Raw genomic sequence first — 56,002 nt, 5'->3', positions numbered from 1 at the left:
CGGGAAGAGGATTTTTTTAAACTCTATCAACACTATTACTCCCTTGACCACGACCGCTACACCACTGCCTACCCCGGCACAATGGAGATGCTGGCCAGGTTAAGGGAGCAGGGCATTGTAATGGGAGTGGTAACATCCAAGAGCACCAAGGTGGCCCAACGCAGCATCGATTTTTTAGGTATGGATAAGTATATGCAGGTGCTCATTGGCGCCCAGGATGTGGACAAGCACAAACCCCAGCCCGAGCCTATTTTTGCGGCCTTAGAAAGACTTAAGCGCCGGCCCGAGCAAACCATGTACGTTGGCGACAGCCCCTTTGACATTATGGCTGCCAAGGCGGCGGGGGTAAAATCCGTTGCCGTTCCCTGGGGCATAGCAAAAAAGGAAAGCCTGTTAAAACATCAGCCCGATTTAATATTGGACAGTTGGGATGATCTATTATAAAACGAAACAACCCTAACGGTGCAGGTTAGGGTTGTTTCGTTTTTGTGGGTTTATTTATTTATATTTATGTGGGTGTTAACTTTGTTAATGCTCCATACTCCGCCGTCGCCCCTTTTAACCGGCTGAACCAGGTGGATGACATAATCCTCCCGGTCATGGGTGACCAGCACCTCAGACCGGCCCTCCTCAAGGGTGAGCAGCTCAAACTCATCCAGCCGGGGGTCAAAACCCAGCCTGCTGCCCATTTCCCGGGCCACCGCCAAGGGGTCCAAGTACCATGTTTCAAGCCCCTGGTCTGCCGCTTCCTGTACTTCGCGCATTCTTTCTTCATTGACTTCCAGGGGGCCCAGGTGAATTTCACCGGGTATCACCGCATTCCAGTTGGGGCCCAGCGGTTCAAAAATTTCAAAATGACCGGCCAGGGTTTCGTGCTTTTCCCCTTCCACCAAAAACTGTACCGTATCGGCCAGTCCCAGATCTGCCAAGGTGTTCACCACCGAATAAAGGGTGAAAAATTCACCGGTGGTACCCCCCCAGTGTTTTGACTTCAGTTCCTTTGAAAAGTTTACAAAGCCCACACCGTCGGTAACTTGAAAAGAGAGCAGTTTTGTTTCCGGGGGAATGGTGCGGATTAAGTCCTTCTGCCGGGGGCCGGCTATTAGTTCTTTTATTACCACCTCAGCCAGTGTTTCACCCTGCACGCTTACTTGCCTTACTTCAGGCTGAAGGTACATGGCATCTTTATCGGCAAAGTAGAGCTTTACATATTCCACCTGTTGCTGCGGTTTTGAACTGATTGGCGGTTGGTTAGCATCGGTGTTTTCAATCTTGGCCTGCCGGCTGCAACCGGCCAGGGCCAGCATCAGTAATGCTAAAAAGATGATGGCGATCAGGGCTGCCGCCTGGGCTCGGTTAAAAACGATGCGATCCCCCTCGGTATTCATCCTTTACCCTCCCATCCGCCTTGCTGATCAGTTGCTGGGTTTATTATATACAAAACTTATTACGCACAAATAAATAATTATTACAAAAGTATTAAGTTTAATGCCTATTTGGGCAAGTTGATGGTAAACACCGTACCCCGGGCCGGCTCACTTTCCACCGAAATGGTACCCCCCAACAGTTTAACACCTTCTTCCACAATTGACAGGCCCAGGCCGGTGCCCCCCGTTTGCCGGGCACGGGCCTTATCTACCCGGTAAAACCTTTCAAATATAAGGGGCAGTTCTTCGGGGGGGATGCCCTCTCCGGTGTCTGCCACCCGGATGACCAGTTCCTCCCCCTGGCTTTGGCATTCCACCTCAACCCTTCCCCCCGGGGGGGTATATTTAATGCCGTTATCCACCAAATTTAACAGCACCCCGGACAGGGTATCCCTGTCCACCGGCCAAAATATGTCTTCCGGCGTGTATGCCCTCAGGCTTATTTCTTTTAACTTGGCCTGGGGCTTCATCAGGTTTACAATGCGCTGAATAATGTCAGATATCGACTGCAGCTCTTTTTGCAGTACCGTGTTTTCGTCCTCCAGTTGGGCCAGCTTTAGCAGGTCGTGTACCAAACGGTTTAATCTGTCCACCTCGGAATTAATATCATTTAAATACTCCTTATACACCACCACATCCCGCTCGTCACCGTAGGTCAGTGATTCGGCCAGCGCCTTGATGGATGATAGGGGTGATTTTAACTCGTGGGAGGCGTTGGCTATAAACTCCTGCCTGGTGCGGTCAAACCGTGCCAACTTTATGGCCATGGTGTTAAATGCCTTGGCCAGCTGTCCCAATTCATCCCTGCTGTGCACCGGTACCCGCTGGTCTAAATTGCCCATGGCCACTCGCTCCACCGCTTCTGTCAGTTCCTGCACCGGCCGGGTAACTTCCACCGACAGCCAGAGGCCAATTAGGCCCGCCAGCATTCCGCCCAGCAGGGAAAAAAGGACCATTCGCCTTAGCAGGGAATCCAGGGCCTCACCAATGTCCGTTATGTCGGTGGACAGCAGCACAGCCCCCACCACTTCCTTTTGGCGGGTCACCGGCACCGATATATACATCACCCATTCCTCGTCAGAAACATATTGGGTGCCCGATGCGGTTTCCCCCCGGAGAGCCGCCTGTACCTCCGGGTGCTTCAGCTGCATACCGATAATCCACTGCTCATTAAAGGAATCACCCACCACATAACCCTGTCGGTTTAACAGCACCACCCGGGCATCCACCTGGTTGCCGTAATCCCGAATAAGGGTAGGCATGGCCATATATTCACCCAGAATATACTCTCCGGCGTAAGTACCCACCACGTTGGTATGCACCCGGTAGGCATCTTCCCTTTCCTGCAGGTAGTGATCTTTTAAGGCCGTGTAGGCCAGCCAATCGGCCAAGAGCAGGGTAAGAACGATCATGATAAAATAAGTGCCTGCCAGCTTCCAGCGAATGCTGATTCTCATTTATGCGCCTACTCCTTAAAATAATATCCCACGCCCCACTTGGTAAGCACGTATTCCGGATGGCGGGGGTCTTCTTCTATTTTTTCGCGCAGCCTTCTGACGTGCACGTCAACGGTGCGCAGGTCGCCGTAGTAACTGTGGCCCCACACCGATTCCAACAAATTGTCCCTGGTGAATATCCGGCCGGGATTTTGTGCCATCAGGCAGAGCAAATCAAATTCCTTGGCGGTGAGATCAAGTTCTTTGCCGCCCCGGCTTACCCTGCGCTTCATAACATCTATTGTCAGTTGGTCCACTGCGATAATATCCCTTTGTTCTTCCTCCGCCCTCCCTTTGGCACTGCGCCTTAGTACCGCCTTAATGCGGGCAATGAGTTCCCTGGTGTTAAAGGGTTTGGTGAGATAGTCGTCGGCACCCAGTTCTAAGCCCACAATTTTATCCACATACTCACCCTTGGCGGTGAGCATTATAATCGGCACCTCAGACTCTTTTCTGATTTCACGGCATACCTCCAGGCCGCTTTTCCGGGGCAGCATGATGTCCAGCACCAGCAAGTGGCACTGTTCTTTCTTAAACACCTCCAGTGCCTGATCACCGTCGTAGGCGGTTAACACCCGGTAACCCTCTTGCTCTAAGCTCCGTTTTAGGCCTTTAACCATCAATGCTTCATCGTCAACGATTAAAATTTTCGCCATATTTTACCCCCTAGCCCAATCTTTATATATAGTAGTATCCCGCAGGTAGAAAATTTTACTATTTAGTGCATAAAACACTCCTCCCCTGTAGACAATAGTCCTTGTAAAGGAGGTGATTCTTTATGCCACAGAACATTAAATGCAATGTCACCGAATGTCAATATAACAGCAATGTCATGTGCGATGCACCCATGGTGCAGGTAAACCGCAGTCATTCCAGCCAAGCAGACTCTTCGGACGATACCAAATGTGAAACCTTCAAACCAAAAATGTAATTTAAAGGCCGTTGATCTATCCGGATCAGCGGCCCTTGGCTTTAATAATGAGCTATTAAATATACAATTAAAACAATAAGTCCACCCTGAATTAAGATAATTAAGGGCACACCCCAAACAAATTTTAACTTCTGGGTTTTATGCCGCACCACATTCATGGCCACCACAGCCCCCAATGAACCGCCCATTAAGCAGGCCAGCAGCAGGCGGTTTTCGGGAATGCGCCACTTTACATGTTTGGCCAACCACTTATCCAGCACAAAGAGGCCAAAGGTGAGCAGGTTTATAAATATTAAATAAAATTTGAGGATTTGCATCTTATACCCCCTAACAGGTGTGTATAAAACCTGCCGTTGACAAAATTTAGGGTGGACCAGCCGTTCCACCCGTAAAAGACTTTTCCACCCTTTATTTTAACACCAGGTGCGGTTTTTGGGGTAGGTAGTGGGTTGCCTTTACAAACCTCACTGTGCCGGTTTTTGACCTCATTACCAAGGTGTGGGTTTCCGCCCGCTCGTTACTTAAAAAGCGTACACCCTTTAACAATTCACCGTTGGTTACCCCGGTGGCCGCAAAGATGGTGTCGTCACCCTTAACTAAATCATCCATCATCAGTATTTGCCGGGGGTCCTTTAAGCCCATATCCACACAGCGCCGGTATTCTTTATCGTCGCTGGGCACCAGCCGGGCCTGCATGTCGCCGCCCAAGCATTTTAATGCCGCCGCAGATATTACCCCTTCCGGCGCCCCGCCGATACCAACAAATAAATCGATACCGGTTTCGTCCAAGGCCGTTGAAATGGCGGCACCCACATCGCCGTCGCTAAAGAGGCGCACCCGGGCACCGGTTTTCCGCACCTCTTCAATGATGTGCTTGTGGCGCTCCCGCTCCAGGATCATCACCGTTAAGTCGTTAACGTTTTTGTTATTCACCTGGGCCAGTATTTTCAATGTATGTTCTATGGGGTCATCGATATGTATTCTGCCTGCCGCCCTGGGGCCAACGGCGATTTTCTCCATATACATATCCGGGGCATGCAATAAGTTACCTCGATCGGCAATGGCCACCACCGATAGGGCGTTGTCGTAGCCTTTGGCCACCAGGTTGGTACCCTCTAAAGGGTCCACCGCCACATCCACCTCCGGTGATTCGGCATGGCCCAACCGTTCACCTATATATAACATTGGGGCCTCGTCCATTTCACCCTCACCAATTACCACCGTGCCCTTCATGCTTACCGAATCAAACATGGCCCGCATGGCCGTTGTGGCTGCCTGGTCAGCGGCAATTTTGTCACCGCGACCCATCCAGCGGGCAGAGGCCAAGGCCGCCACCTCTGTAACCCGCACAATTTCCATTGCTAATTCCCGTTCCATACCTAAACCCCCTGTATAACTTTAGTTATATTTATTATAACATAAAGGCGTATCAACTCATCATTATTTGCTTTCGTTTTTATACAGGATATTTTTACTCACCCTTTGGTCAAGGCAGCCACTGTTCAAGCCCTTGGGCCTCCGCTGGCGGCTCCGGCTCCGGTTCCGGCTCAGGCTCCGGCTCAGGTTCCGCTTCTATTTCAGCTTCCTGTTCAGTCTCGGCTTCCGGCTCCGGCTGGGGATTTACCGGTTCCGGCTGCTGTGGCGGTGCCGGCTGCTGCGGCGGTGCCGGCTGCTCCCCTTCCTCCCTTTGGGGCCCTTCTTCCACTGCTTTTTGGGGTCGGTGCTCCTCTGCCTTGATGGGCTCCGCCGGCTGCACCACAGCCCTCCTTTGGGGTTTTTCTATGTATCCTTCGCTAATCAAGGTGTACTTATATTTTCGCCAGGCCGGGGCGGCCACCGCCCCACCGCTGTCGGCCCCGTACACCGGGGAATTGTCGGTGTTGCCCACCCACACTGCGGTGGACAGCTTATCGGTGTAGCCGGCAAACCAAAGACAGCGCTTGTGGTCGGTGGTTCCGGTTTTGCCGGCGCATTCCCAGGGCAGGCGGGCAGCCGTGCCGGTACCGCCGTTTACCACACCGGTTAAGTAACTGTGCATCATATCGGCCGTGTCCTTTTTCAGCACCTCTTGGGGTTGAGCCTGGTGCCGGTACAGGACCATGCCCTGGCTGTTTTCCACCCTTTCAATAAAGTAAGGTTGGTTGTAAACTCCCCCGTTGGCAAATACCGCAAAGGCCGAAGCCATTTCTAAGGGAGATATGCCGTGATACATGCCCCCCAGTGCCAGGGCAGCATAATTATAATCATTTTCAGTGAGGGAGCTAATGCCAAATCTTTTTAAATAGGCCACCGCCGTTTCAAAACCTATTTTACTTAACACCTCAGCCACAGGCACATTTAAGGAGTGCCTGATAGCCTGCTGCAGGGTCACAGAGCCCTGGTCCAATCCTTTAATCACATAGCCGTTAAAACTGCGGGTTTGGGCATTTATCAGTGAATTTGGCCCAATGGCCCCGGTGTTAAGGCCGGCGGCATAAATAAAGGGCTTAATGGTTGAACCCGGCTGCCGGGGGGTGACGGCCATGTTATTTTGGTCCCTTTGAAAATCCACTCCCCCCACCAAGGCCACCACAGCCCCTGTTTGGGGCACCACAGACACTATGGCCATGTTTGAAGCCTTTATTCCCTGCTTGCTTAAATGGCTTATGTGCTCAGCACAGACATATTCTGCCTCCTTTTGTATTTTAGTATTTAGGGTGGTGTAAACCTCCAGGCCGCCGGTATACAGTTTTTCCTCACCCATTATTTCTTCCAGCTGTTTAACGGCAGCGGTGGCATAGTAGGGGTGCTGGAAGTAACAGCCCTGGACCTTGGGGGCCGGCGGATTAATTAATATCTCTTCTTTCTCCGCATCCAGCCGCTGTTTTCTGCTAATGTAGCCCTGCTCTTCCATGCGGGCCAGCACCAGCTTTTGTCGCTCCTTGGCCTTTTGGTAGTTTTCATGCAGTTGGTAGTCGCTGGGCCTGTTTGGCAGAGCGGCCAGCAGGGCGCTTTCTGCCAGTGTAAGGTCTGCGGCATCTTTGCCAAAGTATTTTTGGGCTGCAGTTTCTACCCCATAATAGCCGCTGCCAAAGTAGATTTGGTTTAAATACATGCAGAGGATTTCATCCTTGGTGTACTTTTGCTCCAAGGCCAGGGCCAGGGCCATTTCCTGCAGTTTTCTTTCATATGTACGCTCATTGGTTAGAAAGAGATTGCGGGCCAGCTGTTGGGTGATGGTACTGCCCCCCTGCACCACCCGGTGGGACTCCATGTTTTTGATAAGTGCCCGCAGGGTGCCGTGTAAATCAACACCCCTGTGCTTATAATAACGGTGGTCTTCTATGGCAATGATGGCATTGATCATGTGGGGTGAGATGTGGTCCAGGTCCACATAGATGCGGTCTTCAATATACAGTTCTGCCAGCAAGGCACCGTCGGCGGAATACACCGTTGTGGTTTGTTTGGGCTGATACTGAAAGTTTAAGATATCGGCCTCCAAGGTTATGTTGCGGTAGAAATTATAAAACCAGACCAGCAGGGCGGTGCCGGTGACGGTGATGACGGTCAGTATAATTACAAAAATGAGCAGCCATTTTGTTTTCTCGGTCTGCTGCAAAAAAAATCACCTCCTCAAACTAATAATAAATTTATTTGGGGGTGATGTTTTTAATGCCGATTATTCTTCTTCCACTTCATGTCTTTCGGGCAGCACCAACGTCCACTTTTTGGGGTGGCCGGCTTCTTTACCTGTGATCTTGTTCTTCAGTGTAAAAACATTACCCTGGTACAGTTCAACCATTGCTTCTTCTGAAGACATGATGTCTTTTCTAATGTATCGGTAGACTCTGTTTTTTTGGTGCAGCCAAATGATAACCCGGGCCGCAATGGAAACCAGGGCAATTACCAGGCCCTGCCACCAGGGGTCTTTAAAGTACATGTACACAAGGCCGGCAAACAAGCCGAAGCCGGCCAAGCCGGATAGGAGGTAGAGCAGTATATCGAATTGGGTGCCTTTGATAACGTCATTTTTTAGTCTTTCGTTGTATTTATCAATGGCTTTACGGCGATCCAGCTTCACCTCTATGGTATTGTCTTGCACCAGTTCTTTAAACACCCTGTAGCGCAGTGTGTCTGACAAGTTTGCCAACCCCTTTTATAAAAGTGTTTTAGAAAAATGTTAGTTTATATATTCAACTTAAATTTATACAATCCTTTTTGCTGTCATAATATAAGTTAACATTCTGCAACAAGGCCGCAAAGGCGGTGCCCGAACATACTAAAAGGGCGGTCATTAAACCGCCCTTTAATGCTTTAATTAGGCCTTTGGAAAGTATCTGTTTAACAGGCCGTAAAATGCCATGCAGTGTCTGGCCTCGTCTTTACATGCCTCATGGACAGAGTCATGGATGGCATCTTGCCCGGCTTCTTTGGCACGGGTAGCCAGTTTCTTTTTGCCTCGGTTGGCGCCGGCTTCGCCATCCACCAGCTTTTTCAGGTTTTCTTCAGTGCTTTCACTCAAGGCTTCCCCCAGCAGTTCGGCAAAGCGTGCTGCGTGGTAGGCTTCCTCAAAGGCTATCCTTTTCATGGTTTCAGCTATCTCCGGGTAACCTTCCCTTTCGGCCTGGCGGGCCATTGCCACATAGGTGCCCACCTCTATACATTCCGCCTGGAACTGCATTCTCAAGTCCTCTTCAAAGCCGGAACCCTTTGCCACACCCACTGTGTTCCAGTCCACCAGATCAGGGCCGGAAGCGGTCACCTGCTCAAATTTTTCCCGGGCAGCTCCACAGGTGGGACATTTTTCCGGAGCTGCTTCACCTTCAGCGGTATAACCACAAATTACACAACGCCATTTTTGCATAAGTATATGACCTCCTCTATTAACCGGTTTATTATCAGTGCCCTCTTAGGCACAGGATGACTGCATTAGCAAAGAGGCGGGCGGGGTCACCCGCCCCTTGTTTTTACCTGCTTTCACTGCCCCTGCCCTTGCCGACACCGGGGACAAAGCCCGTAAAAATAAAGGGTGTATTCTTCCACCATGTAGCCCTTTGCATCAAAGGGAAGGGCAAGATCCAGGGTCTGAAAATCTAAATCGTAGATGCCTTGACAACTGCGGCAGAGGAAATGGCCATGGGGGGCCGGGTTGGGATCAAAATGTCTTTTGTCGGCCTTTATATTTATCTCCTGCAGCTCCCCTGCCTTGGTTAACATTTCCAGGGTATTATAGACTGTGGCAAGGGACAATGAAGGAAAGCGGGGCTTTAATTGCTTGTAAAGATCCTCGGCCGAAGGGTGTTGGGTATTGCCCTCAAGTAAGTTTAAAATTGCCAAGCGCTGGGGCGTTAGTTTAAAGCCCAAATCCTTAAGTTTTTGAATAGTTTTCATGGTTAAAACCCCTATTGTTTTATATTTGTTATCATCTTGTAATTATTATAAATTAAATAGATAATTTTGTCCAGTGTTTTTTCAATAAAATTTAAAATACAAAAAAAGAGGGTGGCCCAGGTTTATTTAAAACCTAGGCCGCCCTCTCTTCAGTGGAGGCGACGCCCGGATTTGAACCGGGGAATAAAGGATTTGCAGTCCTCCGCCTTAGCCACTTGGCTACGTCGCCATATAAAATTGGTGCCGGAGACCGGAATCGAACCGGTACGGTGATATTATCACCGCAGGATTTTAAGTCCTGTGCGTCTGCCAGTTCCGCCACTCCGGCATAACTGCCTCTTGTTGCGCATTACCTAGTTTATCAAATGCACAGCTTGTAGTCAAGTAACAAATTATGCCTTTAATTTTTTTCGGCAGATTAAAAAACTACCACAGTTGGGTAGTATTTATTAGTGGAGCGGAAGACGGGATTCGAACCCGCGGCCCTCGCCTTGGCAAGGCGATGCTCTACCACTGAGCTACTTCCGCAAGTTACCGGTGCCTTTTGATGGTGCCACGGGCCGGAATCGAACCAGCGACACGCGGATTTTCAGTCCGCTGCTCTACCAACTGAGCTACCGTGGCTTTAAAGATGGCGGAGCTGACGGGACTTGAACCCGCGATCTCCGGCTTGACAGGCCGGCATGTTAACCACTACACCACAGCTCCATAGGTGCCATAGCGTTTCGCTGACATAGTCTAGTATACAAAAACACACAGGGAATGTCAATTGGTAAATTGCACAATTTATCAGGGCCATGGTGCAAGCTTGGCCGGGGCGGTGTTTGCCGGCCAAAGCCCGGGCCCAGGGAACCGGTTGTGGGCTGCCCTGCCGGCAGCTGCCTGTGCCCCGGTCCTTTTAAGGGGAAAACTGTAAAATTACCTCCCGCACCAGTTTAGCCGCCAGCAGGGCGGTCCGTTCTGATTGGTCGTATACCGGGCTTACTTCCACCAGGTCAAAGCCCACTAAGTTTACGCCCTTTAACAGGTGTACCGCCTGCAGTATCTCCCGGGCAGTGCAGCCGCCGGGTTCCGGTGTTCCTGTTCCCGGTGCAAAGGCCGGATCCACCACATCGATATCCAGGGTCACATAAACCGGCCGTCCCTGCAGCTGCCCCACCACCTTTTCTAAAGGCTCCAGCACTTGATCAACAAACATATTGGTGTTTTGCTTGGCATAGGTAAATTCCTCTTTGGTGCCGGAGCGGATGCCAAATTGATACACCCTGCTGCCGCCGATAAGATCCGCCGCCCTGCGAATTACCGTGGCGTGGGAATGGCGCTCACCCAGGTAGTCTTCCCGCAAGTCCGCATGGGCATCGAAATGCAGCAAAACTAAATCTTGATGGATTTTGGCCACCTGCTCTATGGCCGGCAAACTGACCAGATGTTCGCCCCCCAGCAGGAGGGGAATTTTCTTGTCCTCTACTATTTGGGCCACCGCTTCTCCGATGCGGCGCAGGCTTTCACTTACGTGTCCGATAGGTAAGACCACATCGCCGGCATCGTAATAGCGGCAGTTGGCCAGGTCCTTATCCAGATAAAGGCTGTATTCTTCCAAGCCGTAAGAAACCGACCGGATTTGCCGGGGGCCCTGCCTGGTGCCCGGCCGGAAACTGGTGGTAAAGTCCATGGGGGCACCCAGCAGCACCATTGTCGCTTCATTGTAGTTTGTTGTACTGCCCATAAAGTCGTTACATTTTTCCACCTGCGGTAGCATTTAATTGCCCCCTTACTTCTTTATTATATCTTGAACAAAGGGCGGCAGGACAAAGGCTGCCTTATGAACCTGCGGTGTGTAGTAACGGGTTGGATAGCCGGGGAAATTACTTTCCACAAAATCCAGGGGATCGTGTTTTTTAGAACCCATGGTAAAGGTCCACATACCGCCGGGGTAGGAAGGAATAAAGGCCAGCATTAGCCGGGTGATGGGAAAAATGCTTGCTATATCCTTATACACCCTGCCGATCAGTTCCTTATTGAACCAGGGGGATTCCGTTTGGGCTACAAAAATTCCGTCATCGGTAAGGGAATTATAAATGTTTTGGTAAAAGTCTTTGGCAAAAAGACCCACCGCCGGCCCGATTGGGTCGGGAGAGTCCACACATATTACATCATAGGTGTTTTTATGCTGCTGTACGTGCTTTACACCGTCTTCATAACGCACCTCCACCCTGGGGTCGTCCAGGCCGGAACTGATCTCCGGCAGGTAGCGGCGGGCGTTTTCCACCACCCGGGCATCTATTTCCACCAGGGTTGCCTTTTCAATGGTGGGATACTTAATGATTTCCCGAATTGACCCACCGTCCCCGCCACCGATTACCAATGCTTTTTTGGGATTGCCATGGGTGTTTAGGGCCGGGTGGGTAATCATTTCATGGTAGACAAATTCATCTTTTATGGTGGTTTGAATAATGCCGTCTAAAAATAAGACCCGACCAAACTCAAAGGTATCCACCAGGGCCAAGTGCTGAAAAGGTGTTTGCTCTGTATGTAAGGTCCGGATAGCTTGCAGGCTTATGCGCATGGTGGGAGTTTGGTCTTCGGTGGCCCACAGGTTAAAAACAGACTTTTCTTTTTGATCGAACAATTTAATATCCTCCTTATTATCTCATGGCAGCCTATGCCTGCCCTTGGGGTATAGAAGGGGGCCCGTTAAGTTCGAGCCCCGTAAATTAATACCAAAGCGGTACCGCAGCCAGGCAGCAACCTACCTTTTCTACCGTATGTTCCACTGCGGCAATCTTCATATCTACCAATTTCATACCCCGAACTTGAAAAGCTTCTTGCAGCATTTTTTCAATGGCCTTACTGGCCTCTTCCCGGGTACACTTGCCGGAAAACTCCATAATAACACCAAAGGTGTCTTCCGAAATACCTACTCCCACTGCAGCAGAAATGGTTTCACCAGGAACTTCGCTCACGATAGAGCCATAAGCGGTGGGCACCAGTGAACCCGGTGGCAATTCCAAGTCAGGATCAAATTCTGCGCCGGGGGGCAAAATACTGCTGACACGCAAGAGGTTAACATTTCCTATTCTGGCCTTTAGCAAAGCATTATCAAAGGCATTTAAACAGCTGTGGCCTTCTGCGGCGGCTGCAGTTACAAAAAATTTTTTTGGTGTAGGCAGCATGGTAAAACCCCTCTCTTTACCCATTATTTTTTTAAACAAGCAATATTATATCAGATGCTGTGAAAAAATAAACTGTTTTTTATTCAGGAATACTTTAACCTAAAATGTGGCATTATAAAGTGCGATAGTTGATTTTTAAAATTCCCATAAAGGAGGTTTAATATGAGCAAAACAGTGGTGGGTATGTTCCCAAACCGCCAAGAAGCCGAAAGGGCCGTTGAGGAATTGCGCAGCCAGGGTTTTGAACGGGAAATTTCCGTCCTTGCTAAGGAAGAAGAGGGGGGCGGTGGCGGCGGTACCCAAATGCGGGGTGACGGCGTCGGCGACGGGGTTGCCACCGGCGGTGTCCTTGGCGGTATTGCCGGTTTAGCTGCCGGTGCAGGTGCCCTTGCCATACCCGGCATTGGCCCCCTATTGGCAGTGGGCCCCATAGCCGGAATGCTGTCCGGGGCTGCGGCCGGCGGTGTGGCCGGTGGATTGGTTGACTTCGGCATCCCCGAAGAGGAAGGCCGCAGATATGAGGAAAAAATTAAACAGGGCCACACCATGGTGGCAGTTCAGACCAGTGATTCCCGGATCAACCAGGCTGCCGAAACAATGCGCAGACACCGGGGCCAGGATGTGAAGGTTCACTAGGAAGACAAGGTCCGAGGCATTTGCCTCGGACCTTTTTTGGCCCAGTGCCGCTGAAGCCGTGAATTTACGGTGCCTTGTTTAGTTTTTCCTCTAAAATGCTTTTAAAAACCAAGGCATCCTCTGCCTGGCGGCCCCTGGATTCACATATTATTGTGGGTGCCAGTTTCCTCTCAATGATTAGCTCTGCCAAGGGGGCAAAAGGCGGCCCAAACTCCCCTTGCAGGGTGGTGTGGTGTTTCTTTTCCCCTGCCTCTGTGAATTCAATGGGACTAAAATGAATGTGCAAGTTTTTAACGGCCTCTTCCCCCAGCGCAGCACTGATCTTATCCAGGATTTGGGCAAAGGCTTCCTTTGTTGTTAGGCTGCCCTGGCTGATGGCGTGCAGGTGACCAAAGTCTACGCAGGGCACCACCTTTTCTGCCACAGTGCACAGATCCAAGACCTCATCCAAGGAGCCCAACTGGTTGACTTTACCCATGGTTTCCGGGGCCAGCTTAATGTGGCCCCAGCCTTCATGGGCCGCCTCCTTAACTATTTCAGCAAAAAAGGCCTTAGCCCTTTTATATACTGCTGCCCGGTCTTTACCGCTGCCGCTTCCGGGATGCAGCACCACCGTGCTGGCCCCCATCCAATGGGCAGCCTGCAGGGATTTAAAAATATGGGCCTTGGTGCGCCTTTTGATTTCCGGATCTTGGCTGCTTAGGTTTATGTAGTAGGGGGCGTGAATGCTCAGGGCAACCTTATTTGCCCGGGCGCTTTCACCCAGTTTGCGGGCAAAGTCTTCCTTGATGCGCACCCCCCGGGAGCATTGATATTCATAGGCATTTAACCCCTGGGCGGCCAACCATGCCGGCATGGCCTGGGAACTTTTATTGCCCTGCCGGTAAAAACTGTCGGGATTTCCGGCAGAACCAAATTTGATATTCATTGCTTACCTCCCTCATTAATAACTAATTCTATCTCATTGGGTTAAAAATAATAAGGTTTTTTGTAATCTTTTTGATGTGGGCAGGAAAAGTAAATATTTGGAAGAAACCTTATGGGGCAAGGGGGGATGTTTTCTTGATTATAAAGAAATGGCTCTTGCAGTTATCTGTATTAATTGCTTTTCTTTTTCTTGTTTTTTCCTTGGAGCAAAGGGGAGTGGTGAGCACCTTGGGCCCCCCGGCGGATAATGGCCAGGAGTTAAGGGTGGTTACAGGTCAAAAATGGCTGACGCTGGATCCCGCTGCCGCCGGCGACCCGGGTTCTGCCTACATCATTAACAATATATATGAGGGTTTGGTCAGATATAAGCCCGGTGGTTTAGAGCCGGAACCTGCCCTGGCCACCGGCTGGCAGGTGGAGGACGAAGGCAGGCAGTGGATTTTTCAGCTGCGCCGGGGTGTAAAATTCCATGACGGCAGCCCCTTTGACGCCAGGGCGGTGAAGTTTTCAGTGGACCGGGTGATGGCTGAAAAGGCTAAGGCCCCCTATTCGGAAATGGTCTTTGGCATGGTGGACAAGGTAGAGGTGCTGGATGACTACACTGTGAAGTTTGTATTAAAGCAGCCCTATGGGCCCTTTTTACATAACTTAGCCATGCCCTGGGCGGCACCCATTGTCAGCCCCACCGCAGTAAAGGAATCCGGTGCTGACTTTGGCCGTCAGCCGGCGGGCACCGGCCCATTTAAGCTGGATAAATGGCAGGAAAACACTTTGGTATTAACAGCCAATGAAGACTACTGGCAAAAGCCGCCCCGGCTTAAGCGGGTGGTCTTTGTCTACCAAGCGGATGAAGAGGCCAGGCTTAAAAGCTTAGCCGCCGGTGAAGCCGACCTTGCCGATAATATCTGCCATCGATACAACAACTGGGCACAAGAGCAAAACTTAAAGGTGGTGCAGCAGACCGGGCTTTCTATTAACTACCTGGGCTATTACACCAATAAAGAACCCTTTTCTTCAGCCCGCATCCGCCGGGCGGTGACCATGGCCATTGACCGGGATAAATTGGTTAATGAGGTATACGGCAGTGCCATGCCCAAAGGTGACAGTTATATTCCGCCCAATGTAATGGGTCATGATGAAGCTGCAAAGCAATACCCCTACAATATTGCTGAAAGTAAAAGGCTGCTGTCGCAAAACGGCTACCCCAAGGGCATGTCTTTAACCCTAATCACCTACCGGGGCCCCCGGCCCTATAACCCGGCCGGCGGTGAACAGCTGGCCCTTGCGGTGAAAGAACAACTGGAGGCTGCAAATATAAGGGTTGAGGTGAAGTCTTACCCCTGGGAGGAGTACCAGGAAGCCTTGCGGCGGCAGGAGGGGGACTGCTTTTTGTATGGCTGGGTAGGTGACAAGGGCGACCCTGACAATTTTTTGTATACCCTGTTAACCTCTCCCCAGATAGAGCGGGGGCTTAATTTGACCAGGTACCAAAACGCCCAAATAGATAGGGTATTGGCCGGCGCCCAGCAGCTCAATGACCCCCAACTGCGCCAGCGTTTGTATCACACTGCCCAACAAACCCTTTTACAAGAAAGTCCCTTGGTTTTATTTAATTACGGTATAGATAACGCTGTTATTAGATCTAATATAGAAGGTTTCAAAATGCAACCGGTGGGTGGATACTATCTCTATTATGTAAATAAAAGCTAGTATTGCCATGATATGGCACTTATATCCTTTATTGTACAACACATACTATTGTTAGGCTTATTGCCAATAGTATAAAACTTAGGGAGGTAGTATCCAATGCAAAATCAACAGCAAATACAGCAGCTTCAGCAACAACTCAATTCGCTGCGCCAAGAGTTGAACACCATTGCCCAAACCGCAAGCCAACTTTCCCAGACAGAGCAAGGCAATCAACAGCAGCTAATGCAGATGGGCCAAACCGAGGGCAGTGCCTGTCAAAAGTTGCAGCAAATCAGCCAAATGTGCCAGCAGGCAAACCAAAGCTTAAATCACCTTGTTAATCAAGCCCAATTGCTGTCCTCTCAGCCTTACAGCCAATATGGTCAAATGGGCATCAGTCCACAGTTTAGCCAGCAGCAGCCCTTCAGTCAGCAGTATAATCTAATGGGCATGGGCCAGCAATACGGACAACAGCAGCCCTTCCGCCAGTATAACCAGTACGGCATGGGACAGCAGTCCGGTCAATTAGCCACCGGCCAGTACGGCAGTACCGGCTACGGCCTGCAGTTCGGTCAACAGCAACAGCCCTTCAGCCAGTACAGTCAGTATGGCATGGGCCAGCAACAGCCCTTCAGTCAATATAATCAAATGGGCATGGGCCAGCAATACGGACAACAGCAGCCCTACCGCCAGTATAGCCAGTACGGCATGGGACAACAGTCCGGTCAGTTTGGCACCAACCAATACGGCAGTACCGGCTACGGCCTCCAGTTTGGACAAAACCGTTAAAGAAGGCAAGTATCATCCCAGGGCTCCCCAAGGGCCCTGTTTTATTTTGCTTTGTTTCAACACTTACCATCAAATTAAGTTGCCTTTAGACAATTGATACCCCTTAACAAATTTTTCCTAAAATATTATAATTATTGTAAAATAATTACAGTGGATAGGTGCTAAGGGGGGAAATTATTTGGCCAAGGTTTTACGGGAAGGTGCTGCCTACAACCAAAGGGATGTCATTGAAGTGCTGTCAGAATTCTCTTCCTTTAAAGACAAGGTGGAGAAAAAGTTTAAGGACGTTTCAAAGGAGTTAGACGGCAAGCCCAACGAGCATGAATTATGGGTTAGCCTGTATTTAATTTCCTGTGATTATGCAGAGGATGTCTATAACAAGCGGCAAAAACAAAGCGATTTAACAGTGCAAAAAATATCTTAACTAAAAGGGGCGGACCCGGCGGTCCGCCCCTTTTAGTTAAGAATTGGCATGATTCTTATCGTAATCTTCATCATAAAAAGCCAATCCAATTACCCCCGGCCCGGTGTGAACTGCTATTACCGGGCCGATTTGGTCAAACCTTACTATATCAATGTTGGGTAAGTTTAATTTATCTACCATTTCCTTGGCTTCTTGCAGGGCATTGCCGTGGAGTAAGGCCAGTTTCACCCTTCTTTCGGCAGCGTATTCCTTAGCTATTTCTACCATGGCAGCCAAGGAGCGCCTGCGCCCCCGCACATTTTGGTAGGTGTAATATTTACCTTCGTCATTTACACTGACTATGGGTTTGACATTTAGTATTTCACCGATTCGGCCCTTTACGTACCCTATGCGGCCGCCTTTAATGAGATATTCCAGCGTTTCCGGAACAAAGAATAATTTTATCTCCTCTTTCAGTTTGCTAATCTTCTGCATCACTTCTTTTAGGCCCATACCTGCCTGCACCAGGCGGCTGGCCTCCAGGACAATTAAACCGGAGCCAATGGATATTGTTTTTGAGTCCACCGCTTCAACATTTATCAGGTCTTTTAATTGCTGGCCCACAGCCTTAACCATTTGGTAGGTTCCGCTTAAGCCGCTGGAAATATGGATAGAAATTATATCAGTATAGCCTTGGTCGGCCAGTTTTCTATATAAATTTTCAACCTCCCCAGGAGAAGGCATTGAAGTTTTAGGTATTTCCTTTGCAAAACCGGCAAATACATCCTCCGGTTTAATTTCCAATCTGTCAATATACTGCCTGTCCTTATACACCACTTTCAGTGAAAGCAGTTTAATATCGTTATCCTTAATTTGTTCATCGCTTAAGTCACAGGTGCTGTCGGTGACAACAGCTATTTTTCTGCCGGTATTACTCAATTACCCCATCCCCCTTTGTTATCCAACACTATTTCGTCATTAATCAGTTATTTCCTGCATCAAAATGGAAGTGGACCTAAACATTGTGGATGCCGGATATAATAGTAATTTTTATATGGTTTGTGCGTACTAATGATATTAATATTAACTAATTTTCTGACAAAGGGGGATAATCATGGAAAAGGAGCTTACTCTTTCAGTGATCAAGGCCGATGTGGGCGGGTTTGTGGGACATTCCGGCGTCCACCCGGACCTGTTGGACACCGCCAAGGCCATGCTCCATGGACGCCGGGAATTAATTGATTATCATGTAACACATGTGGGTGACGACCTTAATTTAATTATGACCCACCAATTGGGGAGAAACTCAGGGGAAATTCACAAGCTTGCCTGGGACACCTTTATTGCCTGTACCGATACCGCCCGCAAGTTAAAGCTCTATGGTGCCGGGCAAGATTTACTGACCGATGCCTTTTCCGGCAACATCAAGGGGCTGGGCCCCGGTGTTGCTGAAATGCAGTTTAAGGAACGCAAGAGCGAACCGGTAATTATTTTTATGGCCGACAAAACTGAGCCCGGAGCCTGGAATTTACCCTTATACAAAATATTTGCTGACCCCTTTAACACCATTGGGCTGGTTATAGACCCCAATATGCACGACGGCTTTTTATTTGAAGTAAGGGATTTAATCAAAAATCGCAAGGTTACCTTTGCTGCGCCGGAAGAGATTTATGATATGCTGGTCTTCATAGGGGCCCCGGGGCGGTATTGCATTAAACGGGTCTTTCATAAAAAAACCGGTGAAATTGCCGCCTCATCCAGCACCCAGCGTTTAAATATAATGGCCGGCCGCTATGTGGGTAAAGACGATCCGGTGCTAATTGTGCGCTGCCAGAGCGGTTTGCCGGCAGTGGGCGAGGTTCTGGAGCCCTTTGCCAATCCCCATCTGGTGTCCGGCTGGATGAGAGGATCCCATAGCGGCCCACTGATGCCGGTGGGATTAGGGCAGTGTGCCCCCACCCGCTTTGACGGTCCGCCCCGGGTGGTGGCCTTAGGTTTTCAGGTGGCAGAGGGTAAGCTGCACGGCCCACAGGATTTCTTTGCCGATGTGGCCTTCGACCGGGCCAGGGCCAAGGCCAATCAAATGGCAGATTACCTGCGCCGGTTAGGCCCCTTTGAACCCCACCGCCTGCATTTGGATGAAATGGAGTACACCACCCTGCCCCAGGTAAGTAAAAAATTAAAGGAGCGGTTTGTGGATTTAAGAAAGTAAGGGCGGGCGGGCATGAAAGCCCGCCCCCACAAAAAACAAGCCCCAGGCGCTGGGCAGTGCCCCTAGCCCTGCCTTTGGGCCAGTTTTTTTAGGTCTATGCCCCGCAGTTTCAGCCAATGGGCACTGCTTCCGGTCACTATCACCGGCACCTGCTGTAGACAGGCTATGGTTTTGCAGCCTGACATGAGCATGATTTTTTTCAGGCCCCTGATCAGCTCTTCCAAGTGCCTGTTTAAAGCCTCTTTTCCCTCATTTATCAGCGTCTCTAAAAAGGGCCTTGATATGCCAACCAGGTCTGCCCCCAGGGCCAGTGACTTGGCAAGGTCGTGGGCGGTGCGCAGGCCGCCGGAGGCAGTGATATGGATTGGTAAATTTAAGCTTTTTGCTTCCACTAAACTGATAACCGTTGATATTCCCCAGTTGCTTACTCCCTCCAACTTGGCCCTTTCCTTTGAAGTCCGACTTTCTTCAATGGAAATAAAGTTTGTACCGCCCCTGCCGCTGATATCAACCATTTTTACCCCGGCCCTATACAGTTTTGCCACCGTCTCCTTGGACATGCCAAAGCCCACTTCTTTAACTATCACCGGTACAGTTAATTGCTGGGCCACCTCAGAAATTGCCGCCAGCACCCCCTTAAAGTCACGATCCCCCTCGGCCATGGCCAGTTCCTGGGGTACATTCACATGCAGCTGAATGGCATCGGCCTGTACCATTTGCACTGCTTTTTTAGCCTCTAAGGGGGTGCACCCGGCATTTAAGTTGGCAATGACCACCCCGTGGGGGTTTTCCCGCCGCACAACTTTAAAGGTATCAATAACTGTTTCATCCTCCAGGGCTGCCCGCTGGGAGCCCAGGGCCATGGCTATCCCGGCTTTTCTGGCGGCCTCGGCCAGGCTGCCGTTAATATGCTCCAGGTCGGGATGGCCGCCGGTCATGGCATTAATGATCAGGGGAGCGGATAAGCTTTTGTTCAGAAAGACAGAGCCGGTGTCAAGGTCGGCCCAGTTTAATTCCGGTATTGAATTGTGCAAAATAAAAATATCTGCAAAACCGGCCATGGGTATGTCGGGTTCCTTAAGTGCGTGGTTAATATGGTCAATCTTCCGCAACTGCCGCAACAAAAACACCCGCCTTTTCAATTTCTCTGGTACATTTTATCCTTTACTGACTGAATTTGACAAGCTTTGGGAAAGATAATTTAGATTAATGGGCTTGTTTAATATATTTCTTGCCGGTGGAGGAAAAAGTGGATAATGTAACCCATGCACTGACCGGGCTGGCCCTGGGGGCCTTGGCCACAGGCATTTCGGTGGCCCCGGGGGACAGCCACACAGCCAATGCTGTAATTTGGGCAGCGGCGGCAGCATCCCAGGCCCCCGATGCCGACCTTATAGTTAGATTTGTCAAGGGAAAAACCTCTTATTTAAAATATCATCGCACCCTTAGCCACACCTTGCCGGGCTTACTGCTTAGCTCCGCAGCAATTACTTTCTTATTTACCCTTATCTTTCCCCAGGCGTCCTGGCCCTTGGTATTTTTGTGGTCTTTCATCAGTGCAGCGGCACATGTGCTGATGGACTTAACCACCAGCTATGGCACCCAGGCCCTGTGGCCCCTTTCCAAACGGAAAATAGCCTGGGATTGGGTGATGATAATTGACCCGGTTATTTTATCGGTGCTGAGCCTTGGTGTGCTGGCCTGGTACCAAAAGCTATTTCCCACAGGCCTATTATTTGCTGTGGTATTTGGCCTCATAATAGCCTATACCGCCCTTAGGGCAATGATACACGCTGTGCTGCTGCACAGGCTGCAGCGCCGGTACCCCCAGGCTGGGGCCTACAGTGTTGTTCCCACCTTGGGGATAAATTTTTGGCACTGTGTGGTGGAAAAGCGGCTGCCCCAGGGGGGCAAAAAAATTTTGGTGGGCCATATCAGCACCGCCGGCCGGGTGGTTGTGGAAAGGGAATTTATCGTCAACCCGCCCCGGTATATTATGGACTCCTTAAAAAAGAGTGAGCTGGCCCAGCAGTTTATCAGCTTTGCCAGGCATTTGGCCGTGTGGATCAATAAGAAAGCAGACGGTTATGAAATTGTATTGGGAGATTTAAGGTACAGGCATAGACAGCAATATCCCTTTGCCGCCTATATTAAATTAAGCAATAACTTAGAGGTATTGGATGAAGATTTGCGTTATTCAAATAAAAAGCTGACCAAGGCAGTTATAGCCCAGGAGATAAAAAGAAAACTGCCCGGGCCAAGCTTAAAGGGCGGGCAAAAACGGCAGCGGTAAGCTGCCCTTTTTAATTGTCAGTTATTTTTCAGTGGCAAGCTGTCATATAGATTAACACAGGGTATATTTTGGTAAATGCGGAAAGGAGTGCATACAAAAATGAGAAAACATAAAACCATCACCATCAGCCTGCCCGGTGATTTGTTAGATTATTTGGACGGGCGCATCAGGCAAATCAACCGGGAAACCTTTGAGGAAACCAACCGCAGCAAATATATAAGGTTGCTTATACGTAAAGATGCGGCCGGGCTTGATCCTGCCGCTGAATCCCCGGGGGCTTTGCTTAAAAAACCCTCTCAAACCTCCCCTGCACCCGATGATAATGAAATGGATTACTACTCTTCCCTTTTGCAGCTGGGAGGGTATAAACGGTAGTGCTGACAGTTAAAACCTGCGGCGGCAGGCATTTTATCATTCTAAAAAAACCACCGTAAACATATATTTTAATAAGCAACAAGGAGGTGGTTCAATAGGAAAAACAAAGGGGCTGTAGACAGCAAGTAAATGGTGTTGTAAGTTTATAAGGCTATAAGTATCTTTTTAGATGTTTTATTTATGACCGCATCGTAAATTCATTCAGAGGGCCACTCCCCATGGGGTGGCCCTTACCTTTGTGAGAATTTTGAAAAAAAGACTAAATTAAGTAAAAAAGAAGGTAATTAGAGTACAGGTGTATAATTTTTATATGTACCAGAAGGAGGAGTAATTTTATGGAAAATAATTGGCATAAGGGTTCAGGTTCTGTCAGGATAAAGTTGGGGTTAGCGGTATTTGTCATTATGACACTGGTTGCGACAGCTTTAATGTTAACTTCCTATAAGGTAACCAGCGATGTGGCCAAAGAAGCCGCCGTCGAGAAGGCAAAGGGAGACCTGGCCACCGGTGAAGCCTTAATTGCCTCTTGGTATCCCGGTGAGTGGAGGGTGGAGGGCGATAAACTTTATAAGGGCGATGTACTGATCAACGATAATTATGCCATAGTGGACCTCATAGGTGAAATGACCGGTGACACGGTGACAATCTTCCTGGGAGATACCAGAATTAACACCAATGTAATGAACGAAGACGGCGAGCGGGCAGTGGGAACCCAGGCTGCCCCCTATGTGATTGATGCTGTTCTTAACCAGGGCCAGCATTATTACGGTCAAGCCGAAGTGGCCGGGCAAATCTATCAAACCGCCTACAAGCCCATAAAAAATGCCGGCGGTGAAATTATCGGCATCTGGTACGTGGGAGCCTCTGAAGAAGTTACCCGGGAAATAATTGGACAGGCTGCACTCAAGATCATTATGCTTGGGCTTGTTTCCCTGGCCCTTGGAGTGCTGCTGCTTATGCTGCTTACAAACAGAATTATCATTAACCCCATTAACCACTTGGTGGCCAGCGTTAATAAATTTGCAGAGGGTGACTTTAGAGAAAAAATAGACATCCAGGGGCAGGGCGAAATAAGCCACCTGGCAAATACCCTTAACAATATGGGAGGCCAGCTGGGTGCACTGATAAAGGAGGTAGCTAACAATGCCCAGTCAATTGCCGCCCACAGCCAGCAGTTGGCTGCCTCCAGCGAAGAAATAAGTGCCACCATGGAAGAGGTGGCCAGCACCACCAGCCAAGTTGCGGTCACAGCGGAGAAAAGCTATGAAAACGCCTCGATGGCTGCCAATGAAGCAGAGGATATGGGTAAGGTTGCCCAGGAAGGCGACCAGGTGGTAGAGCAAATGTTAGAAAAAATTAACTCCATAGCGGACTCCATCAGAGAAGTGGGGCAAGCGGTTAGCAATTTAGGAAATCTTTCTTCTGAAATCGGCAACATCACCAATCTTATCACCGGCATAGCCGAACAAACTAACCTACTGGCCTTAAACGCCGCCATTGAAGCTGCCCGGGCAGGTGAAGCGGGCCGCGGCTTTGCAGTGGTGGCAGAGGAAGTAAGGGTACTGGCGGAGCAGTCTGCCGAAGCCACCAAAGAAATTGGCAAGTTAATTCAGCAGGTACAATCCGGCGTAGACCTTACCACCTTAACCACTGATAACAGCGTTGCTGAAGTAGAGGAGGGTGTAAGGCTGGCCGCCAAGGCAGGACAAGCCCTGGAAACCATTAATGAGTCAGTACAAAAAACAATAGATTCAATGACTGAAATTGCTTACAGCTCTAAGCAATCCAGTGAAGGCATAGAGCAGGTGGCTTCCAATAACGAACAAATAACGTCTTCAGTGCAGCAAATGGCAGCAGCCTCCCAGGAATTGGCCGATATTGCCGGTAAATTACATTTATCTGCAGAAAGGTTTAAGGTTTAAATAATAAAAAGAGAAAGCGCCTTAAGGACGGCGCTTTCTCTTTTTTCGACATTATACCACCTTCACTTTTTCGTTATTTATTGATAAAATATGAAGCTATATAGGTATAAAATTTCAAATCGCGACAAGTAGATTAGAAAGGTTGATTATTTTGTCTATTAGCGAGTTGGAACAGGCCATCGAGAAATTGAGAGAGATTATGTATCTAAAGGCAGAGTCCAAAAGGTTAATTGATCCCGAAATAATAGCAATAAGTCAAGAACTGGATGAATATCTAAACATATACCATAGGCTCTTGTGTAAAGTCTCTTATCACCGGTTGTAAGTATAAAAAGGTTCCCGGCTAAAAACCAGGAACCTTGCTGGAGCCAGAGATGGGATTTGAACCCACGGCCTATGCATTACGAGTGCATTGCTCTACCACTGAGCTACTCTGGCAACCCTATGACAATGTATATTTTACTCTCCATTATTTACACTGTCAATATATCGATATACTTCCTCCCATCGACCGCAGCGCCTTCCTTCCCAGGGCCAATTTAAATTATGGGGCGCATCAAACAGTATAACGTCAAAGCCGGCTTTAGACAGCTGCACTGCGTTATGGTAATTGTCTTCCACCACCAGATCAACACCTAACTGCTTACATATATCCACCTTATCATGACTGTTTAACAGGTAGAGCCCCCGGTAGGGCAAGTTATGGCGGTTTAACCAACGCCGGGTGGCCTCTTCGTAAATAGGGCTGCGGGCAGTGATGATGTTAATTTGATGTTTTGCAGCAGCCAAGAGGCGCAGGTATTTATCTGCGCCGGGTATCAGGGGGGAGCCTTCTATCATGTTTAGCTCAACCTGGCTCATCAGTTGGTTAAACTCTTCCCGGGTGATCTTGTACACCTTGCACACATCATATTCCGGTATATTGTCCGGCAGAATCTTTTGCCCGGTGTAGCGGTTCAGGGCATCCACCAGCAGGGGCAAATTATCGCATATTGTTCCATCCAGGTCACAACCAATAATCATTCTTTCCCTTCCACCTACTTACATTATTTCTCAAGGTCTAAAAGTTTCTCTTTCCACCGGGGCAGGCTGCCAAATCCCCCGGGGCTGCCGTCGGCACGGATGACCCGGTGGCAAGGTATTACCAAGAGGGCCCGATTGGAACTGAGGGCATTTCCTACCGCCCTGGCGGCCTTGGGCCGGCCAATCATTTCAGCCACCTGGCTGTAGCTGCGGGTTTCTCCGTATGGAATGCCGGCTACAGTTGTTAATACCCGCCGCTGAAAGTCTGTACACCAACTTAAGTCCACCTGAAAGTTAAAGGAAGCACTTTCTTTATTGAAATACCCTTCCAGTTGGCGGGTTAAGCTCACGGTGTCAGGGTGGCCGGCATAGTTTTCAGTGATATTGGCATTGGGGGTTAGCTGCAGCAATCTTTGTTCTGCCCCATGGGGCTCTTTATAGGGTAAGGTGAGGGCCCACAGCCCTTTGTCGGACCAGGCCACCCCTATCCAGCCTTCACTTATTGCCAGGATATAAGATTTCATCTTTAGCTCACCACCCTTTCCTTGCTGCCTGTGGCTTTGGGTTTTTCCACCGTTGAGGTGATAAAAATATATAAGCCCGTTATAATCACTGCCCCCCCAAGCAGCTGTAGCATGGTTGGAACTTCCCCAAATATAAAGTAGGCCAATATGGTGGCCCCCACCGGTTCTCCCAGTATGCTCACCGATACCACCGCGGCCTTAACATAGCGCAAGGCCCAGTTAAATACCGTATGACCAAAAATGGTGGGTATGACGGCCAACATTAAAAACCACATCCAGGTGGCCCCGTCGTAGGGATAAAAGGGCAGCTCCATAACTAAACTGCACAGCATTAAGGTCACAGCCGATGCACTGTAAACCAGGGTGACATAGGTAAATAAGGACAGCCTAAAGCGCAGGCTTCTTCCAATCAGTACATAACCGGCAACAAAGATTGCCCCGGCAAAGGCCAGCAGGTCTCCCAGCAGGGCCTGACCGCCCACTTGAAAGTCATTAATGCCTATAATAATACTGCCCGTCAAGGCTAAGCCGGCTCCGGCCAGGCCCTTGCGGCTAATTTTCTCCTTGTACAAGAAGTAGCCCCCGGCTATTACGAACAGCGGCTGCATGGTTACCAATACAGTTGAACTGGCCACCGTGGTGTAGTTCAATGATGTTACCCAGGTGGCAAAGTGCATGGCCAGCAAAACACCGGAAAGTACAGCCAGCAGCAGATCCCGGCCACTGATATGTTTAAGCTCTTGACGCCCGGTGGCAAAGGCCAGCGGTGCCAGCAGCAGCACGGTGAAAGCCAAGCGGTAAAAAGCGATAATTAATGCCGGGGCGTCAGCCAGCTTAGTAAAGATTGCTGAAAAGGAGGCCGCCAGCACACCCAGCAGCACCGCCAGGTAGGGATTAATAATTGGTTTGGTCGAATTAGTCATTTATTTTTTCTTCACCTGCGTTGTCTCTTTTTTGTTAATATTATTCTATTGTAGGTTAAAATAAGAGGATGGGCAACCGATTCGGCCCTAATAATTAAAATTGAGGTGGTTACCATGAATATTAAAAACAGCCTTTTGGAGTTAATCGGTAAAACACCCCTGGTACGGTTAAATAAGTTGTCGGCTGCCGGTGGTGCCCAGGTGATTGCCAAGGTGGAGTTTTTTAATCCCGGCGGCAGTGTAAAGGATCGCATTGGTATAGCAATGATTGACGAGGCTGAAAAAAAGGGCTTATTAAACAGTGATACCGTCATTATCGAACCCACCAGCGGAAATACCGGCATTGGTCTGGCCCTGGCCTGCGCCATTAAAGGTTATCGCTTGATACTTACCATGCCCGAAACAATGAGTGCAGAGCGGCGCAGCTTACTAAGGGCCTATGGGGCTGAAATAGTGCTTACACCGGGTACCAAGGGCATGGCCGGGGCAGTGGAAGAGGCAAAGAGGCTGGCACAAGAATACAGCAGTTCCTTTATCCCCCAGCAGTTTGAAAACATGGCAAATCCCAGGGTGCACTCAGAAACAACTGCCCAGGAAATATGGGAGGATACCGAAGGTAAGGTGGATATTTTCGTGGCCGGGGTGGGCACCGGCGGCACCATTACCGGTGTGGCCAGAGCACTGAAAGAAAGAAAACCCGACCTGCAAACAGTTGCCGTTGAACCGGCTTCATCTCCGGTTATTTCCGGCGGCAGCGCCGGGCCGCACAAAATACAGGGCATAGGTGCCGGCTTTGTGCCCGAGGTGCTGCAGGTGGAGCTGCTGGATAAGGTGATACGGGTAACCGACCGGCAGGCCATGGAAACCGCCCGCAGCCTGGCTAAGGATGAGGGATTGTTAGTGGGCATATCCTCAGGGGCCGCAGCCTATGCCGCCGGCCAGATAGCCAAGCTGCCGGAAAATAAGGGCAAAATGGTGGTGGTACTGCTGCCGGACACCGGCGAGAGATACTTATCCACCGAATTATTCCAAACCCCGGGGCCCAAAGTTTAATCATACCCTATGAACAAAAAAATCCTTGCGCCTAAAGCGCAAGGATTTTTTACTTACATCATGGGCATTCCGCCGCCCATGCCGCCCATGGGGTCGCTCTTTGGATCTTCGGGAAGGTCGGCCACCAGCGTTTCTGTGGTCAGAATCATTGCAGCAATGCTGGCAGCATTCTGTAAAGCAGAACGGGTTACTTTTGCCGGGTCTACAATACCTGCATCAATCATATTGGTAAACTTATCACGGAGAGCATCGTAACCAACACCCTGCTCCTTGTGGCGAACTTTCTCAACCACCACAGAGCCTTCTACACCGGCGTTGTTAGCAATTTGACGCAGCGGTTCTTCCAGTGAGCGTTTAACAATATCGATACCTGTCTTTTCATCGCTTTCGTCAGCGGTTAAGCCTTCCAGGGCAGGAATAATATCCACATAGCAGGTACCGCCGCCGGATACAATACCTTCTTCAACTGCAGCACGGGTAGCGTTCAGTGCGTCTTCAATGCGCAGTTTCTTTTCTTTCATTTCTGTTTCAGTGGCTGCACCCACAGAAATTACCGCTACACCGCCGGCCAGTTTAGCCAGACGTTCTTGCAGTTTTTCTTTATCAAACTCGGAGGTGGAGTCTTCAATTTGTCTCTTAATTTGAGCAACACGGGCAGTGATTTTGTCCGCTTCGCCCTGGCCACCTACAATAATGGTTTCTTCTTTCTTCACGCGAACCTGGCGAGCAGTTCCCATCAAATCTAAGGTTGCATTTTCAAGCTTTAAGCCCACTTCTTCAGTGATTACTGTACCGCCGGTGAGGATAGCAAGGTCCTCCAACATGGCCTTACGGCGATCACCGAATCCGGGAGCTTTAACGGCTACACAGGTGAAGGTACCGCGGAGTTTGTTGAGCACTAAAGTTGCCAGGGCTTCACCTTCCAGGTCTTCACAGATAATCATTAAGGGCTTGCCGGTTTGCACAACTTTCTCCAGTACAGGCAATACGTCAGCCACGGCACTGATCTTCTTATCGGTGATCAGTATGTATGGGTCGCTCAAGGTAGCTTCCATTTTGTCGGTGTCGGTAATCATGTACGGAGAAATGTAACCGCGGTCAAAGTTCATACCTTCAACAACTTCCAGGGATGTGCCCATGCTCTGGGATTCTTCAACGGTGATAACTCCGTCCTTGCCCACCTTTTCCATGGCGTCGGCAATCAGTTCACCAATTTTACTGTCGTTGGCAGAAATGCTGGCCACCTGAGCAATGGCTTCTTTGCTTTCAATGTGTTTGGATTGATTCTTAATTTCTTCAACTGCCTTTTCAACAGCACGCTCAATACCGCGCTTGAGAATCATTGGGTTTGCACCGGCAGCTACGTTTTTCAAGCCTTCACGCACCAGTGCCTGGGCCAGCAAGGTGGCTGTGGTGGTGCCGTCACCGGCAACATCGTTGGTCTTGGTGGCAACTTCCTTTACAAGTTGAGCACCCATATTTTCAAAGTGGTCTGCTAACTCCACTTCTCTGGCAATGGTTACACCGTCATTGGTAATTAGGGGAGAACCGAACTTTTTTTCCAATACAACGTTGCGGCCTTTGGGGCCGAGGGTTACTTTTACAGCTTCAGCTAAGGCATTAACGCCTTTTTCAAGGGCCTTGCGAGCATTTTCGCTAAAGATAATTTCTTTACCTGCCAAAATAATGACCTCCTTCTTGTCCTAGGTTCAGTGTAGTTATTCAATTACTGCTAAGATATCCATTTCGCGCAGAATAAGATATTCTTCACCGTCAACTTTTACTTCATTGCCGGCATACTTGGAATACAGCACCTTGTCGCCTGCCTTAACATCCATGGGCTGACGCTGGCCGTTTTCCAGCACCCGGCCGGGGCCTACTGCAATAACTTCTGCCTGCTGAGGCTTTTCCTTTGCAGTGTCAGGTAATACAATACCGCTCTTAGTCACTTCTTCGCTGGGCAGTGCCTTTACAACTACCCTGTCACCTAGTGGTTTGATTGCCACAAATACCCCTCCTTGATATTGAGAAATATTTTCTTAAATTTTTACTGTTAGCACTCACGCTAGATGAGTGCTAACATCCAAGTAATATAATATAAAACGAAAAATCCAAAAGCAAATACCCCTGAGGGAAGAAAAATATCATAATTTTTCAAAATGGTTAATTAGGGGTAAAAAACTTTTAGTTTCTCATTTTATATAAATATTACTTGCTTTCTAATATTTTCTATTTATATTGTTGCCTTTAGCATCATGCTTTATACACAACTTAAAAAAATTTCCATGTATATTTTTAATCCTGACCACATTCCCCGCCGGCTCCGGACAGTATTTCCAATCCGTGGGGCAGGGCCGGCAGCACCACCGCTAAACATTCCCTTACGCCCTTGGGACTTCCCGGCAGGTTAATGATTAAGGTGCTCTTTCTAATGCCGGCCACCGCCCGGCTGAGCATGGCCTTGGGAGTAATGCGCAGCGATTCAAGCCGCATGGCTTCGGCAATGCCCGGGGCTTCTTTATCTATTACCGCCAGGGTGGCATCCGGTGTGTTATCCCGGGGGCTAAATCCTGTGCCTCCGGTGGTAAGCACCAGGTTAAGCTTTAAATCATCGCAGCAGTACAGCAATTGTTCCTTAATTAATTCCAGGTCATCGGCTATTACCCGATAATATGCCAGCTCACCACCGATTTGGGCCATCATTTCTTTAATTACTTGGCCGCTTTTGTCTTCCCGTTCCCCCCGGGAACCTTTATCGCTCAGGGTTATTACCCCCACTTTTATCACAGTAATCACCGCCTATGTACTTTTTTTCCCCAACAGGTTAGAATAGAAAAAGTAAAAAATGTTAAAAAACTTTCCCCTGGAGGTAGTGATGAAAAAAGAAAACTTTGTTTCCTTACCAATAACCAAAGTTGTTGATAGCGCAATTAGCCAAGAAGAGGACAAGGTGGTTACCGAAATACCGGTGACACTTTTTTTAAACGGTGATGAATTTGTTACCTTGGTCTGCTCACCCCAGTACCTGAAAGAATTGGCAGTGGGTTTTCTTTGCTCCGAGGGCATTTTACAGCAGCCGTCCGACCTGCATGACATCTCCGTTGATGAAGAAGAAGGTATCATCCATGTCAGCGCCAATGCCGGGCAAGCGGAAAAGCGGTTTTTAAAGCGCTATATAACCTCTTGCTGCGGGCGCGGGCGGTCATCCTTTTACTTTGTAAACGACGCCAAGTCCATGTCTGTGGTGGACAGCACCACCTTTGTCACCCCCCGGCACATATGGCAGTTGAGCACCGATTTGGAAGAACAATCCACTTTATTTAAAGAAACCGGCGGCGTACACAACGCGGCTCTGTGTACCGCTGACCAAGTGGTGGTTTTCTTTGAAGATATCGGAAGACACAATGCAGTGGATAAAATATTTGGGCACTGCTTTTTAAATAATATTCCCTTTGATGACAAAATCATGGTTTTTAGCGGGCGCATTTCTTCCGAAATATTGATTAAGGTTGCCAAGATGGGCCTGCCCATTTTAGTATCCCGGTCGGCCCCCACCGCCCTGGCGGTGGAAATGGCAGTGGAACTGGGCCTCACGGTGGTCGGTTTCGCCCGGGGCAAGCGCTTGAACATATACGCTAACCCCTGGCGGGTGGTTATTTAAGGGCAAAACTTTCCTTAAACAATTCCTCAATGACACCGTCCACCTGTTGACGAAAGCTGCTGTAGCGCTTAATTAACTCTAGGGCGGGGGGGGTCAGGGTTGCACCGCCTCCCTGTTCACCGCCCACCTGGGTAACCACCAGTTCTATTTGCCAGCGTTTTTGGGCGGTTTTTATTCTACCCCAGGCTGCCCGGTAGGACATATTCATTTCCCGGGCAGCTGCGGATATGGAGCCCATTTCATGTATTAGTTTTAAGAGCTTAAACAAGCCGTCACCAAATACCGTGCCATCCCATTCCAACCACACCTTATAACCGGGTTTAAATCTGTCGGGACTATACATCACTGTCACTCTGCCGCCACATAACCTTACCGCAGTCCCGCAGGTCATAACCCCCCAGTTTATATACTTCCTGTTGAAACTCCGGCAGTTCCATTACTTTTAACAGGCGCTGAATTATCGGTGTGTCCCAGTATTCTTCCGGAATGCAGAGGTCATATCTTTCTTCTATCACTCCGATAAAATCAAGGCCCAAGGCCTTGGCAGCAGCTTTAATTCCTAACCCTGCATCTGCAGAACCGCTGGCCACCGCTGCGGCCACTGCCATATGGGTGTATTCTTCGTGCTGATAACCGTGAACTTGTTCCGGACTAATGCCCAGTTCCTTTAGTTTAAAGTCCAGCAGTATGCGGGTGCCAGCACCCCGCTGGCGGTTAACAAAACTAAGGCCCGGGTTAACCAGGTCGGCCAGGCCGGTAATATTTTTGGGATTGCCCTTGGCCACTATTAAACCCTGCTCCCGGTAAACCAGGTTGACCAGGACCATTTTTCTGTCAGGCAGCAAACGCTTAATATAGGAAACGTTGTAATCCCCGGTTTCTTCATCCAGCAGGTGGGTTCCGGCACAGTGGGCCTCTTTGCGCTTTAAGGCGGTAAGTCCGCCCAGGCTGCCCACATGGGCTGAAGACAGGGAGGCCTGGGGATACAATTTTTTCAGGTAGTTGGCAAGCACATCCAGGGCGATGTCATGGCTGCCGATAACCACTGTGGTCTCGGTGATTTCATCCAGTGAACGCAGCAGTTCTATGGGTACCCTTTCACCGGCCTGGTAGCCTTCGGTGTTGCGGGGCACCCGCAGTATACCGTCGGCCCGCACCATGGACATGATCATTCCTGCACCCCGGGATATGGGGGTGGCTATGGTCTTTTCCCCTACCCGGCCCAGTTTAACCCGAATAAACTCCTCTACACCCAGGGGAGTGACAACTTTACGGGATACTGTGGCCGGAATTTCCGGCCGCCTGTAGGGGGCAACACCCAGTTTTTTGCACACTAAAGGTTTTACAAACAACTCGCAGGCCAGTACAGCCGAAACCGGATAGCCCGGCACACCCACCACCGGTTTGCCTTTTATTTCCCCAAGTATCACCGGCTTGGCAGGCTTGGTGGCAACTCCGTGGGTAAGCACCCGGCCCAACTCCCGCACCAAATCCACCGTATAATCTTCACGGCCGGCAGAGGAACCGGCGTTAACCATCACCATATCTGACTCTTCCACAGCCTTTAAGATGCGGTCCTTTAGCTTTTCATAATCATCTGCGGTTATTTCCCCACGGATGGGTTGGCCGCCCCATTCCCTTATGTACGAACCAAGCACCCGTGTGTTGTATTCGATGATGTCGCCAACCTTTAATTGGCTGCCCGGCTGCACCAACTCGGTGCCGGTGGGTAAAATAGCCACCTTGGGCCGGGGATGTACCTTAATTTCCGTTATCCCTCCGGCTAAAATACCCCCAATATCCATGGGACGAATGATGTGGTTGCCCGGCAATATCATCTCGGTGGCCACCACATCTTCACCGATTACGCGCACATGCTGCCAGGGTGCCACCGCTGCCGTTATCTCAATTAATTCTTCACTGACAAAGTGTACGTCTTCAATCATCACCACCGCATCATATTCCGGCGGCACCGGGTCTCCGGTATCCACCATCACAGCCTGTTCCCCCATTTTAAGCTGCTTAGGTGTGGTCTCTGACGCCCCAAAGGTATCCAGGGAGCGCACTGCTACCCCATCCATGGCCGAAGCGTGGTAGTGGGGCGAAGAAGAACGGGCATACACCGGTTCTGCGGTAACCCGGCCTAAGGCATCCTCTGCCTTTATTATTTCTGCAGGCCCCGGCTCCAGCGCCCCAAGTTCGTCTAAATATTGTAGATATTCTTCCAGGGCCTGCTCCCAGGGTTTATCGTCTAAATAAACATCCCGTTTCATTTTTCCACTCTCCTCTAATAATAAATGCTCAAAAAAACTTCTTTTTGAACACCTTAAAACAGCTTTACCTCCAGGTACTCACCGGCCTCTACGCCCTCTTTGCCTTCGGGCACCCGCGCAAGTCCGTCTGCCTTCACCATTGTTGATATCAGTCCTGATTTACCCAAAACAGGTTCGGCCATTAACTCCCCTTGGTCGAAGTACAGCCGCACCCGCAAAAAGTCTTCCCGCCCTGCCGCCGAGCGCATGTTGCGGTTCAACTTGGCCCTTATGAACAATTCTTTCCCGGCATTTTGATAGCTTCCCCACCGTACCAGGGGGTCAACCAGCAGGTTGTATACCACCATTGCTGACACCGGATGTCCCGGCAGGCCAAAGAGTATTTTCCCCCCCACCACCGCTCCGATGGTGGGTTTGCCCGGTTTTATGTTGATGCCGTGAAATAATACTCCGGGCTTGCCCAGGGTATCTATTACCTTGGCAGTGACATCCCTGGTACCCACCGAGCTGCCGCCGGATACTAAAACAATATCATTTTCTGCCATGGCGGCGGTCAGTGTTTCTTTTAGGCTGTCAAAATCATCTTTCACAAGCCCGTACAGTTTAGCACTGCCCCCGCCCTGTTTTACTTGCCCATAGAGGGCGTAGGAATTTATATCCCGCACTTGGCCGGGTTGAGGCAGCTTTTCCGGTGCAACCACTTCATCTCCGGTGGAAACTATACCTACTTTAACGGTGGGCAACACAGCCACATCGGTGACACCCACCGCCGAAAGCAGCCCTAAGTCCTGGGGACGGATACGATGCCCGGCTTTAAATACCACTGAGCCGGACTGCACGTCTTCCCCTCGACGCACCACATTTTCCCCGGGGGCCACCGGTCGGGTTACTCCAATGGTTTGTTCATCTAACTCTTCTGTATACTCCACCATCACCACCGCATCGGCGCCGGGGGGCAGCATACCCCCGGTGGGAATGGCCCAGGCTTGACCGATTTTTAATTCACCCCTTGGCTCCTTTCCCATCAACACCTGGCCGCCAATATCTAAATAGGCAGGCAGGCTTTCCGACGCCCCAAAGGTGTCCTTGGCCTTCACTGCATATCCGTCCATGGTGGAACGGTCAAAGCCAGGCACATCCTCCCTGGCTAGGACATCGGCAGCCAGCACCCTTCCTAAGCTGTCTGTCAGAGATACCCTTTCCAATTGCATTTTTTTATAATTTTCAGAAATAACAGCCTTGGCTTGCTCCACAGTCAGTACATTAAAAAGCTCCATTCTGTCCCCTCCGGTTAAAAGCAGCCCAGTTCACAGGCCTTTATTTTTATCTTTAACTGATCGGCAGCCTGGCCCACCGTCTGGGGCGGCACCTTTAACTCCTTGGCTAACTTGCGGGCCATGGTACATGACAAACGGTTTTCCTGTGCTGCTTTGCGCACAGCCTCCAATACACTTTCCGGTACTTCTTTCATGATTATCAGCCTCCTAAAAGATACGGAAAAATCAGCCATTACTTATTATTTCATACCTAATAACAAATATCCTGCCCGCTTAACCAAAGTTATGCTTAAAAATACATAACGGAAAAAAAGCAAAGCCCTTTTAAGAGCTCTGCTCATAGCGCGGCAGTTTAATAATAAATTTTATACCTTTGCCATACTCACTTACCACCTTAATTTCTCCCCTATGGTTGGTTATAATTTTTTTAGAAATCAGTAAGCCTAAACCGGTGCCATTACTTTTAGTGGTATAGAAAGGCTTAAACAGTTCATCTATTAATTCCGGTTTAACCCCCATGCCATTATCTGCCAATGTAACAAGAAGATATTGATGGTCTAATATTTCACTGCTTATCCTTATCTCTCCTCCACCGGCCAGGGCATCAATTGAATTATTAATCATATTTAAAAACACCTGTTTTAGAGATTGCTCGTCGCCTAAAACCACAGCCCTTTCGCACAGTTCTACCGTCAACTTTATTCCTGCATCCTTTGTTTGTTTGCTAACCAAAAGGATAACGTCCTTAATGACCTGGTTTAGGTCCAGCCTTCTTTTAGCAAAACATGACTTTGACAGCAGTAGAAAGCGGTCCACCAATTGGTTTAACCTGTCAATCTCTTTGTTTATAATTGATAAATAGTCTGTCCCACTTTCCTCCGGTATTGAGTAATACCCCTTTTCCTCCAGCAATTGCATAAAACCTTTGATGGAGGCTAAGGGATTGCGAATTTCGTGGGCCATACCGGCGGCCATTTCACCCATCATTGATAGGTGTTTCATTTGCTGCACCTTAGTTTCCAGCTCTTTAACCATGGTTACGTCTTTAAAAATCCCCGCCGCCCCAACTATCCTATTATCATTATCCCTGAGCAAGAGGGTATCTGTGATGATATGCCTTCTATTTAAGCGCTTTTCTTCATAGCCCACGTCTTTATACTCTATACCGGTTTCCAGGGTTAAGAGGGTATAGCGTTCTTCGGGCGGTATATGTTTCAAGGCCTCCGCATAGTGCATGCCGGCAACATCTGAAAAACTTATGCCCAGCATTTCTTCGCAGTAGCGGTTTACCAGAACGATATGCCCCTGGGCATCAATTACAATTAATCCGGTATTTATCCCTTTCAATAAGGCCAAATAAAGTTGTTCGTTATTTTTTCTTAATACCATACACCATATTCCCTTACTTATTTTTTAATAAATCAGTATATTTTTGCTTGCGTTCATGATCCCAGGCGGCACAAATAATTGGTCTTTGTTTCATTATCAGCCCGATGCAGGTGCCACAATTTTTGCACTTATTTATCTCACCGTCCAAGCCGGCAAGGGCCCTGTGGGGCCATTGGGGATCAGCCATCAGAATTCTCGCCAAACCCACCAGGTCGGCCTGGCCCGATGATATAACCCTTTCTGCGGCGGCTGCACTTGCAATACGGCCGGCCGCTATAACAGGTGCGGTGACCTCAGCCTTTATTGCCCCCGCCAAATCGGCCATATAATTTTCCTGGGCAGCCAGTGCCAGCTTATCTTCCAAAAACATGGACTCATAAACCCCTGCGGTCACTGATAAATAAGCTATGCCCAGTTTATCCAGCTCTTTGGCATATATTTTACTTTCCGCCGGTTGCAAACCGTCCGGCAACCATTCATCGGCCATAAAGCGGTATCCCACCGGGTAATCAGCACCAAGGGCATCCATTATTGCCTTAACCAATTGCAAGCCAAAGCGCATCCTGTTTTCTAAACTTCCGCCGTACATATCGGTGCGTTTATTTGTTCTGGGTGATAAAAACTGCACCGGCAAATAACCGGTGGCCCCGTGCACCTCTACGGCATCAAAACCCGCCCTTTTCGCCCTTAAGGCCGCTGCAACATACTTGTCTATTATTTCTTCGATCTGGGCCACAGTCAACTCCTCAGGAATTGGACCGTCAAAGGCAGCAATGGGAGATGGGGCCAGGGGATTGGCTATTGCGGCATAGCGCCCCCCATGATTAATTTGAATAACGGCATGGGCACCGCCTTCTTTTATGCTGCGGGCAAGCTTTGCCAACCCTTCTATGTAGTCATCCCTATCAATGCGCAGCAAGCGCCCAAACCAAGAACGCTCCCCGTCCACAATTGCATTTTCCACCACAACCATGGCGGCCCCACTCTTACCCATCTCACGGTAATGCTCCAGCAGCGCTTCACTTACCGTCCCGTCATCATTGCCGTAAGCCGTAAACATAGGTGCCATGGTTATCCGGTTTTTTAAATGAAGCGGTCCAATGGACATTTTTTCTCTAATGACACTACTCATAGAAGCCCCCCACCTTCTATAATTTCCTTAGGTTAGTATTTATTCAATATTCATAAAGTTCCTGCTTGTAATGAGTAAATTTATCCATGGTCACAGGAAAATAGTATTTTAGGCCCGGCAGTCACAAGCAAGAAGACCCCCAAATAAGGTCCAAGGGTCTTGTCCAGGTGGCGGAAGGCTTATCCTTCCATCCTTTAACAGGGTAAAAGGGTTTAAAAAAACCAGGCCCAAAGGCCTGGTTTTTATGTATTATATGCTATTATGCCGGCACGATGGAGCCCAGCTTACACTTGGCCAAGCATTCGCCACATCTTTCACATTTACCGGCATCCAGTACGTGCACCTCTTTCTTTTCGCCTGTAATTGCACCGGAGGGGCATACCTTTGCGCACAGGCCGCAGCCTTTACAGCTTTCCGGGTTAATGGTCAACTCCGGAATAGTAACGCCGGCAACAGCCGCTGCATCCAAAACCTTGCTACCGGCAGGCACCGTGAATTCTACATCCCCTAATTTCACAACAACATCCTTGGCAGGTTTAGCCATTTGCAACTCCTCCTTTTTTATTTTATACCCCCAGGGTATCAGAGTTTTTGTAACTATTTTACTATTTATTTATTTCGCCATAAATTAAAAAAGCCCTTTTAAAATATGAAAATTTTATGTAATTTTTGTAACAAAGTTCAGCCGCTACTCTTTAGAAACAAAAAAGTTGGTAAGAGTAAAATCTTACCAACCTTTTCACACCTTTATTCATCTTCTTCCAGGGTACGCCCTTCCTTTTCCGCCTCTTTTTTGGCTTTACGCCGCCTTTGCCACTCCACAAACCTGACAATTTGCGCGCTGAATTCGTAGAGCAAGTACATGGGCGTTGCCATCAAAAGCGGTGTCAGCATATCAGGGGTGGGCACAATGGCTGCGGAGATTATCACCGAAATCAAGATGGCGTATTTCCTGCTTTTAATCATGAATTTATAGGTTAAAAAGCCAAGTTTAGACAAAAAGAAGGCAGCCAAGGGCAATTCAAACACCAGTCCAAAGGGCATGAGGAACATTAAGGTGAAGGAAACATACTTGCCAATGGTAATCATTGGCAGCAGTTCTTCGCCCCCAAATCCTAACAGAAACTTCACACCCAGGCCATAGACGCCGAAAAAACCAAAGCCAATGCCGGCAATAAACAATATATATGATAGGGCGATAAATATTGTGAAGTAAATTCGCTCAATTTTATGCAGGGCCGGGATAATAAAGCCCCAAAACTGCCACAAAATCACCGGCAGTGCTGCCAAAAAACCGAGGAAAATAGAAATTAAAATTTTCGTAATCAGTGCCTCGGTAAGGCCGATATACACCATCTGGTTGCCGGTTCTGGTGACCGGATCTAACAATATCTCTAAGACACGATCTGCAAATACCAGGCATACCACTGCCATTATAAAGGTCGCAACGAATGAAATAATTATTACCCGTCTTAGCTCTTCTAGGTGTTCAACCACAGTCATATCTGTTTCATTTTTATTAGATATCGTTAACGACCCCCTTTCTGTCTTACAAGTAGTAAATGAATTTAGGCGCGATAGCGCTTATCGCCCCGCCGATATCCCTCCTTAAGAGCAAGCCTGTCGAAGTCGGCGGTGGCCAGATCTTCACAAAATAAGTCTACTTCAGCACAGTGCCGCTCGTCAACAGTTTTCAAGTAACTTTTACATTGTTCACAGAGGTAGAGCCTGTACTGCTTGTAATCATCAGCGGTAATAAAGGATAATTGAGAAGCATCGGTGGTGCCGCAAAAGGGACAGCCAACCCGGGCATAGCGCCATTCAGTTTCACAGCGCCCGCAGTGAAGCATTCTGACGCCGTACTTTCCCGCTAAACGCGACATTGAGGGACTGTCTCCACATACGGGACAATAGCCCTTGTTCCAGTTCTCCACCTTCAGTTGACTCAAAACCTGGGCTGCAAAACCTTTTAAAAAGGGCCTGGCCGTATTGAGCACCAAAAACTCCATCATTTCTTCCGATAAATTCAGTTTTTTGCGCCAGGATTCCTTTGCGGTATTATCATTGCTTATTATGGCAGCGGCCAAGGAAATCTTTTCTTCTTTAGTCATATTTGCAATTATGGACCCGGTATCAGCGGGGATAGTTTGGGGACCGATCTGCCATTTCCGGCAGGACTCAACTACCCTTTGTAGCATTTCATGAACCAGGTCTTCATCTGCCCGGACTTGTAATTCACTAAATACAGGAAGGCCCCGCTCCCATTTGTCCTTAACTCCCTGGGGGAGGTCTAACTTCCATTCCATGGAGTTAATCTTCTCCTCCACATCCTGCAGGTCAAGGTAAAAATTTGCCAGTTTGCTTTTATCCATCGGCATAAATTCCATTAGGGCAGCCCCCTTTATTGTAAAAGCTATATTATATAAGATTATCCTTGTATAGATATAAGAATTCATATTTTGCTATACATATCAAAGGCTTGCGCCTGGCCTCAAAAAGGCTGGGCGCAAGCCAAACTTCTGTCAGTTTATGCAGCTTTATGTTGTTCATCCTCGTGCTCTAATATGCGGAAGTTATCGCAGATGAAACAGTAAGCCAGCATACCGCCTGCCACTAAACCGATGGTAACCATCCACTCCATCCAGGAAGGGGCATATCCGGCTCCACTGTAACCGATCATGCCGGTTATTACCACGTTCATCCGGTTTATTATGACACCGATAGCTACCATGGCACCGGCGGTGGTTAAACCGGCCCTGGTTTTGCCCCAGGCGGTAAAGAAGATAACCAGCGGTATCAGCACACCCACTGCCATCTCCAAGATGAACATATTCGACTCCAGGCCGCCGGCAAACACATACTGCCAGGCATCCCGGCTGGTAAGGTCAAATATCTTCAGGGCCAAATACATGAGCATGACAGTGAAACCAATTCTCTGCAGGCTGCGCAAAATCTTAGTATCTATCCAGTGATTATAGGCCCTACCGGCTAAGGATGTTTCCACCGTAACCATGGCCGGGCCCACAAAGAAGGATGACATTAAGAAGAAGAGCCCAATATAGGGTGACCACCACAGCGGGTGCAATTTACCAACCTGTGTCAGGTACAGAGCGCCCAGTGAAGACTGGTGCAAGGTGGGTAAAAGCACACCGACAATTAACAGGAAGGGCATGGCCTTGGCAAAGAACTTGTGCAGGGGCTTTACCACCTTCTCGGTGGCGATTTCACCAAACTCAAGTACTTGCACAGTGGTATACAGCGATACGCACCAGAATACCTCGAACAGCACGGAGTGGTAACCCCAAGATACAAAGGGACGCCAGAAGTTGAACCACTGACCGATGTCCAGGAATAAACCAATCATTACCAACAGGTAGCCCAACAGTGATGTAAGCATGGCACTGCGAGCAATGGCATTAAACTTCTCAATATGCAAAATATGGGCAATGAGGGCAACGCTGTACCCGCCGCCGGCCAGGGCAACCCCTGTTAACACGTCAAAACCGATCCACAGACCCCAAGGCCACTCGTCATTAAGATTTGTTGCACTTCCTAACCCCGTCACTAAGCGGTAAACGGCAATGGCTGCAGCAAGCAGCGCCAATAAAAGCAGCAGCATTCTCACCGGGGTTATCCTAAAGCTCCATTTTTGAGCTGACATCATTCAACCCCCCTAGTATCAAAATAATCTGTTTTCTTTAACCGCATTAGGCTTTAAAGCCCTTATCCTTTTCAGCGGCCACATCCTTACGACGTTTGGTGTAGAAATACATGGCACTGAGCAAACCACCCCAGGCAACAATCACCGGTGGTGTATACTTTAAGAACTCGTGGGAATATTGTGGGATTGGACGCTCGGTTACATCGGCACGCAATCCCAATTCTTCAAAGGGCACATCGGAAATATACATCCAGGCAGTGCCACCGGCCTCTTTCTCGCCATACACATGCTTGATGTAGTTAGGATTACTGTTAATGCGGTTCCACGCCTCTTGAAGCATTTCTTCCCGTTCACCAAACATCAGTGCCTGGGTTGGGCAGGTGGAAACACAGGCGGGCGCCTGGCCATGCCCCACACGGTCGTATTTACCCTTGGGGTCAAAACAGAACTGGCACTTTGATACCAGCGGGAACACTTTGTCCCATTGATACTTCGGAACATTAAAGGGACAAGCCAACATACAGTAACGGCAACCCACACACAGGTGTGGATGATACACTGCTGCTCCGGTTTTAGGATCCCTTTGGAAGGCCCTGGAGAAACATGCTGATACACATCCCGGATCCAGGCAGTGCATGCACTGAAACTTAGTGGTGCGAATTACATCTTGATTATCCTTCTCAACAACCCGGTGGTAGACTGTGGTCCAAGTATAGCCGTTAGTCTTTGCCGGGTGACCCAAGTTATTATCAAACTCCGGTATACTTGAAGGCATGTCGTTCCATTGCTTACAGGCAGTTTGACAGGCCTTACAACCGATACATCTAGTTACATCAACCAGTACGCCTTTAGACATTATTAACACCTCCTAGGCCTTTCTGATATTGCACATAAATGCCTTATATTCCGGTATACTCGTGTTTGGATCCCCCACCGCCGAGGTAATATCATTGGCTATAGCCCCAGTGCCATAACCTTGATAACCCCAGTGCCAGGGCATTCCAACAAACTCAACTTCTTTACCGTCAATAATAAAGGGCTTGCAAATAGGCAATATCGAGGCCTTACACTTAATGCTGCCGCGTACTGTCTCAACTATAACTTCATCCCCCGGCTGAATGCCCTTTTCTGCAGCTAACTTAGGAGAAATGGTTACAAACATCCACGGGGCAATTTCCGCCAATGTAGGCATATGGCGGGTAACTGCACCGCTTTGATAGTGATCAACCAAACGGTGGGTGGTAGCAATAATGGGGTAGTCAGCATCCCCGATCTTAGCAAATTTAGCCCATTCTCCGCCAAGCACCACTGCGCAGGGGTTAACCTGTTGCTTTGATAGCAAATTATTAATGGGGCTTTCAAAGGGCTCGTAGTGTACCGGCATGGGCCCATCTACCATTCCTTCGGCAAAGAACCTGCCAATACCCTCAGGATTCATGATAAAGGGCGCCGCTCCCGATACCTGCGGCTCAACATTGACATTAAAGTCAGGAACGTCCCGGGAAATCCACTTGCTGCCGTCCCACTTAAACAGCGGCAAGTCAGGATCCCAAGGATTACCGTTTATATCTGCCGAGCAGCGATTATAGAGAATACGGCGATTTATGGGCCAACAATAAGAAAATTTTGAAAAATTGCCCAGGCCGTCATCTTCTAGGCTGCGTCTCTTACAATTGGGAACACCCTGTTCAGGGTCTATTGCATAGTAACCGGCAAAGAGCCAGTTGCCACAAGCGGTTGCACCGTCGTCAGTTAACTGACCAAAGGTGGTCAGCCGTTCGCCGGAGGAAACCAGGTAACCGTTAATTTCAACAGCCACCTTTTCAATATCCGGGTGTAGCGGATCGTCACTGGCGTAATCCCAATTCATATTTAAGATGGGATCGGGGAAGACGCCGCCCTTTTGATATTCCTTACGAATAGCTTTAAATAACTCGTCGGCTATCCACAAGTCACTCCTTGCCTCACCGGGTGGCTTTACGGCTTCATAGCGCCACTGAATCCAGCGTCCGCTATTGCTTACAGTACCTTCTTTTTCATAGGAGAAAGCGGCCGGTAAGAAGAAGCATTCAGTGTCTATGGTTGTGGGGTCAACGCCGGGAGCATGCCAATAGGCAGCAGTTTCCGTTTCAAACATGTCAACCACAACCATCCACTTCAGTTTTTCCATTGCCTTGCGCACCATTGCTCCGGAAGGGCTACCCACAGCGGGGTTCTGACCCCAGGCAATTAAACCTTCAATTTCGCCATTCAACATGTACTCGAAGCATTTAATATGGGTGCGGTTTTTACCGTCAACCTTTGGCAACCAATCAAAGCCGAAATCATTGGCCGCCGTGGCCTTATCACCGTAAAAGGCCTTTAAGAGGCTGATTAAAAACTTAGGCTTGTTCTGCCAGTAGCCTGAAGCCGGAGTCTCCACATCAATATAGTCCTGCAGTGTGGCATGTTTTGTGGCATCAGGCACTCCGAGATAGCCCGGCAGCAAATGGCTTAACATAGCCATGTCAGTGGAGCCTTGCACGTTTGACTCACCGCGCTGGGCGTTAACGCCGCCGCCGGGACGGCCCATGTTGCCCAAGAGCAACTGCAGCATGGCAATTGCACGGACGTTTTGGGAACCGTGGGTGGATTGGGTAATGCCCATGGCATAAATAACGTTGCCTACTTTATTGGCAGCCCCTGTGGAACAGTAGGTCTCACAGGCCTTGAGGAATACCTCCTCCGGTATGCCGGTAACGCTGCACACGGTTTTAACGTCATAAGGGGCCACATGTTCCTTCAATAACTGGAATACACAGTTGGGATGCTGCAGGGTGGGGTCTTTGCGAATGGTCTCCCCATCCTTTTGGTATTGCCAGGTGGTCTTGTCGTATTTGAATTTACCGTCAATCTCGCCGGCACCGGAAAAGAGCCCGTCCTTATAGCCAAATTCCGGGTTAATTAAATAACTGGCATTGGTATAGTTAACCACATACTCCCTGTGATAAAGGTTGTTTTTTATGGCATAGTTGATCATGCCCAGCAGAAAAGCAATATCGGTACCGGGACGAAGTCTCACATGCAGATCTGCATGGGAAGAAGACTTTGTTACCCGGGGATCTGCCACTATCAGCTTGGCACCTTTAGTGGCTTTTGCTATCCCAATCCACCGCATGGCCTGTGGGTGGGCCTCCGCTGCATTGGAGCCAATCATTAAAAATACATCAGAGTTTTTATAATCTATAAAGTGATTTGTCATTGCACCCCGTCCAAAAGTGTTGGCCAGACCGGCCACTGTGGAGGAGTGTCAGAGACGGGCGTGGTGTTCAATGTTTACAATGCCCAAGGCCCTAAACATTTTATGAAGCAAATAGTTTTCTTCGTTGTCCAGGGAAGCACTGCCCAGTGTATTTATGGCAGTTGTTCTGTTAACTGTAACACCCTTTTCGTCCTTTTCTTCAAAGGTTTTATCACGGGTTTCTTTAATTCTTTTGGCTACTTCACTCAATGCCTCATCCCAGCTAATCTCTTGCCACTGGGTGCTTCCGGGAGCACGGTAGAGAGGCTTGGTAATACGCTTGGGATTGATTGCTCTACTGCCCTCTTTATCTATAATATTATAAGCATCTATAATGGCATTTCCCTTGGTACAAAGTGTTCCTTGGTTAATTGGGTGATCGGGATCACCTTCTGCGAAAACAATAAACTGGTCATCATGGTATAACAATATTCCACAACCACATCCACAGTAAGCACAAACTGTATAGGTTTCTTTTAATTTTGTAATTTTTGTATTTAAACCACTGTTATCTATGGCCTGTGACTCTGCCGCCATTGCCGCCGGTGCGGCGAACAATGATAAGCCGGCAGTGCCCAGACCTATATTTCTAAGAAACTCGCGCCTGCTTAATTTACTCATATAAAATTCCAACCCCCCTCTGGATACCATCCTTAGGTTGCTATTTAGTATCGGTTACGTCAGTATCTTTATTGGGCTTTGCTTCAGCCTTCTGGGGATCATCCTTTTTAGGATCATCTCCCGCAGTGGCACTTTTAAATTCGCGTATTGATTTGCCTATGGCTTTGCCCACATCAGGTAGTTTACCGGGGCCAAAGATAATCAATACTACAATTAAGATCAGTAGGATATGCATTGGTTGAAGCAATCCTGTACCCATAATTCCCCCTCCTTTCAAAAATAAATTTAACCTGGTAACCTCGGTAAACTACGAAAAGCCGTTATAGTAGTTAAATATTCTTATAACAGCCAAATATTACCCGGATTTAATAATTTAATTACAGGACTTTGATATTAATCACTTCGCTGTCAGTTACCAAGTAATGTACCCTTTGGTCATGTTCCTCAATTATTTGAGACAGATCGTCTAACACTTGAAATTGATAACAGAGGGCTATAAAAACTGCGTCGGCTCTGCATCGGGACAAAAAACGATCGTAGTACCCCCCTCCATAACCCAGGCGGTTGCCTTTGGGGTCAAAGGCAACACCGGGCACCAGAACCACATCAATGTCACTATGCTTGACAGGCTTTACCGATGACGGCTTCGGTTCCAGTATACCATAGCAGCCAGGGACTAGATCGCTGTAAATATTTGTCACCAGAGAAGGTACCATAAGACGGTGTTCTTTATTAACACTTGGAATAGCCACTTTCTTCCCTTGATCCAGCATTTGTTTTACTATTTGCTCGGTGGCCACCTCGTTTCTGAAGGACATATAGGCCATTACCACTTGAGATTTTTGAAAAATCGGTAAAGCAAAGAGGTTAGTCTTTACTCTTTCACTATTGCACATAACCTCGCCCGGCGACATTGATTCTCTTCTTCTTAAAACTAATTTTCTTACTTCTACCTTATTCATGGGAAATCCTGCTTTGAAAAGTTCTATTTTTACAAAATTGTCTGTCAATATTTTTATAATATGCTGCCAGTAAAAAATATTCCCCCAAGCAGGGGGAAATATTATAATTACATTTTATAAACCTCTTGGCTGGGCATTAGGGTAACACCGTTATCCTGCAATACACGGATAGCTTGATCCACCTGTTCAACCCTAAATACCACCAGTGCCTTTTGGGGATTCTTTTGCACAAAAGCATATAAATACTCAATGTTTATGGCTGCCTGTTCCAGCAAACGCATTGCTTCACTTAAAGAACCCGGTTTATCATCCACTTCCACAGCCAGTACATCGGTGGTACTGACCACAAAACCGCCCTTTTTAAGTGCCGGAACGGCCTTTTCGGGGTCATCAACAATTAGTCTCAGTATACCAAAATCAGTGGTATCTGCTATGGAGAGCGCCCTAATATTAATACCGTTCTCTCCCAGCACCTCAGTTACCCGGGCCAGACGACCGCTCTTGTTTTCCAAGAAGACGGATATTTGTTGTACCTTCATTGTTTTCCCTCCCTTTTTATGGTGCATTATTCCATTAAACGTTTATCTATGATGCGCTTAGCCTTTCCTTCACTTCTGGGTATTGATTTAGGTTCCACCAGCTTTATTTTGGCCGAAATGCCTAAGACGCTAAGTATTCTGGCCCGAAGACGTTTTTCTAAGTCCTCTAAGCCCCGCACCTTGTCTGAAAACATTTTTTCGGAAACTTCCACCCTGATTTCCAAATCATCCATGCTACCCCTACGGTCAACCACCAGTAGGTAGTGGGGTTCTGTCTCGCCAAATTCCAATAAAACACTTTCCACTTGACTGGGGAAAACGTTTACGCCCCGAATGATAAGCATGTCATCGGTGCGTCCGGTGATCCGCTCCATCCGTATGTGGGTGCGGCCGCAGTCGCATTTGTCAGCATAAAGTACGGATATGTCCTTGGTGCGGTAACGCAGCACAGGAAAAGCATCCTTTGTTAAAGAGGTGAAAACCAATTCCCCCTTTTGGCCAAAAGGAAGCGGCTCCAGGGTATCGGGATCAATTATCTCCGGAATAAAATGGTCTTCAAAGACGTGTAGGCCGTTTTGGTGCAAGCACTCACAGGCAACCCCCGGGCCCAGCACCTCAGACAAGCCGTATATGTCAATGGCTTTAATATTCCATCTTTCCTCCAACTGTTTGCGCATGGCGTCAGACCATGGCTCCGCCCCGAATATACCAATTTTTAATTTTATGCGATCCCAGTCCACCCTGCCGGCATGGGCTTCTTCTGCCAAGAATAGGGCATAGGTTGGAGTACAGGTAAGCACAGTGGTACCAAAGTCTTGCATTAACATCAATTGCCGGTCGGTATTTCCGCCGGATATGGGCACCACGGTGGCACCCAATATTTCTGTACCGTAGTGAATACCTAAGCCGCCGGTAAACAGGCCATAGCCGTAGGCATTTTGTACCACATCCTTTGGGGAGGCTCCCACCATCTTTAGACAGCGAGCCACCAGATGACCCCAGGTTTCTAAATCCTCTTTTGTATAACCGACAACGATGGGCTTACCGGTTGTACCGCTTGACGCGTGTAAGCGAAGAACCTGCTCCATGGGTACCGCAAACATACCAAAGGGGTAGGTATCTCGCAAATCCTGCTTGGTGGTGAAGGGCAGGTGTTTTAAATCTTCCAAACTTTTTATGTCCCCGGGAAGAATGCCCTTTTCTTTAAAGCGCTCTTTATAAAAGGGCACCTGGTTATATAATCGCTCAACCAGCGCTTTGAGACGGGTAAACTGTAATTCCCTCAGTTCCTCCCGGGACATGGTTTCATACTTTTCTTGCCAATACATCCGCACTAACCTCCCTGCATATTTATGATACATAAATATGCTTTATTCAACACAAAGTATTTTGTTCCCTGCCCGGCCAAGGCAAAAGATTAAAAAAATCACCGGCTGCCGGCTGTGGCCGGCTGTAAACTACCTAATTTTGATCCCTATTGATCAGTGTTCGGACAAAAACCCACAAATTAACCCCTTTATTCTCAAGTTATACACAGACTTATCAACATTATCCACAACCAAACATCCACAAGACGGTGGGAAAATGTGAATTATATGTCAGTTATAAATATTAGTATTTATCTGCCCCTAAGCCAAGCCCCGGTACGGCGTTTAGGGTCAGGGGGGCAAAATCGCCCCGTAGGTATTTGTAGTAGCCTGCACAGGCAATCATGGCGGCGTTATCGGTACAGAGCACCGGCGGTGGGTAAGTTACTTGCATGTTATGCTGCCGGGCTGCCCCTTGCAGTTGCCTTCGCAGCTGACTGTTTGCCGCCACTCCCCCCGCTAACATCACCGTTTTTACCTTGTGTTTTTGGGCAGCAAGGACAGTTTTATCCACCAACACATCCACAACCGCCTGTTGAAAACCTGCTGCCAGATCGGCTTTGTCTACCTTTAAACCCTTTTGCCGTGCCCTATTTAAGTAATTTAGCACCGCAGACTTTAAACCGCTGAAACTAAAGTCTAAGCTGCCCTCCTCCAGGTAAGCCCTGGGCATGGCAATGGCTGCGGGGTCACCTTCCCGTGCCAATTTGTCTATTAGGGGCCCGCCGGGATAGCCTAGGCCCAATGCCCTGGCCACCTTGTCAAAGGCCTCGCCGGCAGCATCATCCCGGGTACGGCCCAGTAACCTGTAACTGCCGTGGCGCTCTATCAGCACCAGGTCAGAGTGGCCTCCCGATGCCACCAGGCACAGGGATGGGAATTCCAAATGGGGCCGGTGAAGAAAGTTGGCATAAATGTGCCCTTCAATATGATTGACGCCAATTAGGGGCAGCTGCAAACCATAGGCCATCGCTTTGGCTGCCGCCACACCCACCAGCAGGGCTCCCACCAGGCCTGGGCCGTAGGTCACCGCCACCGCATCTATTTCTTTATGGGTTATTTCCGCCTGCTGCAGGGCCTCCAGCACAACATGGTTAATCAGCTCCAAATGCTTGCGGGAGGCCACCTCAGGAACAACACCGCCAAATTTCCGGTGCAGCTCCACCTGGGAGGCAATAATGTTTGATTTGACGGTCACTCCGTCCACTATTACCGCAGCGGAAGTTTCGTCACAGGAAGTTTCAATACCCAGTATAGTTACACTCAATTTTTCAACCACCTAACTCTAAATTAACCTTGAACCAAGTCCTCTTTCCACATGATAATGGCATCTTCGTCATTATCGGTATAGTACTTTTTTCTTATACCCTTCCTTTTAAAGCCCAAGCCCTTATACAGACTTAAGGCCCTGGTGTTTGAAGGGCGCACTTCCAAGGTCATCCTTGTGGCACCCTTTGCCACCGCATGGGCCAAAAGGTTTAGCATGAGCCCCCGCCCCACCTTTTTGTTGCGAAAGTCCGGGTGCACCGCAATATTAGTCACATGGGCCTCATCCAGCACCAGCCACATGCCCGCATAGCCAATCACCCGCTGCCCTATTAAAGCCACAAGGTAGCAGCTAAAATTATTATGTAGTATTTCATATGAAAAGGCATGATGGGACCAGGGGGTTGAAAATGACAACTCCTCAATAACCAGCACACCCGGCAGGTGTTCTAATTTCATCTCAGTATAACTAATTTCCGCAGCCACATTTACCACCGGCTTTTTGTTTTTCAGCCCACTTCACCTCTGCCTCCGAGGGGCGAATGTACTCCGGCGTAACCTCCAGGGGGGAGGCCACCCTTTGCCTTTTATACATTTCCAAACCAAGTTCTGCCACCACTGCACCCCGGGGCAGGGCCACTGCCCTGGGAGCAAAAAATACTCTTTCACCCAGTTCCTGCAACAGTTGCTCCCGATATAGATCTATTCCGTCACCTAAAAACAAAACATCATCTGTCCATTTTTTTAGCTCTTCCATAAGCTCACCGCAGGAAACAGCCATGGGGCCGGCCAACCGCTCCAGTTCCCCCGGTCTTCCCCTGTAGACCGCCGCATAGACTTCATTTTTTCTGGCATTTAAAATGGGACAAATCAAACCCTTGTATCCCGCCAAGGAATAAGCCAGGGCATCTAAGGTGGGCACCGCCGCCACCGGTATATTCCATACTTGAGCCAGGGTTTTTGCGGTGGTCATGCCGATACGCAAACCGGTAAATGAACCCGGCCCGGCAGACACCGCAATACAAGCCAACTCTTCTTTATTTATACCGGCCTCCTCAATGGCTGCCTTTACCATTGGCAGTAAATTAACGGAGTGGGTTCGTTTATTATTGACAAACCTTTCAGACAGCACCTTTTTTTCATCTATCACTGCTACACCGGCCACCGGCGTAGCCGCTTCAATCCCCAGCACGTACAAGTTTTAACAACTCCTCAACTAATATATTATATCTTTTGCCCCAGGGAATAAACCTTAACAGGCGTTCATTATCCCCCCGTTTAATTATCTGCAGATCCAGCCTTTCAGCGGGCAAGGCTTCCTTCACCAGGTTGGCCCATTCCACCAAGGTCACCCCGTCACCGTAGAAATATTCCTCATAGCCCAGGTCGTCCATCTCATCGGGCCCCCCCAGCCGGTACACATCCATGTGATATAAGGGGATTCTGCCTTGATATTCGTTAATCAAGGTAAAAGTAGGACTGGTTACATGTTCGTTAACATTCAAACCCAGGGCCACCCCTTGGGATAAGGCAGTTTTCCCTGCTCCCAAATCCCCATACATGCATAAAATATCCCCCGGTTCAAATAATCTTCCCAGTAAAACCCCTACCTGCCTTGTCTCTTCCGCTGAATTTGTTGTTAATACATTCATCGCTAACATCCCTTACCTAAATAATTATTTCCCTAAGCTTCCATGCCACAGAGGATAATCCGGCCCTGGTCAATACTATGTTTATTATAAACAGAGCCGAGAAAAAATAACATACCAATAATACCACAGTGACGGCATCTATGGGAAAACCCCTTATAAATAATTATTAAAAGAGTACCCTATGGCACTCTTTTAACCAAAAGTATTTACTTGTAACAGGTTGGCCCTTACAAGGCGAAGGTATCACTGGTTTTTTCCTTTTCCCAGATAAATTCATCAATGGTTTTTCTAATATCCTCCACGTCAAAGGGTTTGGCCATACATTTAAAGGCCCCCTTTTGCATGGCCGTACTGAAGGAATCCTCTGTACTATTGGCAGTCATCATAATTACTTCTGTGTTAGGCAGCATAATTTTAATTTTACCCAGCGCCTCCAAACCATCCATTACCGGCATTCTTATATCCATGAACACCAAATCCGGCTTAAAATGACGAGCCTTTTCAAGGGCATCTAAACCATTTTCAGCGGTTTGGGTTTGATGACCGGTCTCTCGCAGGATAACCTCCATTAAGTATCTCAATCCGGGTTGGTCATCTACCACCAGTATTTTAAACTTATTCTTTTTCATAAGAAATACCTCCAACCCCCAGGCGTTTTATATATATACTGCTAATTGCCGGCTTTTTTCTAATTACCAATTAACTCTCTCCCCTTGTATATAAAGCTGTTCCACTTGACAGCGAATGTCATACAGTGGGTAATTCGTCACTATTAGGTCGGCATCCTTATTAGCCTCTATGCTTCCCAAACGGTCTTCTAAGCCCAATATTTCCGCGGCATTGATGGTTATGGCTTTAAGCATTTCCTCCTCAGGTAAGCCGGCCCGCAATGTCAGTGCTGCCGACAATGATAAGTAGTGGATTGGTACTTCCGGATGATCTGTCATAATAGCAAACTTTACTCCTGCGGCATGCAGTGCCGCAGCATTTTGGAGACTGACCCCCTGCAACTCCACCTTGGCGCGGTTGGTAATAATGGGCCCGATGACGACAGGTATATTGTTTTCAGCCAGTAAATCCGCCACCTTATAGCCCTCTGTGCAATGCTCAATGGTAATTTTAATATTGAATTCTTTGGCAATGCGGACAGCAGTGGCAATATCGTCGGCCCGGTGGGCATGTATCCTCAAGGGCAGTTTACCTTCAATAACAGGCACCAAAGCTTCTAATTTCAAGTTGCGTTCATTTGATTTTTTTTCTATAAAGTTAATTGTCTCTGCCAGGGCCCGGCGCAAGAGCAAGGCGTTTGCCATCCTGGTTATGGGGGCCTTTTTATCGCCACCATATACCCTTTTGGGGTTTTCCCCCAGGGCGGCCTTTATACCGGCCTTTTTCACCACCATTTTATCCACCAAATTACCGGCGGTTTTTAAAACCACCATTTCCCCACCAATGACATTGGCACTGCCCGGCCCGATGACCACAGTTGTAACCCCACCGGACAGGGCATCTGCAAAGGCGGCATCACCGGGGTTTATGGCATCTACGGCCCTTAATTCAGGGGTTACCGGATCACTGGTTTCGTTACCGTCGCTGCCTTCCACGCGGTATACCTCCTCAAATATTCCCAGGTGTGTGTGGGCATCAATTAAGCCCGGAAACACCTTCTTACCGGAAACATCTACAAGGGTACAGCCGGCCGGTATGGCAACCTTCTCACCCACCTCTATAATTTTGCCCCCGTCTATCAATACAGTGCCATTTTCTATCACCCCGTTGGTAACGGTATAAACAGTACCCCCAACTAAAGCCTGCATAAAAGCTTATCACTCCAGACATTCTTAATTCGGCTTTGCAATATTCGACAATACTTTTCATTAACCTTAGTAATTTTTTTCAATGTCAATTTGCAGTTTCAAAAGCCTATATTCGCTAGTTTTGTCCAAATTCCTCCTTGTTGATAAATATTTTAGATTTTTCTTGTTTTTCGTTAATTATCGACACATTTCTCTTGTATGTGATTATTTTCACATTTAGGTTTATTATATATATCCTTTGTAAGTTTTTTCATTTCCGTGCCACCCTAGCGGACTCCACAAGACTTTCAAACAAGGCCAGTGCTTTAGCATCGGTTTTCCACATTGTTTCGGGATGGTACTGTACGCCCACAATAAATTTATTATTATCTTGATCTTCTATGGCCTCTACCACTCCATCGGGGGCATAGGCGGATATTTTAAACCGGTCACCTATTTTTCCTATCATTTGGTGGTGATAACTGTTTACCTTTACCGGAGCCCTACCAATTATCTTTTCTAGCCTTGTGCCTTCAACCGGTGTAAGGGTGTGGGTGGGGTACCAACGGGGAGCCTGTTGAAAGTGTTTTATGGGGTTTTTTATTTGGTTAGTTATATCTTGGCAAACAGTTCCGCCGGCAGCCACATTAAGCACCTGCATTCCGCGGCAAATACCAAGCAGGGGTATATTCCTGTCCATTGCCCGTCGGGCCAGTTCCAGCTCAAAACCGTCCCGGTAAGGGCATATTTCTCCATTGGCAGCTTGCGGCTCTTCACCAAAAAGAAGGGGATCTATATCCCCTCCGCCCGGCAAAATCACTGCCCTGCAAAATTCTAACATATCATCTATATCACTGCTTTTATTTAGCACCGGCAGCACCACCGCAATACCCCCGGCAGCCATTACCGCCTCCACATACGGTTTATTAAGCCATAGGCGGCCAAGGGGTTCATCATAGCAGCAGCTGATGCCTATTATCGGTTTAAGCAAATTAAGCACCTCTCTTCGCTCTTTTAGGCTTATCCTTCGGCAGCAATGGGTCACCGCGACCCCTGCCTATGCCTTTAACATATCCTTGTCTTGCCGGAAAATAAAAAACAACGCAAATTTGCGCTGTTCCTATTCTATCTATAGCTCAATTAAACCCAAACTTATTTCAATGGCCCTGGCAACCTCTGCCATCAATTCATCATTTAATGAACTCACTCGCTGCTGCAGCCTGCTTTTATCAATGGTACGCAGTTGTTCAAGCAGTACCACAGAATCCTTGTTTAATCCACTTACAGCCCCGCTAATTTCCACATGTGTGGGCAGTTTGGCTTTGGCAATTTGAGAGGTAATGGCTGCCACAATGGTGGTGGGGCTGTACTGGTTGCCAATATCATTTTGTAAAATCAGCACCGGTCGAGTACCGCCTTGTTCAGAACCTACCACCGGGCTTAAATCGGCATAGAAAATGTCCCCCCGCTTCATGTGCATTTAGTTACCCTCCGCAGCGGGCAGGTACTCGTCGGCTTCCGCTTCCAGCCTAGCTTGTTCCAAGGCCAACTGCAGGTTTATGTTAGCCATTTCCATATAGCCAATTTTCATTTGTTCCCTTAAGTACCAACGCTTTCTTTCCCTAATGTAGGCCGACATTGCTTTACGCACCAACTCCGCCCGATCAATGTCTTCCTTTTGGGCCAGCCCGTCTATTTCATTTACCAGATTGTCGGGTAAGCACACCTCTATTTTTTTGTAATCCACCCAACATACCCCCTTAGTACCAAAACATCTATGGTATTAATTATATACACAAAAGTAAATTTTATGATACCGCCTTTAGCCGTCCTTAGCAGCTATTGATTTGCGGGAAAGGGTAATTTTGCCGGTGCGGACCATTTCTACAATACCATGGTCACGCAACACCTCACAGAGGGCATCAATTTTCTGCTCGTCCCCGGTCAACTCGATCACCATTGTTTCACGGCTTACATCTACAATTTTAGCCCGGAATATTTCAACTATATCCACTATGTCCGATCTTTTATCGGGGTTGGCCCGCACCTTAATCAGGGCCAGTTCACGATTAATGGCGTCCGGACCCTCTATACGCAAAATTTTAATTACATCAACCAGTTTAGACAACTGCTTCATCACCTGGTCCAGCACCTGCTCATCCCCCTTCACCACCACCGTAATACGGGTGATATCGGGGTCTTCCGTTAAACCGGCGGCTATGCTTTCTATGTTGAACATCCGCCGGGACAGCAGTCCGGAAATCCGTGCCAGTACACCTGGCCTGTTAATAACCAAAACCGCAAGACTATACTTCATGGTTACACCTGCCTGTAGGGTTTTAGCCTTCATTATTCTTGTCTACATTCAGTGTATATTTTATCATACCATAGATAACTTTGCTATACAGAATACCTGACACTTACACCCAAAAGCCATATTCCCTTAATTTATCGGGTTTTTCCACCACTATGGCCCCGTCTCGGCCGGTAGATATTATGCCGTCTTTTTTAAGCTTGGAAATGGCATTGGTTATAGACACCCGGTGAGCGCCGGCGATGGAGGCCAGTTCCTGTTGGGTAATGGTTGCCTTAATGGCCTTATTCTTGTCATTGTCATCCCGGGACTCCAGCCAGAGGCAGTATAATAAACGGGAGAGCTTTTCTGTGGTGTTGCGAAAGGCCAAGTCTTCTATTTGGTGGGCCAGTATGCGGGCTTTAATGCTCAATGACCTGATCAACAGCTGGGATAAACCGGTGCGGGAGAGAATTTCCTCCCGATATTTACTGCTGATCTCCGTCACCTCCACATTTTCCATGGCCATGGCATTGTAAATGGTAGGCTGGTTGTGAAAATATGCTTCCTCACCCACAAAGCAGCCTGCGGCGGCATAAATAACCGGTTTTTCTGTACCTTCTACACTCAACATATAGTAGCGAATCATGCCTTTATGGAGAAAGTACATTTTTTCACCCCTGCTGCCCATGGTTATAATTAAGGTTCCCTTAGCATAACACTTTTTTACGCCAATACTATCTATAAAAGACCGGTCATCTGCACTTATACTTTCCGGCTCAAATAGCAGGGATTTAACCCAAGGGGAAGTGGATAGAAATACCTTATCATCCTCCATATTATCCCTCCATAAAAAAATATTTTCAACTCTTGTAGTATCTCTAAATTACGGGCAGCTTATAATTGTATCAATATATATATCACAGAAAGGCAAAAGAGAAACCTTTTCAGGCAGTTCCCCAGTGGTTTTCCGTAATCTATTTTAAATGGGGCCTTTGACGGGCCGCAGAAGTAAAGTATTCCCTTCACATACTTTTTTGTATGCGGTAATATGACCCTGTCTTTAAGATGATTTTAACATAAATATAGCACCTGTGCAGGTGATTGGGACCAGGTCTGAAGTTAATTGTTTAGATATCTTCAATTACATATGTATCTGGGGTTACATATGTTGCAGTGCCTATCCTATATAATATGTTATTGTAAACAATACTTAATTTGGGAGGGGGGGAAATGGAGATTAATATAGATAGCACCTTCACATATTCAGAATTAATTGCATTGGAAAAAGTACTGCCACTTATTAAGGAATTAATTCCTATGGATTGTCTCCTGCTGCTCACTGACACAGAAAAATTTCTGGCCTATATACCCGGAAAAGAGGTATCCTTGGGTGATAATGTGGTGGGCACAAAAATACCAAAAGCATCGGCTGCTGCAAAGGTCATTAGCACCGGCGAAACAATTCGTTCCATCAGGCCCAGCGGGGCTTATGGCACGGCCTTTAAAGCCAACGCAGTGCCCATCAAGAACAGCCAAGGGGAAGTTATTGGTGTTATAAACTTGGGAATTAGTTTGAAAAACCAAGAGGCCCTAACAGAGGTGGCCCAAACCTTATCGTCCTCATCACAGCAGGTTTTGGCCGTTACTGAAGAACTGGCCACTTC

Annotated in this window: 62 protein-coding genes and 6 tRNA genes (1 of these 68 only partly in view); 14 read left to right on the top strand and 54 right to left on the bottom strand. The window is 48.3% G+C overall.

The window, feature by feature from the left end; genetic code table 11:
* Window positions 1-444, top strand: partial view of an HAD-IA family hydrolase gene (locus BR02_RS0113740; protein WP_031518019.1) — the 3' portion only. The gene continues 180 nt to the left of window position 1, outside the view; 444 of the gene's 624 nt are visible here — the last part of the coding sequence; its start codon lies off the left edge, out of view; its stop codon occupies window positions 442-444.
* Window positions 445-494: 50 nt separating this feature from the next.
* Here BR02_RS0113740 and BR02_RS14975 read toward each other — a convergent pair whose 3' ends face one another.
* From BR02_RS14975 to BR02_RS0113725, 3 genes are all read right to left on the bottom strand, one after another.
* Window positions 495-1,388 carry a GerMN domain-containing protein gene (locus tag BR02_RS14975; protein ID WP_051688339.1) on the bottom strand — a complete coding sequence of 298 codons (894 nt, stop codon included), beginning with the start codon at window positions 1,386-1,388 and terminating at the stop codon, window positions 495-497.
* A 104-nt stretch (window positions 1,389-1,492) separates the two neighbouring features.
* Window positions 1,493-2,884 carry a sensor histidine kinase gene (locus BR02_RS0113730; RefSeq protein WP_051688338.1) on the bottom strand — a complete coding sequence of 464 codons (1,392 nt, stop codon included), beginning with the start codon at window positions 2,882-2,884 and terminating at the stop codon, window positions 1,493-1,495.
* Window positions 2,885-2,892: 8 nt separating this feature from the next.
* Entirely contained in the window at window positions 2,893-3,579 is a 687-nt protein-coding gene (locus tag BR02_RS0113725) for a response regulator transcription factor (protein WP_031518012.1), read from the bottom strand.
* 122 nt (window positions 3,580-3,701) lie between these two features.
* Between BR02_RS0113725 and BR02_RS15235 the strand changes: the two genes are divergently transcribed.
* Complete coding sequence (locus BR02_RS15235) at window positions 3,702-3,854, top strand: DUF1540 domain-containing protein (RefSeq protein WP_084171064.1); 153 nt, start codon at window positions 3,702-3,704, stop codon at window positions 3,852-3,854.
* Window positions 3,855-3,895: 41 nt separating this feature from the next.
* Here BR02_RS15235 and BR02_RS0113715 read toward each other — a convergent pair whose 3' ends face one another.
* The 14 genes from BR02_RS0113715 to BR02_RS0113640 all read right to left on the bottom strand — a co-directional run bounded on the left by BR02_RS0113715 (window position 3,896) and on the right by BR02_RS0113640 (window position 12,397).
* Window positions 3,896-4,171: a DUF1294 domain-containing protein gene (locus BR02_RS0113715; protein ID WP_031518011.1), complete on the bottom strand. Its 276-nt coding sequence runs from the start codon at window positions 4,169-4,171 to the stop codon at window positions 3,896-3,898.
* Window positions 4,172-4,262: 91 nt separating this feature from the next.
* Window positions 4,263-5,231, bottom strand: a complete 969-nt coding sequence (glpX, locus tag BR02_RS0113710) for a class II fructose-bisphosphatase (protein WP_031518010.1) — start codon at window positions 5,229-5,231, stop codon at window positions 4,263-4,265.
* 109 nt (window positions 5,232-5,340) lie between these two features.
* Entirely contained in the window at window positions 5,341-7,452 is a 2,112-nt protein-coding gene (locus tag BR02_RS0113705; RefSeq protein ID WP_051688337.1) for a transglycosylase domain-containing protein, read from the bottom strand.
* Window positions 7,453-7,512: 60 nt separating this feature from the next.
* Window positions 7,513-7,974, bottom strand: coding sequence for a hypothetical protein (locus BR02_RS0113700; protein WP_031518008.1), 462 nt, complete (start codon window positions 7,972-7,974; stop codon window positions 7,513-7,515).
* 177 nt (window positions 7,975-8,151) lie between these two features.
* A complete protein-coding gene (locus BR02_RS0113690; RefSeq protein WP_031518007.1) occupies window positions 8,152-8,697 on the bottom strand; it encodes an NADH peroxidase in 546 nt (181 codons plus the stop codon).
* Window positions 8,698-8,810: 113 nt separating this feature from the next.
* Window positions 8,811-9,224 carry a Fur family transcriptional regulator gene (locus BR02_RS0113685; RefSeq protein WP_031518006.1) on the bottom strand — a complete coding sequence of 138 codons (414 nt, stop codon included), beginning with the start codon at window positions 9,222-9,224 and terminating at the stop codon, window positions 8,811-8,813.
* Between the two features lie 153 nt (window positions 9,225-9,377).
* Window positions 9,378-9,453 (bottom strand) — tRNA-Cys (locus tag BR02_RS0113680).
* A 9-nt stretch (window positions 9,454-9,462) separates the two neighbouring features.
* Window positions 9,463-9,552: transfer RNA gene (locus tag BR02_RS0113675), tRNA-Leu, on the bottom strand.
* Between the two features lie 125 nt (window positions 9,553-9,677).
* A tRNA-Gly gene (locus BR02_RS0113670) sits at window positions 9,678-9,752 on the bottom strand.
* Between the two features lie 20 nt (window positions 9,753-9,772).
* Window positions 9,773-9,848: transfer RNA gene (locus BR02_RS0113665), tRNA-Phe, on the bottom strand.
* 8 nt (window positions 9,849-9,856) lie between these two features.
* A tRNA-Asp gene (locus BR02_RS0113660) sits at window positions 9,857-9,932 on the bottom strand.
* A 190-nt stretch (window positions 9,933-10,122) separates the two neighbouring features.
* Entirely contained in the window at window positions 10,123-10,983 is an 861-nt protein-coding gene (gene speB, locus BR02_RS0113650) for an agmatinase (protein ID WP_031518004.1), read from the bottom strand.
* 12 nt (window positions 10,984-10,995) lie between these two features.
* Window positions 10,996-11,853, bottom strand: coding sequence for a polyamine aminopropyltransferase (gene speE, locus BR02_RS0113645; protein WP_274377139.1), 858 nt, complete (start codon window positions 11,851-11,853; stop codon window positions 10,996-10,998).
* An 85-nt stretch (window positions 11,854-11,938) separates the two neighbouring features.
* The gene (locus BR02_RS0113640) at window positions 11,939-12,397 is read right to left on the bottom strand and encodes a pyruvoyl-dependent arginine decarboxylase (protein ID WP_031518000.1); all 459 of its coding nucleotides are present in this window, start codon (window positions 12,395-12,397) and stop codon (window positions 11,939-11,941) included.
* Window positions 12,398-12,559: 162 nt separating this feature from the next.
* On the opposite strand from BR02_RS0113640, the gene BR02_RS0113630 reads away from it, so the two are divergent.
* Window positions 12,560-13,033 carry a DUF1269 domain-containing protein gene (locus BR02_RS0113630; RefSeq protein ID WP_031517998.1) on the top strand — a complete coding sequence of 158 codons (474 nt, stop codon included), beginning with the start codon at window positions 12,560-12,562 and terminating at the stop codon, window positions 13,031-13,033.
* A 64-nt stretch (window positions 13,034-13,097) separates the two neighbouring features.
* Here BR02_RS0113630 and BR02_RS0113625 read toward each other — a convergent pair whose 3' ends face one another.
* Window positions 13,098-13,961: a TIM barrel protein gene (locus BR02_RS0113625; protein ID WP_031517996.1), complete on the bottom strand. Its 864-nt coding sequence runs from the start codon at window positions 13,959-13,961 to the stop codon at window positions 13,098-13,100.
* A gap of 134 nt (window positions 13,962-14,095) precedes the next feature.
* Between BR02_RS0113625 and BR02_RS0113620 the strand changes: the two genes are divergently transcribed.
* The 3 genes from BR02_RS0113620 to BR02_RS0113610 all read left to right on the top strand — a co-directional run bounded on the left by BR02_RS0113620 (window position 14,096) and on the right by BR02_RS0113610 (window position 16,862).
* Window positions 14,096-15,670, top strand: coding sequence for an ABC transporter substrate-binding protein (locus BR02_RS0113620; RefSeq protein ID WP_034639679.1), 1,575 nt, complete (start codon window positions 14,096-14,098; stop codon window positions 15,668-15,670).
* A 96-nt stretch (window positions 15,671-15,766) separates the two neighbouring features.
* Complete coding sequence (locus BR02_RS14970) at window positions 15,767-16,438, top strand: hypothetical protein (RefSeq protein WP_051688336.1); 672 nt, start codon at window positions 15,767-15,769, stop codon at window positions 16,436-16,438.
* Between the two features lie 178 nt (window positions 16,439-16,616).
* A complete protein-coding gene (locus BR02_RS0113610) occupies window positions 16,617-16,862 on the top strand; it encodes a hypothetical protein (RefSeq protein ID WP_031517990.1) in 246 nt (81 codons plus the stop codon).
* 36 nt (window positions 16,863-16,898) lie between these two features.
* On the opposite strand, the gene BR02_RS0113605 is transcribed toward BR02_RS0113610, so the two are convergent.
* Window positions 16,899-17,780 (bottom strand): DegV family protein, encoded by an 882-nt coding sequence (locus tag BR02_RS0113605; RefSeq protein WP_034639677.1) that lies wholly within the window; start codon window positions 17,778-17,780, stop codon window positions 16,899-16,901.
* A gap of 175 nt (window positions 17,781-17,955) precedes the next feature.
* On the opposite strand from BR02_RS0113605, the gene fbp reads away from it, so the two are divergent.
* Window positions 17,956-19,053 carry a fructose-1,6-bisphosphate aldolase/phosphatase gene (gene fbp, locus BR02_RS0113600; protein WP_031517986.1) on the top strand — a complete coding sequence of 366 codons (1,098 nt, stop codon included), beginning with the start codon at window positions 17,956-17,958 and terminating at the stop codon, window positions 19,051-19,053.
* A 62-nt stretch (window positions 19,054-19,115) separates the two neighbouring features.
* On the opposite strand, the gene fni is transcribed toward fbp, so the two are convergent.
* Complete coding sequence (gene fni, locus BR02_RS0113595) at window positions 19,116-20,174, bottom strand: type 2 isopentenyl-diphosphate Delta-isomerase (protein ID WP_031517984.1); 1,059 nt, start codon at window positions 20,172-20,174, stop codon at window positions 19,116-19,118.
* Between the two features lie 128 nt (window positions 20,175-20,302).
* Between fni and BR02_RS0113590 the strand changes: the two genes are divergently transcribed.
* The 4 genes from BR02_RS0113590 (at window position 20,303) to BR02_RS15230 (ending at window position 23,968) form a co-directional block, all read left to right on the top strand.
* Window positions 20,303-21,346, top strand: coding sequence for a metal-dependent hydrolase (locus tag BR02_RS0113590; RefSeq protein ID WP_031517982.1), 1,044 nt, complete (start codon window positions 20,303-20,305; stop codon window positions 21,344-21,346).
* Window positions 21,347-21,445: 99 nt separating this feature from the next.
* Window positions 21,446-21,721, top strand: coding sequence for a ribbon-helix-helix domain-containing protein (locus tag BR02_RS0113585; RefSeq protein WP_031517980.1), 276 nt, complete (start codon window positions 21,446-21,448; stop codon window positions 21,719-21,721).
* 335 nt (window positions 21,722-22,056) lie between these two features.
* The gene (locus tag BR02_RS0113580; protein ID WP_031517979.1) at window positions 22,057-23,643 is read left to right on the top strand and encodes a methyl-accepting chemotaxis protein; all 1,587 of its coding nucleotides are present in this window, start codon (window positions 22,057-22,059) and stop codon (window positions 23,641-23,643) included.
* A 151-nt stretch (window positions 23,644-23,794) separates the two neighbouring features.
* Complete coding sequence (locus tag BR02_RS15230; protein WP_084171061.1) at window positions 23,795-23,968, top strand: aspartyl-phosphate phosphatase Spo0E family protein; 174 nt, start codon at window positions 23,795-23,797, stop codon at window positions 23,966-23,968.
* A gap of 38 nt (window positions 23,969-24,006) precedes the next feature.
* On the opposite strand, the gene BR02_RS0113575 is transcribed toward BR02_RS15230, so the two are convergent.
* From BR02_RS0113575 to BR02_RS0113560, 4 genes are all read right to left on the bottom strand, one after another.
* A tRNA-Thr gene (locus tag BR02_RS0113575) sits at window positions 24,007-24,081 on the bottom strand.
* 21 nt (window positions 24,082-24,102) lie between these two features.
* On the bottom strand, window positions 24,103-24,666 hold the full coding sequence (locus tag BR02_RS0113570; RefSeq protein ID WP_031517976.1) for a 5' nucleotidase, NT5C type: 564 nt from the start codon (window positions 24,664-24,666) through the stop codon (window positions 24,103-24,105).
* A gap of 23 nt (window positions 24,667-24,689) precedes the next feature.
* Window positions 24,690-25,190 (bottom strand): methylated-DNA--[protein]-cysteine S-methyltransferase, encoded by a 501-nt coding sequence (locus BR02_RS0113565; protein WP_031517974.1) that lies wholly within the window; start codon window positions 25,188-25,190, stop codon window positions 24,690-24,692.
* A 2-nt stretch (window positions 25,191-25,192) separates the two neighbouring features.
* A complete protein-coding gene (locus tag BR02_RS0113560) occupies window positions 25,193-26,113 on the bottom strand; it encodes a DMT family transporter (RefSeq protein WP_031517972.1) in 921 nt (306 codons plus the stop codon).
* 114 nt (window positions 26,114-26,227) lie between these two features.
* Between BR02_RS0113560 and cysK the strand changes: the two genes are divergently transcribed.
* A complete protein-coding gene (cysK, locus tag BR02_RS0113555; RefSeq protein WP_031517970.1) occupies window positions 26,228-27,166 on the top strand; it encodes a cysteine synthase A in 939 nt (312 codons plus the stop codon).
* A 53-nt stretch (window positions 27,167-27,219) separates the two neighbouring features.
* On the opposite strand, the gene groL is transcribed toward cysK, so the two are convergent.
* The 3 genes from groL to mog form a co-directional block, all read right to left on the bottom strand.
* Window positions 27,220-28,848 (bottom strand): chaperonin GroEL, encoded by a 1,629-nt coding sequence (gene groL, locus BR02_RS0113550; RefSeq protein WP_031517969.1) that lies wholly within the window; start codon window positions 28,846-28,848, stop codon window positions 27,220-27,222.
* 36 nt (window positions 28,849-28,884) lie between these two features.
* Window positions 28,885-29,172 (bottom strand): co-chaperone GroES, encoded by a 288-nt coding sequence (gene groES, locus BR02_RS0113545; protein ID WP_031517967.1) that lies wholly within the window; start codon window positions 29,170-29,172, stop codon window positions 28,885-28,887.
* A gap of 289 nt (window positions 29,173-29,461) precedes the next feature.
* Window positions 29,462-29,953, bottom strand: coding sequence for a molybdopterin adenylyltransferase (gene mog / locus BR02_RS0113540; protein ID WP_031517960.1), 492 nt, complete (start codon window positions 29,951-29,953; stop codon window positions 29,462-29,464).
* Between the two features lie 88 nt (window positions 29,954-30,041).
* Here mog and fdhD point away from each other — a divergent pair, with 88 nt between their 5' ends.
* Complete coding sequence (gene fdhD, locus BR02_RS0113535; protein ID WP_031517958.1) at window positions 30,042-30,827, top strand: formate dehydrogenase accessory sulfurtransferase FdhD; 786 nt, start codon at window positions 30,042-30,044, stop codon at window positions 30,825-30,827.
* On the opposite strand, the gene BR02_RS0113530 is transcribed toward fdhD, so the two are convergent.
* The 27 genes from BR02_RS0113530 to BR02_RS0113385 form a co-directional block, all read right to left on the bottom strand.
* Window positions 30,820-31,170, bottom strand: a complete 351-nt coding sequence (locus tag BR02_RS0113530; protein WP_031517957.1) for a winged helix-turn-helix domain-containing protein — start codon at window positions 31,168-31,170, stop codon at window positions 30,820-30,822. The two genes, fdhD and BR02_RS0113530, sit on opposite strands and share 8 nt — an antisense overlap.
* Window positions 31,163-33,100 carry a molybdopterin biosynthesis protein gene (locus tag BR02_RS0113525; protein ID WP_031517956.1) on the bottom strand — a complete coding sequence of 646 codons (1,938 nt, stop codon included), beginning with the start codon at window positions 33,098-33,100 and terminating at the stop codon, window positions 31,163-31,165. Before BR02_RS0113525 ends, BR02_RS0113530 begins: the two co-directional genes overlap by 8 nt.
* Before the next feature lie 53 nt (window positions 33,101-33,153).
* A complete protein-coding gene (locus BR02_RS0113520; RefSeq protein ID WP_031517954.1) occupies window positions 33,154-34,377 on the bottom strand; it encodes a molybdopterin molybdotransferase MoeA in 1,224 nt (407 codons plus the stop codon).
* Between the two features lie 14 nt (window positions 34,378-34,391).
* Window positions 34,392-34,571 (bottom strand): hypothetical protein, encoded by a 180-nt coding sequence (locus BR02_RS0113515; protein ID WP_031517952.1) that lies wholly within the window; start codon window positions 34,569-34,571, stop codon window positions 34,392-34,394.
* A 130-nt stretch (window positions 34,572-34,701) separates the two neighbouring features.
* On the bottom strand, window positions 34,702-35,766 hold the full coding sequence (locus BR02_RS0113510) for a two-component system sensor histidine kinase NtrB (RefSeq protein ID WP_051688335.1): 1,065 nt from the start codon (window positions 35,764-35,766) through the stop codon (window positions 34,702-34,704).
* A 13-nt stretch (window positions 35,767-35,779) separates the two neighbouring features.
* On the bottom strand, window positions 35,780-36,898 hold the full coding sequence (locus BR02_RS0113505) for an oxidoreductase (protein ID WP_031517948.1): 1,119 nt from the start codon (window positions 36,896-36,898) through the stop codon (window positions 35,780-35,782).
* A 259-nt stretch (window positions 36,899-37,157) separates the two neighbouring features.
* The gene (locus tag BR02_RS16070; protein WP_031517947.1) at window positions 37,158-37,442 is read right to left on the bottom strand and encodes a 4Fe-4S dicluster domain-containing protein; all 285 of its coding nucleotides are present in this window, start codon (window positions 37,440-37,442) and stop codon (window positions 37,158-37,160) included.
* 203 nt (window positions 37,443-37,645) lie between these two features.
* On the bottom strand, window positions 37,646-38,401 hold the full coding sequence (gene tatC, locus BR02_RS0113495; RefSeq protein ID WP_031517946.1) for a twin-arginine translocase subunit TatC: 756 nt from the start codon (window positions 38,399-38,401) through the stop codon (window positions 37,646-37,648).
* Between the two features lie 65 nt (window positions 38,402-38,466).
* Entirely contained in the window at window positions 38,467-39,285 is an 819-nt protein-coding gene (locus BR02_RS0113490) for a formate dehydrogenase accessory protein FdhE (RefSeq protein WP_031517945.1), read from the bottom strand.
* A 140-nt stretch (window positions 39,286-39,425) separates the two neighbouring features.
* On the bottom strand, window positions 39,426-40,562 hold the full coding sequence (gene nrfD, locus BR02_RS0113485; protein WP_031517944.1) for an NrfD/PsrC family molybdoenzyme membrane anchor subunit: 1,137 nt from the start codon (window positions 40,560-40,562) through the stop codon (window positions 39,426-39,428).
* A 43-nt stretch (window positions 40,563-40,605) separates the two neighbouring features.
* Window positions 40,606-41,415 carry a 4Fe-4S dicluster domain-containing protein gene (locus tag BR02_RS0113480; RefSeq protein WP_031517943.1) on the bottom strand — a complete coding sequence of 270 codons (810 nt, stop codon included), beginning with the start codon at window positions 41,413-41,415 and terminating at the stop codon, window positions 40,606-40,608.
* 12 nt (window positions 41,416-41,427) lie between these two features.
* Window positions 41,428-44,460, bottom strand: a complete 3,033-nt coding sequence (gene fdnG, locus BR02_RS0113475) for a formate dehydrogenase-N subunit alpha (RefSeq protein WP_084171059.1) — start codon at window positions 44,458-44,460, stop codon at window positions 41,428-41,430.
* Window positions 44,461-44,500: 40 nt separating this feature from the next.
* Window positions 44,501-44,719, bottom strand: coding sequence for a twin-arginine translocase TatA/TatE family subunit (gene tatA / locus BR02_RS0113465; protein WP_031517937.1), 219 nt, complete (start codon window positions 44,717-44,719; stop codon window positions 44,501-44,503).
* 118 nt (window positions 44,720-44,837) lie between these two features.
* Window positions 44,838-45,470, bottom strand: coding sequence for a 5-formyltetrahydrofolate cyclo-ligase (locus BR02_RS0113460; protein ID WP_051688334.1), 633 nt, complete (start codon window positions 45,468-45,470; stop codon window positions 44,838-44,840).
* Window positions 45,471-45,529: 59 nt separating this feature from the next.
* A complete protein-coding gene (locus BR02_RS0113455; protein ID WP_031517933.1) occupies window positions 45,530-45,961 on the bottom strand; it encodes an ACT domain-containing protein in 432 nt (143 codons plus the stop codon).
* A 26-nt stretch (window positions 45,962-45,987) separates the two neighbouring features.
* The gene (locus tag BR02_RS0113450) at window positions 45,988-47,289 is read right to left on the bottom strand and encodes a phenylacetate--CoA ligase family protein (RefSeq protein WP_031517931.1); all 1,302 of its coding nucleotides are present in this window, start codon (window positions 47,287-47,289) and stop codon (window positions 45,988-45,990) included.
* 283 nt (window positions 47,290-47,572) lie between these two features.
* Window positions 47,573-48,595: a tRNA (adenosine(37)-N6)-threonylcarbamoyltransferase complex transferase subunit TsaD gene (gene tsaD / locus BR02_RS0113445; RefSeq protein ID WP_031517929.1), complete on the bottom strand. Its 1,023-nt coding sequence runs from the start codon at window positions 48,593-48,595 to the stop codon at window positions 47,573-47,575.
* A gap of 23 nt (window positions 48,596-48,618) precedes the next feature.
* Window positions 48,619-49,053 carry a ribosomal protein S18-alanine N-acetyltransferase gene (rimI, locus tag BR02_RS0113440; RefSeq protein WP_031517927.1) on the bottom strand — a complete coding sequence of 145 codons (435 nt, stop codon included), beginning with the start codon at window positions 49,051-49,053 and terminating at the stop codon, window positions 48,619-48,621.
* Between the two features lie 10 nt (window positions 49,054-49,063).
* A complete protein-coding gene (gene tsaB / locus BR02_RS0113435; protein ID WP_337999146.1) occupies window positions 49,064-49,786 on the bottom strand; it encodes a tRNA (adenosine(37)-N6)-threonylcarbamoyltransferase complex dimerization subunit type 1 TsaB in 723 nt (240 codons plus the stop codon).
* Entirely contained in the window at window positions 49,773-50,255 is a 483-nt protein-coding gene (gene tsaE, locus BR02_RS0113430; RefSeq protein WP_031517923.1) for a tRNA (adenosine(37)-N6)-threonylcarbamoyltransferase complex ATPase subunit type 1 TsaE, read from the bottom strand. Before tsaE ends, tsaB begins: the two co-directional genes overlap by 14 nt.
* A gap of 218 nt (window positions 50,256-50,473) precedes the next feature.
* Complete coding sequence (locus BR02_RS0113425; RefSeq protein WP_031517921.1) at window positions 50,474-50,875, bottom strand: response regulator; 402 nt, start codon at window positions 50,873-50,875, stop codon at window positions 50,474-50,476.
* A 63-nt stretch (window positions 50,876-50,938) separates the two neighbouring features.
* Window positions 50,939-52,063 carry an amidohydrolase gene (locus tag BR02_RS0113415; RefSeq protein WP_031517919.1) on the bottom strand — a complete coding sequence of 375 codons (1,125 nt, stop codon included), beginning with the start codon at window positions 52,061-52,063 and terminating at the stop codon, window positions 50,939-50,941.
* Window positions 52,064-52,313: 250 nt separating this feature from the next.
* Entirely contained in the window at window positions 52,314-53,033 is a 720-nt protein-coding gene (locus BR02_RS0113405; RefSeq protein ID WP_031517918.1) for a gamma-glutamyl-gamma-aminobutyrate hydrolase family protein, read from the bottom strand.
* A gap of 138 nt (window positions 53,034-53,171) precedes the next feature.
* On the bottom strand, window positions 53,172-53,522 hold the full coding sequence (locus tag BR02_RS0113400) for a type II toxin-antitoxin system PemK/MazF family toxin (protein ID WP_031517916.1): 351 nt from the start codon (window positions 53,520-53,522) through the stop codon (window positions 53,172-53,174).
* Window positions 53,523-53,789 (bottom strand): CopG family ribbon-helix-helix protein, encoded by a 267-nt coding sequence (locus tag BR02_RS0113395; RefSeq protein WP_031517914.1) that lies wholly within the window; start codon window positions 53,787-53,789, stop codon window positions 53,523-53,525.
* 75 nt (window positions 53,790-53,864) lie between these two features.
* On the bottom strand, window positions 53,865-54,359 hold the full coding sequence (ilvN, locus tag BR02_RS0113390) for an acetolactate synthase small subunit (protein WP_031517912.1): 495 nt from the start codon (window positions 54,357-54,359) through the stop codon (window positions 53,865-53,867).
* Window positions 54,360-54,462: 103 nt separating this feature from the next.
* Window positions 54,463-55,173, bottom strand: a complete 711-nt coding sequence (locus BR02_RS0113385; RefSeq protein ID WP_031517910.1) for a Crp/Fnr family transcriptional regulator — start codon at window positions 55,171-55,173, stop codon at window positions 54,463-54,465.
* Window positions 55,174-55,568: 395 nt separating this feature from the next.
* Here BR02_RS0113385 and BR02_RS15705 point away from each other — a divergent pair.
* Window positions 55,569-56,002, top strand: a 434-nt coding sequence (locus BR02_RS15705) for a histidine kinase N-terminal domain-containing protein (protein ID WP_207641039.1), incomplete at its 3' end; no start/stop codon positions are given.

Origin of the sequence: Desulfofalx alkaliphila DSM 12257 (assembly GCF_000711975.1) — a bacterium.
Taxonomy (GTDB): Bacteria; Bacillota; Desulfotomaculia; order Desulfotomaculales; family Desulfohalotomaculaceae; genus Desulfofalx; species Desulfofalx alkaliphila.
The sequence above is the reverse complement of the archived record's forward strand: the minus strand, read 5'-3'. Positions and strand labels throughout refer to the sequence as shown.

What these genes read in the sequence shown, in the direction of transcription:
- BR02_RS0113640 (WP_031518000.1), bottom strand. Translation starts at nt 12,397, where the DNA reads ATGCTGCCTACACCAAAAAAATTTTTTGTAACTGCAGCCGCCGCAGAA.
- tatC (WP_031517946.1), bottom strand. Translation starts at nt 38,401, where the DNA reads ATGACTGTGGTTGAACACCTAGAAGAGCTAAGACGGGTAATAATTATT.
- BR02_RS0113560 (WP_031517972.1), bottom strand. Translation starts at nt 26,113, where the DNA reads ATGACTAATTCGACCAAACCAATTATTAATCCCTACCTGGCGGTGCTG.
- BR02_RS0113585 (WP_031517980.1), top strand. Translation starts at nt 21,446, where the DNA reads ATGAGAAAACATAAAACCATCACCATCAGCCTGCCCGGTGATTTGTTA.
- BR02_RS0113455 (WP_031517933.1), bottom strand. Translation starts at nt 45,961, where the DNA reads ATGAAGGTACAACAAATATCCGTCTTCTTGGAAAACAAGAGCGGTCGT.
- tsaE (WP_031517923.1), bottom strand. Translation starts at nt 50,255, where the DNA reads ATGTTAGCGATGAATGTATTAACAACAAATTCAGCGGAAGAGACAAGG.
- BR02_RS14970 (WP_051688336.1), top strand. Translation starts at nt 15,767, where the DNA reads ATGCAAAATCAACAGCAAATACAGCAGCTTCAGCAACAACTCAATTCG.
- rimI (WP_031517927.1), bottom strand. Translation starts at nt 49,053, where the DNA reads ATGAAATTAGAACACCTGCCGGGTGTGCTGGTTATTGAGGAGTTGTCA.
- BR02_RS16070 (WP_031517947.1), bottom strand. Translation starts at nt 37,442, where the DNA reads ATGGCTAAACCTGCCAAGGATGTTGTTGTGAAATTAGGGGATGTAGAA.
- ilvN (WP_031517912.1), bottom strand. Translation starts at nt 54,359, where the DNA reads ATGAAGTATAGTCTTGCGGTTTTGGTTATTAACAGGCCAGGTGTACTG.
- BR02_RS0113630 (WP_031517998.1), top strand. Translation starts at nt 12,560, where the DNA reads ATGAGCAAAACAGTGGTGGGTATGTTCCCAAACCGCCAAGAAGCCGAA.
- fbp (WP_031517986.1), top strand. Translation starts at nt 17,956, where the DNA reads ATGGAAAAGGAGCTTACTCTTTCAGTGATCAAGGCCGATGTGGGCGGG.
- BR02_RS0113725 (WP_031518012.1), bottom strand. Translation starts at nt 3,579, where the DNA reads ATGGCGAAAATTTTAATCGTTGACGATGAAGCATTGATGGTTAAAGGC.
- BR02_RS0113400 (WP_031517916.1), bottom strand. Translation starts at nt 53,522, where the DNA reads ATGCACATGAAGCGGGGGGACATTTTCTATGCCGATTTAAGCCCGGTG.
- glpX (WP_031518010.1), bottom strand. Translation starts at nt 5,231, where the DNA reads ATGGAACGGGAATTAGCAATGGAAATTGTGCGGGTTACAGAGGTGGCG.
- fdhD (WP_031517958.1), top strand. Translation starts at nt 30,042, where the DNA reads ATGAAAAAAGAAAACTTTGTTTCCTTACCAATAACCAAAGTTGTTGAT.
- nrfD (WP_031517944.1), bottom strand. Translation starts at nt 40,562, where the DNA reads ATGATGTCAGCTCAAAAATGGAGCTTTAGGATAACCCCGGTGAGAATG.
- BR02_RS0113685 (WP_031518006.1), bottom strand. Translation starts at nt 9,224, where the DNA reads ATGAAAACTATTCAAAAACTTAAGGATTTGGGCTTTAAACTAACGCCC.
- speB (WP_031518004.1), bottom strand. Translation starts at nt 10,983, where the DNA reads ATGCTACCGCAGGTGGAAAAATGTAACGACTTTATGGGCAGTACAACA.
- BR02_RS0113730 (WP_051688338.1), bottom strand. Translation starts at nt 2,884, where the DNA reads ATGAGAATCAGCATTCGCTGGAAGCTGGCAGGCACTTATTTTATCATG.
- BR02_RS0113490 (WP_031517945.1), bottom strand. Translation starts at nt 39,285, where the DNA reads ATGGAATTTATGCCGATGGATAAAAGCAAACTGGCAAATTTTTACCTT.
- BR02_RS0113450 (WP_031517931.1), bottom strand. Translation starts at nt 47,289, where the DNA reads ATGTATTGGCAAGAAAAGTATGAAACCATGTCCCGGGAGGAACTGAGG.
- BR02_RS0113520 (WP_031517954.1), bottom strand. Translation starts at nt 34,377, where the DNA reads ATGGAGCTTTTTAATGTACTGACTGTGGAGCAAGCCAAGGCTGTTATT.
- BR02_RS0113570 (WP_031517976.1), bottom strand. Translation starts at nt 24,666, where the DNA reads ATGATTATTGGTTGTGACCTGGATGGAACAATATGCGATAATTTGCCC.
- BR02_RS15235 (WP_084171064.1), top strand. Translation starts at nt 3,702, where the DNA reads ATGCCACAGAACATTAAATGCAATGTCACCGAATGTCAATATAACAGC.
- BR02_RS0113580 (WP_031517979.1), top strand. Translation starts at nt 22,057, where the DNA reads ATGGAAAATAATTGGCATAAGGGTTCAGGTTCTGTCAGGATAAAGTTG.
- BR02_RS0113530 (WP_031517957.1), bottom strand. Translation starts at nt 31,170, where the DNA reads ATGTATAGTCCCGACAGATTTAAACCCGGTTATAAGGTGTGGTTGGAA.
- BR02_RS0113415 (WP_031517919.1), bottom strand. Translation starts at nt 52,063, where the DNA reads ATGCAGGCTTTAGTTGGGGGTACTGTTTATACCGTTACCAACGGGGTG.
- BR02_RS0113525 (WP_031517956.1), bottom strand. Translation starts at nt 33,100, where the DNA reads ATGAAACGGGATGTTTATTTAGACGATAAACCCTGGGAGCAGGCCCTG.
- BR02_RS0113480 (WP_031517943.1), bottom strand. Translation starts at nt 41,415, where the DNA reads ATGTCTAAAGGCGTACTGGTTGATGTAACTAGATGTATCGGTTGTAAG.
- BR02_RS0113425 (WP_031517921.1), bottom strand. Translation starts at nt 50,875, where the DNA reads ATGAAAAAGAATAAGTTTAAAATACTGGTGGTAGATGACCAACCCGGA.
- BR02_RS0113690 (WP_031518007.1), bottom strand. Translation starts at nt 8,697, where the DNA reads ATGCAAAAATGGCGTTGTGTAATTTGTGGTTATACCGCTGAAGGTGAA.
- BR02_RS0113515 (WP_031517952.1), bottom strand. Translation starts at nt 34,571, where the DNA reads ATGAAAGAAGTACCGGAAAGTGTATTGGAGGCTGTGCGCAAAGCAGCA.
- BR02_RS0113510 (WP_051688335.1), bottom strand. Translation starts at nt 35,766, where the DNA reads ATGGTATTAAGAAAAAATAACGAACAACTTTATTTGGCCTTATTGAAA.
- BR02_RS0113565 (WP_031517974.1), bottom strand. Translation starts at nt 25,190, where the DNA reads ATGAAATCTTATATCCTGGCAATAAGTGAAGGCTGGATAGGGGTGGCC.
- BR02_RS0113625 (WP_031517996.1), bottom strand. Translation starts at nt 13,961, where the DNA reads ATGAATATCAAATTTGGTTCTGCCGGAAATCCCGACAGTTTTTACCGG.
- BR02_RS0113715 (WP_031518011.1), bottom strand. Translation starts at nt 4,171, where the DNA reads ATGCAAATCCTCAAATTTTATTTAATATTTATAAACCTGCTCACCTTT.
- BR02_RS0113505 (WP_031517948.1), bottom strand. Translation starts at nt 36,898, where the DNA reads ATGAGTAGTGTCATTAGAGAAAAAATGTCCATTGGACCGCTTCATTTA.
- cysK (WP_031517970.1), top strand. Translation starts at nt 26,228, where the DNA reads ATGAATATTAAAAACAGCCTTTTGGAGTTAATCGGTAAAACACCCCTG.
- tatA (WP_031517937.1), bottom strand. Translation starts at nt 44,719, where the DNA reads ATGGGTACAGGATTGCTTCAACCAATGCATATCCTACTGATCTTAATT.
- BR02_RS0113385 (WP_031517910.1), bottom strand. Translation starts at nt 55,173, where the DNA reads ATGGAGGATGATAAGGTATTTCTATCCACTTCCCCTTGGGTTAAATCC.
- BR02_RS14975 (WP_051688339.1), bottom strand. Translation starts at nt 1,388, where the DNA reads ATGAATACCGAGGGGGATCGCATCGTTTTTAACCGAGCCCAGGCGGCA.